The 55343-nt window shown below is 72.4% G+C and carries 53 protein-coding genes and 1 pseudogene (1 of these 54 running past the window's edge); 29 read left to right on the forward strand and 25 right to left on the reverse strand.

The window, feature by feature from the left end; all coding sequences use genetic code 11:
• Nucleotides 1–152: 152 nt before the first annotated feature.
• A complete protein-coding gene (locus ACWDY5_RS33020) occupies nucleotides 153–1529 on the reverse strand; it encodes a serine hydrolase domain-containing protein (protein ID WP_449726057.1) in 1377 nt (458 codons plus the stop codon).
• A 91-nt stretch (nucleotides 1530–1620) separates the two neighbouring features.
• Here ACWDY5_RS33020 and ACWDY5_RS33025 point away from each other — a divergent pair, with 91 nt between their 5' ends.
• On the forward strand, nucleotides 1621–3003 hold the full coding sequence (locus ACWDY5_RS33025) for a phenylacetate--CoA ligase family protein (protein WP_449726058.1): 1383 nt from the start codon (nucleotides 1621–1623) through the stop codon (nucleotides 3001–3003).
• On the opposite strand, the gene ACWDY5_RS33030 is transcribed toward ACWDY5_RS33025, so the two are convergent.
• Together ACWDY5_RS33030 and ACWDY5_RS33035 are read right to left on the reverse strand one after the other, a co-directional pair.
• Complete coding sequence (locus ACWDY5_RS33030) at nucleotides 2972–3793, reverse strand: alpha/beta fold hydrolase (RefSeq protein ID WP_449726059.1); 822 nt, start codon at nucleotides 3791–3793, stop codon at nucleotides 2972–2974. The genes ACWDY5_RS33025 and ACWDY5_RS33030 overlap by 32 nt on opposite strands.
• A 58-nt stretch (nucleotides 3794–3851) precedes the next feature.
• Nucleotides 3852–4922: a GDSL-type esterase/lipase family protein gene (locus tag ACWDY5_RS33035; protein ID WP_449726060.1), complete on the reverse strand. Its 1071-nt coding sequence runs from the start codon at nucleotides 4920–4922 to the stop codon at nucleotides 3852–3854.
• A 135-nt stretch (nucleotides 4923–5057) separates the two neighbouring features.
• Between ACWDY5_RS33035 and ACWDY5_RS33040 the strand changes: the two genes are divergently transcribed.
• Together ACWDY5_RS33040 and ACWDY5_RS33045 are read left to right on the forward strand one after the other, a co-directional pair.
• Entirely contained in the window at nucleotides 5058–5642 is a 585-nt protein-coding gene (locus ACWDY5_RS33040; protein WP_449726061.1) for a sigma-70 family RNA polymerase sigma factor, read from the forward strand.
• Nucleotides 5639–6295, forward strand: a complete 657-nt coding sequence (locus ACWDY5_RS33045) for an anti-sigma factor family protein (protein ID WP_449726062.1) — start codon at nucleotides 5639–5641, stop codon at nucleotides 6293–6295. Before ACWDY5_RS33040 ends, ACWDY5_RS33045 begins: the two co-directional genes overlap by 4 nt.
• Nucleotides 6296–6302: 7 nt before the next feature.
• Here the strand turns inward: ACWDY5_RS33045 and ACWDY5_RS33050 are convergent, their stop codons facing one another.
• The 3 genes from ACWDY5_RS33050 to ACWDY5_RS33060 all read right to left on the reverse strand — a co-directional run bounded on the left by ACWDY5_RS33050 (nucleotide 6303) and on the right by ACWDY5_RS33060 (nucleotide 9899).
• Nucleotides 6303–7316, reverse strand: a complete 1014-nt coding sequence (locus tag ACWDY5_RS33050; RefSeq protein WP_449726063.1) for a Gfo/Idh/MocA family protein — start codon at nucleotides 7314–7316, stop codon at nucleotides 6303–6305.
• Between the two features lie 146 nt (nucleotides 7317–7462).
• Nucleotides 7463–9214, reverse strand: coding sequence for an ATP-binding protein (locus ACWDY5_RS33055; RefSeq protein WP_449726064.1), 1752 nt, complete (start codon nucleotides 9212–9214; stop codon nucleotides 7463–7465).
• A complete protein-coding gene (locus tag ACWDY5_RS33060; RefSeq protein WP_252484771.1) occupies nucleotides 9204–9899 on the reverse strand; it encodes a response regulator transcription factor in 696 nt (231 codons plus the stop codon). Before ACWDY5_RS33060 ends, ACWDY5_RS33055 begins: the two co-directional genes overlap by 11 nt.
• 122 nt (nucleotides 9900–10021) lie before the next feature.
• Here ACWDY5_RS33060 and ACWDY5_RS33065 point away from each other — a divergent pair, with 122 nt between their 5' ends.
• Complete coding sequence (locus tag ACWDY5_RS33065; RefSeq protein WP_449726065.1) at nucleotides 10022–11608, forward strand: flavin-containing monooxygenase; 1587 nt, start codon at nucleotides 10022–10024, stop codon at nucleotides 11606–11608.
• A 435-nt stretch (nucleotides 11609–12043) separates the two neighbouring features.
• Nucleotides 12044–12934, forward strand: a complete 891-nt coding sequence (locus tag ACWDY5_RS33070; RefSeq protein WP_449726066.1) for an alpha/beta fold hydrolase — start codon at nucleotides 12044–12046, stop codon at nucleotides 12932–12934.
• Nucleotides 12935–13024: 90 nt separating this feature from the next.
• Here the strand turns inward: ACWDY5_RS33070 and ACWDY5_RS33075 are convergent, their stop codons facing one another.
• Nucleotides 13025–13804, reverse strand: a complete 780-nt coding sequence (locus ACWDY5_RS33075) for a DeoR/GlpR family DNA-binding transcription regulator (RefSeq protein ID WP_449726067.1) — start codon at nucleotides 13802–13804, stop codon at nucleotides 13025–13027.
• Between the two features lie 49 nt (nucleotides 13805–13853).
• Between ACWDY5_RS33075 and ACWDY5_RS33080 the strand changes: the two genes are divergently transcribed.
• Nucleotides 13854–14225 carry a DUF4406 domain-containing protein gene (locus tag ACWDY5_RS33080; protein ID WP_449726068.1) on the forward strand — a complete coding sequence of 124 codons (372 nt, stop codon included), beginning with the start codon at nucleotides 13854–13856 and terminating at the stop codon, nucleotides 14223–14225.
• On the opposite strand, the gene ACWDY5_RS33085 is transcribed toward ACWDY5_RS33080, so the two are convergent.
• From ACWDY5_RS33085 to ACWDY5_RS33095, 3 genes are all read right to left on the reverse strand, one after another.
• A complete protein-coding gene (locus ACWDY5_RS33085) occupies nucleotides 14213–15097 on the reverse strand; it encodes a TIGR03620 family F420-dependent LLM class oxidoreductase (RefSeq protein WP_449726117.1) in 885 nt (294 codons plus the stop codon). The two genes, ACWDY5_RS33080 and ACWDY5_RS33085, sit on opposite strands and share 13 nt — an antisense overlap.
• Nucleotides 15098–15177: 80 nt before the next feature.
• Entirely contained in the window at nucleotides 15178–15486 is a 309-nt protein-coding gene (locus tag ACWDY5_RS33090; RefSeq protein ID WP_449726069.1) for an ArsR/SmtB family transcription factor, read from the reverse strand.
• The gene (locus tag ACWDY5_RS33095) at nucleotides 15476–16183 is read right to left on the reverse strand and encodes a FadR/GntR family transcriptional regulator (RefSeq protein WP_449726070.1); all 708 of its coding nucleotides are present in this window, start codon (nucleotides 16181–16183) and stop codon (nucleotides 15476–15478) included. The genes ACWDY5_RS33090 and ACWDY5_RS33095 overlap by 11 nt, the downstream gene beginning before the upstream one ends.
• 99 nt (nucleotides 16184–16282) lie before the next feature.
• Here ACWDY5_RS33095 and ACWDY5_RS33100 point away from each other — a divergent pair, with 99 nt between their 5' ends.
• The 5 genes from ACWDY5_RS33100 (at nucleotide 16283) to ACWDY5_RS33120 (ending at nucleotide 22664) form a co-directional block, all read left to right on the forward strand.
• A complete protein-coding gene (locus ACWDY5_RS33100) occupies nucleotides 16283–17524 on the forward strand; it encodes an SLC13 family permease (RefSeq protein ID WP_449726071.1) in 1242 nt (413 codons plus the stop codon).
• 16 nt (nucleotides 17525–17540) lie between these two features.
• Nucleotides 17541–18992, forward strand: coding sequence for an acyl-CoA synthetase (locus ACWDY5_RS33105; RefSeq protein WP_449726072.1), 1452 nt, complete (start codon nucleotides 17541–17543; stop codon nucleotides 18990–18992).
• Nucleotides 18985–20343 (forward strand): carboxyl transferase domain-containing protein, encoded by a 1359-nt coding sequence (locus ACWDY5_RS33110; protein ID WP_449726073.1) that lies wholly within the window; start codon nucleotides 18985–18987, stop codon nucleotides 20341–20343. The genes ACWDY5_RS33105 and ACWDY5_RS33110 overlap by 8 nt, the downstream gene beginning before the upstream one ends.
• Before the next feature lie 102 nt (nucleotides 20344–20445).
• Nucleotides 20446–22008, forward strand: coding sequence for a sensor histidine kinase (locus tag ACWDY5_RS33115; RefSeq protein WP_449726074.1), 1563 nt, complete (start codon nucleotides 20446–20448; stop codon nucleotides 22006–22008).
• Nucleotides 22005–22664: a response regulator gene (locus tag ACWDY5_RS33120; RefSeq protein ID WP_449726075.1), complete on the forward strand. Its 660-nt coding sequence runs from the start codon at nucleotides 22005–22007 to the stop codon at nucleotides 22662–22664. Before ACWDY5_RS33115 ends, ACWDY5_RS33120 begins: the two co-directional genes overlap by 4 nt.
• Before the next feature lie 16 nt (nucleotides 22665–22680).
• On the opposite strand, the gene ACWDY5_RS33125 is transcribed toward ACWDY5_RS33120, so the two are convergent.
• Nucleotides 22681–23271: a mycothiol-dependent nitroreductase Rv2466c family protein gene (locus ACWDY5_RS33125; RefSeq protein ID WP_449726076.1), complete on the reverse strand. Its 591-nt coding sequence runs from the start codon at nucleotides 23269–23271 to the stop codon at nucleotides 22681–22683.
• A 12-nt stretch (nucleotides 23272–23283) separates the two neighbouring features.
• Nucleotides 23284–24375, reverse strand: a complete 1092-nt coding sequence (locus ACWDY5_RS33130; RefSeq protein ID WP_449726077.1) for a serine hydrolase domain-containing protein — start codon at nucleotides 24373–24375, stop codon at nucleotides 23284–23286.
• 74 nt (nucleotides 24376–24449) lie between these two features.
• On the opposite strand from ACWDY5_RS33130, the gene ACWDY5_RS33135 reads away from it, so the two are divergent.
• Entirely contained in the window at nucleotides 24450–25253 is an 804-nt protein-coding gene (locus ACWDY5_RS33135) for an SAM-dependent methyltransferase (RefSeq protein WP_449726078.1), read from the forward strand.
• Here the strand turns inward: ACWDY5_RS33135 and ACWDY5_RS33140 are convergent.
• Nucleotides 25250–26122 carry a ketopantoate reductase family protein gene (locus ACWDY5_RS33140; protein WP_449726079.1) on the reverse strand — a complete coding sequence of 291 codons (873 nt, stop codon included), beginning with the start codon at nucleotides 26120–26122 and terminating at the stop codon, nucleotides 25250–25252. The two genes, ACWDY5_RS33135 and ACWDY5_RS33140, sit on opposite strands and share 4 nt — an antisense overlap.
• Nucleotides 26123–26194: 72 nt before the next feature.
• Between ACWDY5_RS33140 and ACWDY5_RS33145 the strand changes: the two genes are divergently transcribed.
• Nucleotides 26195–26650 carry a winged helix-turn-helix transcriptional regulator gene (locus tag ACWDY5_RS33145; protein ID WP_449726080.1) on the forward strand — a complete coding sequence of 152 codons (456 nt, stop codon included), beginning with the start codon at nucleotides 26195–26197 and terminating at the stop codon, nucleotides 26648–26650.
• A gap of 1 nt (nucleotide 26651) precedes the next feature.
• Here ACWDY5_RS33145 and ACWDY5_RS33150 read toward each other — a convergent pair whose 3' ends face one another.
• The 3 genes from ACWDY5_RS33150 to ACWDY5_RS33160 form a co-directional block, all read right to left on the reverse strand.
• Nucleotides 26652–28733, reverse strand: coding sequence for a thiamine pyrophosphate-dependent enzyme (locus ACWDY5_RS33150; RefSeq protein WP_449726081.1), 2082 nt, complete (start codon nucleotides 28731–28733; stop codon nucleotides 26652–26654).
• A gap of 41 nt (nucleotides 28734–28774) precedes the next feature.
• Nucleotides 28775–29944: an acyl-CoA dehydrogenase family protein gene (locus ACWDY5_RS33155; protein WP_449726082.1), complete on the reverse strand. Its 1170-nt coding sequence runs from the start codon at nucleotides 29942–29944 to the stop codon at nucleotides 28775–28777.
• A gap of 109 nt (nucleotides 29945–30053) precedes the next feature.
• Entirely contained in the window at nucleotides 30054–31838 is a 1785-nt protein-coding gene (locus ACWDY5_RS33160) for a sugar-binding domain-containing protein (protein ID WP_449726083.1), read from the reverse strand.
• Between the two features lie 799 nt (nucleotides 31839–32637).
• Between ACWDY5_RS33160 and ACWDY5_RS33165 the strand changes: the two genes are divergently transcribed.
• A complete protein-coding gene (locus tag ACWDY5_RS33165) occupies nucleotides 32638–33594 on the forward strand; it encodes an SDR family NAD(P)-dependent oxidoreductase (protein WP_449726084.1) in 957 nt (318 codons plus the stop codon).
• Between the two features lie 47 nt (nucleotides 33595–33641).
• Here ACWDY5_RS33165 and ACWDY5_RS33170 read toward each other — a convergent pair whose 3' ends face one another.
• Entirely contained in the window at nucleotides 33642–34139 is a 498-nt protein-coding gene (locus ACWDY5_RS33170) for a peptidylprolyl isomerase (RefSeq protein WP_449726085.1), read from the reverse strand.
• A gap of 38 nt (nucleotides 34140–34177) precedes the next feature.
• Nucleotides 34178–35089, reverse strand: a complete 912-nt coding sequence (locus ACWDY5_RS33175) for a LysR family transcriptional regulator (protein ID WP_449726086.1) — start codon at nucleotides 35087–35089, stop codon at nucleotides 34178–34180.
• A gap of 118 nt (nucleotides 35090–35207) precedes the next feature.
• On the opposite strand from ACWDY5_RS33175, the gene ACWDY5_RS33180 reads away from it, so the two are divergent.
• Complete coding sequence (locus ACWDY5_RS33180) at nucleotides 35208–35645, forward strand: SRPBCC family protein (RefSeq protein ID WP_449726087.1); 438 nt, start codon at nucleotides 35208–35210, stop codon at nucleotides 35643–35645.
• The gene (locus tag ACWDY5_RS33185) at nucleotides 35642–35959 is read left to right on the forward strand and encodes an ArsR/SmtB family transcription factor (protein WP_449726088.1); all 318 of its coding nucleotides are present in this window, start codon (nucleotides 35642–35644) and stop codon (nucleotides 35957–35959) included. Before ACWDY5_RS33180 ends, ACWDY5_RS33185 begins: the two co-directional genes overlap by 4 nt.
• A 90-nt stretch (nucleotides 35960–36049) precedes the next feature.
• On the opposite strand, the gene arsC is transcribed toward ACWDY5_RS33185, so the two are convergent.
• The 4 genes from arsC to ACWDY5_RS33205 are packed head-to-tail and all read right to left on the reverse strand — an operon-like array spanning nucleotide 36050 to nucleotide 40279.
• The gene (arsC, locus tag ACWDY5_RS33190) at nucleotides 36050–36388 is read right to left on the reverse strand and encodes an arsenate reductase (glutaredoxin) (RefSeq protein WP_449726089.1); all 339 of its coding nucleotides are present in this window, start codon (nucleotides 36386–36388) and stop codon (nucleotides 36050–36052) included.
• A gap of 5 nt (nucleotides 36389–36393) precedes the next feature.
• Nucleotides 36394–37545, reverse strand: coding sequence for a Glu/Leu/Phe/Val family dehydrogenase (locus ACWDY5_RS33195; RefSeq protein WP_449726090.1), 1152 nt, complete (start codon nucleotides 37543–37545; stop codon nucleotides 36394–36396).
• An 11-nt stretch (nucleotides 37546–37556) separates the two neighbouring features.
• Nucleotides 37557–38717: an NAD(P)/FAD-dependent oxidoreductase gene (locus ACWDY5_RS33200; protein ID WP_449726091.1), complete on the reverse strand. Its 1161-nt coding sequence runs from the start codon at nucleotides 38715–38717 to the stop codon at nucleotides 37557–37559.
• Nucleotides 38714–40279: an aldehyde dehydrogenase family protein gene (locus tag ACWDY5_RS33205; protein WP_449726092.1), complete on the reverse strand. Its 1566-nt coding sequence runs from the start codon at nucleotides 40277–40279 to the stop codon at nucleotides 38714–38716. The genes ACWDY5_RS33200 and ACWDY5_RS33205 overlap by 4 nt, the downstream gene beginning before the upstream one ends.
• Nucleotides 40280–40429: 150 nt before the next feature.
• Between ACWDY5_RS33205 and ACWDY5_RS33210 the strand changes: the two genes are divergently transcribed.
• Entirely contained in the window at nucleotides 40430–41404 is a 975-nt protein-coding gene (locus ACWDY5_RS33210) for an ornithine cyclodeaminase family protein (RefSeq protein ID WP_449726093.1), read from the forward strand.
• 75 nt (nucleotides 41405–41479) lie between these two features.
• On the opposite strand, the gene ACWDY5_RS33215 is transcribed toward ACWDY5_RS33210, so the two are convergent.
• Nucleotides 41480–41683: a cold-shock protein gene (locus ACWDY5_RS33215; protein WP_185003781.1), complete on the reverse strand. Its 204-nt coding sequence runs from the start codon at nucleotides 41681–41683 to the stop codon at nucleotides 41480–41482.
• Nucleotides 41684–42070: 387 nt separating this feature from the next.
• Here ACWDY5_RS33215 and ACWDY5_RS33220 point away from each other — a divergent pair.
• Nucleotides 42071–43490 (forward strand): annotated as a pseudogene (locus tag ACWDY5_RS33220) (amino acid permease).
• Here the strand turns inward: ACWDY5_RS33220 and ACWDY5_RS33225 are convergent.
• Nucleotides 43487–43999 (reverse strand): pyridoxamine 5'-phosphate oxidase family protein, encoded by a 513-nt coding sequence (locus tag ACWDY5_RS33225; protein WP_449726094.1) that lies wholly within the window; start codon nucleotides 43997–43999, stop codon nucleotides 43487–43489. The pseudogene ACWDY5_RS33220 and the gene ACWDY5_RS33225 sit on opposite strands and share 4 nt — an antisense overlap.
• A gap of 28 nt (nucleotides 44000–44027) precedes the next feature.
• Entirely contained in the window at nucleotides 44028–44708 is a 681-nt protein-coding gene (locus tag ACWDY5_RS33230; protein WP_449726095.1) for a maleylpyruvate isomerase N-terminal domain-containing protein, read from the reverse strand.
• A 223-nt stretch (nucleotides 44709–44931) separates the two neighbouring features.
• Here ACWDY5_RS33230 and ACWDY5_RS33235 point away from each other — a divergent pair, with 223 nt between their 5' ends.
• The 11 genes from ACWDY5_RS33235 to ACWDY5_RS33285 all read left to right on the forward strand — a co-directional run.
• Nucleotides 44932–45786 (forward strand): N-acetylmuramoyl-L-alanine amidase, encoded by an 855-nt coding sequence (locus ACWDY5_RS33235; RefSeq protein WP_449726096.1) that lies wholly within the window; start codon nucleotides 44932–44934, stop codon nucleotides 45784–45786.
• 4 nt (nucleotides 45787–45790) lie between these two features.
• Complete coding sequence (locus ACWDY5_RS33240) at nucleotides 45791–47386, forward strand: phage tail sheath family protein (protein WP_449726097.1); 1596 nt, start codon at nucleotides 45791–45793, stop codon at nucleotides 47384–47386.
• Between the two features lie 14 nt (nucleotides 47387–47400).
• A complete protein-coding gene (locus tag ACWDY5_RS33245) occupies nucleotides 47401–47934 on the forward strand; it encodes a phage tail protein (RefSeq protein ID WP_449726098.1) in 534 nt (177 codons plus the stop codon).
• Between the two features lie 5 nt (nucleotides 47935–47939).
• Entirely contained in the window at nucleotides 47940–48644 is a 705-nt protein-coding gene (locus ACWDY5_RS33250) for a T4 family baseplate hub assembly chaperone (RefSeq protein ID WP_449726099.1), read from the forward strand.
• A gap of 527 nt (nucleotides 48645–49171) precedes the next feature.
• Entirely contained in the window at nucleotides 49172–49405 is a 234-nt protein-coding gene (locus ACWDY5_RS33255; protein WP_449726100.1) for a hypothetical protein, read from the forward strand.
• Between the two features lie 3 nt (nucleotides 49406–49408).
• A complete protein-coding gene (locus tag ACWDY5_RS33260; protein ID WP_449726101.1) occupies nucleotides 49409–50632 on the forward strand; it encodes a DUF4255 domain-containing protein in 1224 nt (407 codons plus the stop codon).
• On the forward strand, nucleotides 50629–52731 hold the full coding sequence (locus tag ACWDY5_RS33265) for an ATP-binding protein (protein WP_449726102.1): 2103 nt from the start codon (nucleotides 50629–50631) through the stop codon (nucleotides 52729–52731). Before ACWDY5_RS33260 ends, ACWDY5_RS33265 begins: the two co-directional genes overlap by 4 nt.
• Nucleotides 52724–52978, forward strand: coding sequence for a hypothetical protein (locus ACWDY5_RS33270; RefSeq protein ID WP_449726103.1), 255 nt, complete (start codon nucleotides 52724–52726; stop codon nucleotides 52976–52978). The genes ACWDY5_RS33265 and ACWDY5_RS33270 overlap by 8 nt, the downstream gene beginning before the upstream one ends.
• Nucleotides 52975–54048: a hypothetical protein gene (locus tag ACWDY5_RS33275; protein WP_449726104.1), complete on the forward strand. Its 1074-nt coding sequence runs from the start codon at nucleotides 52975–52977 to the stop codon at nucleotides 54046–54048. The genes ACWDY5_RS33270 and ACWDY5_RS33275 overlap by 4 nt, the downstream gene beginning before the upstream one ends.
• A gap of 16 nt (nucleotides 54049–54064) precedes the next feature.
• Nucleotides 54065–55126, forward strand: a complete 1062-nt coding sequence (locus ACWDY5_RS33280; protein ID WP_449726105.1) for a hypothetical protein — start codon at nucleotides 54065–54067, stop codon at nucleotides 55124–55126.
• Nucleotides 55123–55343 carry the start of a hypothetical protein gene (locus tag ACWDY5_RS33285; protein ID WP_449726106.1) on the forward strand. Its footprint extends 436 nt past the window's final position, so 221 of the gene's 657 nt are visible here — the first part of the coding sequence; its start codon is at nucleotides 55123–55125; its stop codon lies beyond the right edge, outside the window. The genes ACWDY5_RS33280 and ACWDY5_RS33285 overlap by 4 nt, the downstream gene beginning before the upstream one ends.

Consider the following 55343-nt stretch of genomic DNA (forward strand, 5'->3'; position numbering starts at 1 on the left):
GGCGCGGGCGGTGCGGCGGGGCGCGCGGCCGGGCGGGCGCGGCGGATCCGGCTGGTGGCGGTCAGGCGGGGGCGTCGTCGGCGGGGACTGGACGGCATGCCACGGAATCTTGGCCGATCCGCCCAGTCCCGCCAACACCGGCAGGTAGATCGTCAGTTCGGCTCGACCGGCACCCAGCCCTCCGGGTTCACCCCGCCGGGGATCGGCGCGGCCGGGTCGTACGGGGTGCGGGTGAAGATGAAGGTGTTGACGTCCAGGTGGATGGCGGTGCCGTCGGCCGCGCGCCCGATGCGCAGCTTCTCCCCGGCGTAGTAGCCGTCCAGCCCGGTCCAGGTGCCGTCGTCGTTGGCGCGGAACCGGGAGGCTCGGCCGCGGCCGCTCCACGGGCTCAGGTCGAGCAGGCCGTCGGGCAGCAGCCGCAGCGCGTACGGGCTCGGGCCCCAGTACCACTGGCCGGTCAGCGCGAGCAGCGCCGGATCGGCCGAGGGCTGCGGCGCCCACTCCTCGGGCAGGTGCGGCTCCAGCTCGTGCAGCAGGTCGAGCAGGTCGGTGGCGATCGGGCCGGAGGGGCCGACGGTGCTGTTGGTCAGGTACAGCACCGCGGTGTCCTCCTTCGGGTCCACCCACACCGTGGAGACGAAGCCCGGCATCGACCCGGTGTGCCCGGCCAGCCGCCTGCCCTTGTGCCGCACCAGCTGCAGGCCGAGGCCGTACCCGGCACGCCACTCGTCGCCGTCGTCCACGGTGGCCGGTTCGCGCATCTCGGCCACGGTGTCCGGGTGCAGCACCTCGGCGGTGTCGCCGAGCAGGAACCGGGCCAGCCGGGACAGGTCGGTGATGGTGGACCACAGCTGCCCGGCCGGGGCCATCGAACCGGCGTCGTGCGCGGGCTCGGGCAGCAGCACGTCGGCCCACGGGTGCACCGCCCAGCCGTGCGCGTGCGGGGGCTTGGGCATCGCGGTGGTGCGCTGCATGCCCAGCGGCTCCAGCAGCTCCGCGCGCAGCGCGTCCTCCCAGGACCGGCCGCGCAGCCGGGCCACCAGCTCGCCGAGCAGGCCGTAGCCGACGTTGGAGTAGTGGAACCGGCGGCCCGCCCGGTGCGGGAGGTCCTCGCTGGTCAGGCCGTCGATCAGGGTGCTGGCCGGGTAGCCGGGGGAGCGTTCCCACCAGGGGCCGGGGGATTCGGCGGTGAGGCCGGAGGTGTGCGAGAGCAGCTGCGCCACGGTCCGCCCGCCCAGCGGGGTGCCGGGCAGGTGCCGGTCGAGCTGGTCGGAGAGGTCCAGCTTGCCCTCATCGCGCAGGCGCATGACCAGCAGCGCGATGAAGGTCTTGGTGATCGAGCCGATCCGGTACTGGGTGTCCAGGGTGACCGGCGCGCCCTCGACCTGGCCGCGGGCCCCGCTGAAGACCAGCTCGCCGCCGCGGACCAGCCCGGTGGTGAGCGAGGGGAGCCGGCTGCTCGCCTGCTCGACGGCCACCCGCCGCAACAACGCACGTCGCGTGCCGGGCAGCAGCTCACTGGACGACATGGCAGGCACTCCCTAGAACAGGCTGGTACTGGCGATTTCTCCCGGCGGACGCTACCGCACTCGGTTGTGGCCGTACGCGGGAGGAAATACCGTGGTCGCCCAACCAGCGGCCTGGGGGCTGACCATGAAGACGCACTGGCAGGCGTGGCGGGACCGGCGGGGCGAGCGCGGCCGGGTGCTCTCCCGGCAGCGGGCCCGGATCACCGAGCTGGTCTCCTTCGCCAGGGCCAACTCCCCCTTCTACCGCGCCCACTACGCGGATCTGACCAGGGACTACCGGCTCACCGACCTGCCGCCGACGAGCAAGCCGGAGCTGATGGACCGCTTCGACGAGTGGGTCACCGACCCGGCCGTCCGGCTGGCCGAGGTGGCGGCCCACCTGGCCGACCCGGCGCGGATCGGCGTGCTGTTCCAGGACCGCTACCTGGTCTCGACCAGCTCGGGCAGCAGCGGGCAGCGCGCGGTGGTCCTGCAGGACGAGCGGATGCGCACGGTGTCCACCGCGCTGGGCGCGCTGCGCACCATGCCCGCGCTGGGACCGGGCCTGCTGCGCCGGATCGCGGCCGAGGGCGGGCGGATGGCCAGCCTGGTCGCCACCGACGGCCACTTCGGCGGGGTGGCCACCGCGGAGTTCCAGCGCTCGCGGCGGGCCTCGCGGGCCGAGCGGCTGCGGGTGTTCTCGGTGCACGCGCCGATCGCGGAGACGGTGGCCGAGCTCAACGACTACCAGCCCACGATGCTGGGCGGCTACGCCACCGCCCAGGTCGCGCTGGCGCACGAGCAGCTGGCCGGGCGGCTGCGCATCGCGCCCGCGCTGGTCACCACCGGCGGCGAGGCCATCCCGGCCGCGGACCGGGCGCTGCTGGCCCAGGCCTTCGGCGCCGAGGTGCGCAACCAGTACGGCTGCTCGGAGTTCATGCTGCTCACCTTCGCCTGCGCGCTGGACCGGCTGCACGTCAACGACGACTGGGCGGTGCTGGAGCCGGTGGACGAGCGCGGCCGCCCGGTCACCCCCGGCATGCCCTCGACCTCGGTCCTGCTGACCAACCTGGCCAACCGGGTGCAGCCGATCATCCGCTACGACCTGGGCGACGCGGTCACCGTGGACGCGGACTTCTGCGGCTGCGGCCGCCAGTTCCCCACCGTGCGCGTGCAGGGCCGCACCAACGACCTGCTCGCGCTGCGCGCCCCCGACGGCAGCACCGTGCGGCTGCTGCCGCTGGCGGTCATCACGGTGGTCGACGGCCTGCCGGGGGTGCGCCGCTGCCAGATCGTGCAGACCGCCGCCGACCGGCTCCAGGTCCGGGTGGAGGCCACCACCGAGGACGCCTGGCCGCTGCTGCGGGACAAGCTGTGCGGCTACCTGGCCAGGCAGGGCCTCGGCACGGTGGACGTCTCCCTGGACCCTCGCCCGCCGGAACGGGATCTTGTCACTGGCAAGTTCAAGCTGGTGCTCGTGGCGAAGGCGGACTGACCACCCCGCCTGCCGAACCGCGTAGCAGCACCTCGGCCACCAGGTCCGGGTCATCGCTCATCGGCACGTGCCCGCAACCCGGCAGCTCCACCAGCCGCGCCTGCGGCGCCAGGTCCCGCACCCGCAGGCCCTGCCGGCGGGACAGCACCCGGTCCTTGGTGCCCCAGGCCACCGTCACCGGCACCTCGGCGGGCACCGTGCCCTGGAGCCGGAACTCCCGGCCCACCGCCAGCGCCACGTCGAACCCGGCCGCCTCGCGCAGCGCCCGCACCTCGGCCACCACCGCGGCCGCCGACCGGGCCGCGGGGCGTGCGTAGATCATCCCGGTGAACAGGGTCCGCGCCACCGGCCGCTGCGCCAGCCTGGCCACCACACCCGGCGGCATCACCCTGGCCGCGTTCCGGCAGGCCCGCAGCACCTGGAACGCCCAGGCCCGCTCGCGCGGCGTCCACAGCCCGGCCGGGGACAGCGCGGTCACGCTGCGCACCTGCCCGCGCTGGGCCAGCAGCAGCCCGACCAGCCCGCCCATCGAGTTCCCGGCCACGTGCGGCCGGTCAACGCCCAGCCCGGCGCAGAACTCCAGCACCGCGTCGGCCAGCAGCCCGGGGCGCACCCGCACGGTGTCGGGGAACATCGGCGAGGCCCCGAAACCGGGGAGGTCCAGCGCGATCACGTCCCGGTGCGCGGCCAGCCGGTCCAGCACCGGCTCCCAGGCCTGCCAGTGGTGCCCGACGCCGTGCAGCAGCACCAAGGGCGCACCCGAACCGCGACGCTCGTAGACCAGGTCCATGGCAGCAGCCTAGATCGAGACCAGGCGGTGCCGTATCCCCGGAACGCGGGACACCCCGCTACTTCGCCGCCCTGGCCCCGATGGCCGCGCCCGGCACCGGCCGCAGGTTGCGCTCGGTGTCGGCCACGCAGGCCGCGGCCTTGTCCGAGGTCTGCAGGAACTGGCTCAGGCAGCGCGCGAACTGCTCGTGCCCGGCCGCGTTCGGGTGGAAGGACTCCTGCATCGCGTGCGCCGAGCGGCCCTCGTCGCTGAGGTCCTTCCAGCTGATCTTCAAGCGGGTGAACCACTCCCCGTCACCGGTGCCGCTGGTCGAGCAGGCCTCCCGGCCCATGCCGGCCCTGGACAGGTCCAGGAACCGGGCGTCGGCCGCGGCCGCGGCGGTGCGCAGCCCGGCGGCCAGCTCACCGACCGCCTTGTCCTGCACCCACTCCAGGTCGCCGCCGCGGAACGGGCAGCCGCCCAGGTTGCGCAGGCTGTGCACCACGGTCCGGCCCACCGGCGCGGCGTAGGACTGCACCACCAGCTGGTAGCTGGGGTCCGGATAGCCGTTCTCCCGCATGCCCGCGCGGATCGCCTTGAGCGCGGCGGCCACCTTGGGCACCATCTTGTCCACCCGCTCGCCCCAGCCGGTGGCCAGCGCGCCGGAGCAGCCGGTGACGTTGGCGCGCAGCCAGGCCTCCGCGCAGTCCTTGACCACCGAGCTGAAGCCCGGCTCGTCGTTCGCGCCGACCTGCACCACGACCGCGGCGATCCGGTACTGCCGGGCGATCTCCAGCAGCCTGGGCACCTGCGGGCCCTCGTTGTGCTGCGGCCGGTCGAGCAGGTTGGCCGCCCGCGCCCCCGAGCAGGCCAGGTTGAACGTCTTCGCGAGGTCGGGCACCGACAACTTGTTGATCATCGCCTTGGTGGAGCGGTGGCACCAGTTGCCGTTCTCCCCGTTGGTGCCCGGCTCGTAGTCGCCGGCGCCTTCCCCGGACAGCGTGCTGTCGCCGAGGGCGACCACCGCCTTGGGCGCGTCCTCGGGGGGCGCGGGCAGTTTCGGGGCCGGGCCGTCGCTGATCAACAGCAGCAGGCCCACCAGCGGGATCACCAGCAGCAGGATGACGAGAGGGGAACGCAGATGACGCATCACGACCAGTCTAAGGATTCCGCGGGGCAGGCGGATCCGGTTCACCGGATGTCACGAATACGTCTGTTTGTGTGCATTGGCTGAACGGCCCCGGGCCGGGACTCGTAGACACCGGCGACGGCACAAGGGGAAACAATGGAGTTCACCGTTGGACGCGGCGCTGGGCGTCGACGGGGCAGGGCCGCCGCCGCGGGCGGTCTCGCCACCGACCTCAGCGCCGAGACCGGGCTGCGGGCGGCCTACGCCGCGCACGGCCCCGAGCTGTACCGCTTCGCGCTGCGCCAGCTCCGGGACGAGGGCACCGCCCAGGAGTCGGTGCAGGAGGTGTTCCTGCGGGCCTGGCGGGCGGCGGACCGGTTCGACCCGGACCTGGCCGGCCTGCGGGTGTGGCTGTTCGCGATCGCCCGCACGGTGGTGCTGGACCAGGCGCGGCGGCTGGCCGGCCGCCCCGGCCCCCAGCCCGCCGGGCGGGGGATGCCCGCGCTGGCGACCGAGCCGGGACTGGCCGAGTCGATGCTGGACCGCTGGCTGGTGGAAGAGGCGCTGCGCCGCCTGTCCGGCCCGCACCGGGTGGCGCTGGTCGAGGCGTACCTGCGCGGACGGCCCAGCGCGGAGCTGGCCGCCGAGGTCGGCGTGCCGGTCGCGGTGCTGCGCAGCCGGCTCTTCTACGCCCTGAAGGCACTGCACCTGGCGATGGAGGAGATGGGCGTGGAACCGTGAACGGCGAGTCGCACCAGGTGCTGCGCGCCCAGCTCGGCGCGTACGTGCTCGGCCGGCTGGACGAACCCGAATGCGTTGCCCTGCAAGCACATCTGGACTGCTGCGGGGACTGCCGGGCCGAGCTGGCCGAGCTGGTCCCGGTGGCCGAGGCGCTGGCCGAGGTCGACCCGGACCGGGTCAGCGACGAACCGGCCGTGCCACCGGGACTTGGCGAGGCGGTGCTGGGCCGGATCCGCGCCGAACGGCGCACCGTGCGCCGCCGCTCGGCCCGGCTCAGCGTCGGCGTGGCCATCGCGGTGCTGACCGGCACCGCCGTCGGCTACGTCGCCGCGGACCTGCTCCGCCTGCCCCCGGCCCCGCTGGAGACGGTCGCGGTGCAACAGCTGGCGGCCAGGGTGGCGGCCAGCGCGAACCTGGTCCCGCACACCTGGGGCACCGAGATCAAGCTGACCGCCCGCGGCTTCGAGCAGGGCGCCGGGTACCGGGTGGTGGTCACCGACCGCCGCGGCGGCGACCACCCGGCAGGGGAGTTCGTCGGCAACGGCTCCGGGGAGATCCGGTGCAACCTGAGCAGCGCCGTGCTGCGCACCGAGGCCACCGGTTTCCGGGTGCTGGACACCGAGGGGCGCACGGTGCTGGCCGCGGCGTTCTGAACCGCGCTCAGGTGGCGTCGGCGACCCTGGGCGGCAGACCGGCGGCGGTGTAGATCGCGTCGATGACCGCCATGTTGGCCACCGCGTCGGCCGGGGGTGTGAGCACCGGGCCGCCGTCCCGGATGGCCGCGACGAAGGCGTCGAGCTGGTGGGCGTAGCTGCTGCGCTTGTCGAAGCGCTCGACCCGGCGGTGGCCGTCGGCGCGCACGGTCAGCCGGTGGCCGAACTGCGGCGCGACCGGGTTGAGGATGCGCAGCTCGCCGCGGTCCCCGCGCACGCTGGCCGAGATCCGCAGCAGGTCGCGCGACCACATCGAGCAGCGGGTGCGCGCGGTGTGCCCGGCCGGGAACCGCAGTTCGGCGCGCATGGCCCGGTCCACGTCCTGCCCGCGCAGCCTGGCCCGCGCGGAGAGCACCTCGGGCTCGCCCTCGGCGGCGGCCAGGCCCAGGGTGCGGGCCATGTGCACGGCGTAGCAGCCCGCGTCCATCTGCGCGCCGCCCGCCAGCTCGAAGCGGTAGCGGATGTCGGAGAACTTGGGCAGCGGGAAGCACAGCGCGGTCTCGATCTGCTCGACCGTGCCCAGCTCACCAGCGGCGATGATCTCCACCGCGCGCCGGAACAGCGGGTGGTAGCGGTAGTGGAAGGCCTCCATCACGACCAGGCCGCTGCCCAGCGCCGCGGCGGCCACCTGGCGGGCCTCGGCGGCGTTGGCGGTGAAGGGCTTCTCGCACAGCACGTGCTTGCCCGCGGCGAGCGCGGCCAGGGTCCAGCGGCCGTGCAGGCTGTTGGGCAGCGGGAGGTAGACGGCGTCGAGGTCCGGGTCGGCGAGCAGGCTCGCGTAGTCCGGGTGCACCCTGGCGATGTCGTGCTTGCGCGCGAACCGCCGCGCCCGTTCCGCATCCCGCGCGGCGATCGCCACGACCTCCGCCGTCGGTGTCGCGCGCGCGGGCGTGAGCAGGGCGGCCGGGGCGATGCGGGCCGCGCCGAGCACGCCGATCCGCAGTGGGGGTTTGTCGGGCACGCCCCACTTCTACACCGATCGGCGGCAGCTGTGAACGCGCGCGGCGGCCGGGGCCGATCGAGGGCACACATCGTGACCGGGAGCGGCTCCGGCCGCCGGCTGGTCAGCGCGGCGGCTGGCCGGTGGTCAGCTCTGCCGCCGCCCGGTCAGCTCAGCTGGTCCGCGGGCAGCCGGAGGGTGAACACGGTGGCCACCCCCGGGGTGCTGGTCGCGGTCACGGCGCCGCCGTGCGCCTCGGCGAGCTGCCGGACGATGGCCAGGCCCAGCCCGCTGCCGCCGGTGCCCCGGTTGCGGGACTTCTCCGCCCGCCAGAACCGCTCGAAGACCAACGGCAGGTCCGCCTCGGCGATGCCGGAACCGTTGTCCGCCACCGAGATCACCACCTCCGCGTCCTCGGTGCCCGCGGCCAGGACGACCTCGCCGCCGGCCGGGGTGTGCCGCAGCGCGTTGGCCACCAGGTTGCCGACCAGCTGGCGCAGCCGGACCGGGTCGGCGTGCAGCTCCGGGTCGCCGTCGACCTCGGTGCGCAGCGCGATGCCGGACTGCTCGGCCCTGGCCCGGTGCGCGGCGGCCACCTGGTCCAGCAGGTCGGGCACCGACACCGGTTCCGGGTGCAGCCGGAACGCCCCGGCGTCGGCCGCGGCCAGGTCCTGCAGGTCGTCGATGATGTGTTGCAGCAGCAGCACTTCCTCCAGCTGGGAGGACAGCCAGGCGGCATCCGGCACGGCCACCCCGTCCTGCGCGGCCTCCAGCCCGCCGCGGATGGTGGTCAGCGGGGTGCGCAGCTCGTGCGCGATGTCGCTGACCATCGCCTTGCGCTGTTCCTCCAGGCGCTGCCGCCGGTCGGCCAGGTCGTTGAACGCCCGCGCCAGCACGCCGATCTCGTCCCTGGTGGTCACCGGCACCCGCCGCCGCCCGTCCGCGGAGGCGGCCTCGGTGAGCAGCCGCAGCGGTCGCACCAGCCGCCCGCCGACCAGCACGGTCACCCCGACGGTCAGCGCCAGCACCAGCAAACCCAGTCCCAGCAACCGGCTGGTGTCCACCCGCACCGGATCGGGCTGCGCGCGCGGATCGGCCTGGCTGGCCAGGAACAGCAGCGCGGCCGGGGCGACGTGCGGCCGCAGCTGCTCCCGGCGGGCGTCGTCCACACAGGACCGGATCACCGCCGCGTCCCCGGCGCCGCCGTACCAGGTGAAGTCCTCCGCCACCCGGATCCTGGGCTGCCCGTGCTGGCGCAGGCAGCCCGCGGCGAGCTTGTTCACCTCGTCAAGGGCCTGCTTCTCGGTGTCGCTGACCCAGCCCTTGTCGCAGAACTCCTCCAGCCCCGCCTTCACCGACGGACTGACGGCCTTGACCTCGGCCCTGCCGTTGGGCCGGACCACCGTCTGCGGTGACATGCCCGAGCCGCGCAGGCAGTCGGCCATCTTCTCCGCCTTCAGCCGCGACTGCTCCCGCTCCTGCTCGCTGAGCCGGAACGGCCCGATGGCGCGCGCGTCGATCAGGCTCTGCGCGGCGCCCGGCGCCAGCGCCGGATCCAGCCGCAGCGGGTCCACCACCGCGGCGGTGCGCGCGGGCAGTGGCGTGCCCGGCGCGGCCGAGTCGGCCAGGATCCGCCGGTCCTGGTCGGTGACCGCGATCCGCCGCCCGGTCCTGGCCGCCAGCTCCCGCACCAGCGGCCCGACCTCCGCCCAGCTCGGGTGGGTCGCGGCGTACCCGGCCAACCCGTCGTAGATGCTGGCGTCGTCGGCGAGCACCTGACCCTGCTCCTGCCGGATCGCCTCGCTGGTGGTGGTCGCGGTCAGCCACATGGTCAGCCCCACCGCGGCCACCGCGATCAGCACCGAGCTGGCCAGCAGCTTGACCACCAGGCTCCGGTGCGGCGAGACCCTACGGCGCATCACGGCCGCCGTCGGCGAGCTTGTACCCGACCCGGTACACCGTCAGCAGCCGGGCGGGCCGCCGCGGATCGGCCTCGATCTTCTTGCGCAGGTTCATCACGTGCACGTCGATGATCCGCTCGGTGATGAACTTGTCGTAGCCCCTGGTCCGCTCCAGCAGTTGTTGCCGGGTGAACACCCGCCCTGGCTGCTCGGCGAGCGCGGTCAGCAGCGCGAACTCCCCTGCCGTGCACTCCACCAGCCTGCCGTCCACGAACGCCTCGTGCCGCAACGGGTCCACCGTCAGCGAACCGGCCCGCAGCACGTGGTCGTCCGCGGCGGACCTGGTGCGGCGCAACAGGGTCCGGACCCTGGCCATCAGCTCGCGCGGGCTGAACGGCTTGGTCATGTAGTCGTCCGCGCCCAGGTCCAGCCCGAGCAGCAGGTCGTCCTCGGTGGAGCGCGCGGTGAGCATCAGCACCGGCAGCTCGGACTCCCGGCGCAGCAGCCGGCACACGTCCAGCCCGTCCAGCTCGGGCATCATCACGTCCAGCACCACCAGGTCGGGGCCGCGGGTGCGGGCCACCTCCAGCGCGGCCCGCCCGTCGTGCACCACGGTCACCGTGTGCCCCTCCTGCTCCAGGTAGCGCCGCAGGATGTCAGCCTGCTTGACATCGTCCTCGGCGACCAGCACGAACGCGCACACCCCCGCGACGATAGGCGGCCCGCGCCCACTGTCCGCGGCCGCACCCGCCGCCCTGACAGGTTCTTCACAACTCACCCGATCACACCTGGTGAGCGCTTGCTGACTTCGGCAGCCTTGATCTCATGCGGGAGCCGGAGTTCGACGTGGTGGTGGTCGGCGCTGGGTTCGCCGGGATGTACGCGCTGCACCGGTTGCGCGGCGCGGGCTTCCGGGTCCGGGTGATCGAGGCGGGTGAGGACGTCGGCGGCACCTGGTACTGGAACCGGTATCCCGGCGCGCGCTGCGACATCACCAGCGTCTTCTACTCCTACTCCTTCGACGCGGACCTGCAACGCGAGTGGCGCTGGTCGGAGCGCTTCGCCACCCAGGCGGAGATCCTGGCCTACGCCCAGCACGTGGCCGACCGCTTCGACCTGCGCCGGGACATCACCTTCGGCACCAGGGTCACCGGCGCCACCCGCGAGGGCGAGGACTGGCTGGTGCACACCGACACCGGCGCCGAACTGCGCACCCGGCACCTGGTCGCCGCGGTCGGCAGCCTGTCCGCCAGGAGCGTGCCCGACCTGCCCGGCCTGGACACCTTCACCGGCCTGCTGCTGCACACCGGCGCCTGGCCTGCCGAGCCGGTGGACGTGACCGGCCTGCGGGTCGGGGTGATCGGCACCGGCTCCTCCGGCATCCAGGTCATCCCGGTGCTCGCCGAGACCGCCGCGCACCTGACCGTCTTCCAGCGCACCGCGAACTACTCGGTGCCCGCCCAGCACCGCCGGTTCACCGACCAGGAGTGGCAGCGGATCCAGGCCACCTACCCCGAGCTCCGCGAGCAGTCCCTGGCCTCCTTCGCCGGGGTGCCACTGGAGTCACAGCCCTCCGCGCTGGCGGCGTCCCCGGCCGAGCGCGCGGAGCTCTACGAGCAGCGCTGGCGGGAAGGCGGTCTCGGCTTCTTCTTCAGCTACCAGGACCTGATCCTCGACCCGGCCGCGAACGCCACCGCCGCGGAGTTCCTGCGGGCCAAGATCGCCGAGCTGGTGCACGACCCGGACACCGCCGCCGCCCTCACCCCCGACTCGCACCCGATGGGCGCCAAACGCCCCTGCGTGGACGACGGCTACTTCCAGACCTTCAACCGTCCCAACGTCTCCCTGGTCGACCTGCGCAAGCACCCCCTGGAACAGATCCTCCCCAGCGGCGTGCAAGCGGGCGGCCAGGACCACGACCTGGACGTGCTGGTCCTGGCCACCGGCTACGACGCCCTGACCGGCCCACTGCTCCGCCTGGACATCCGCGGCGAGCACGGGGTCCGCCTGGCCGACCGCTGGGCGGAAGGCCCCACCAGCTACCTCGGCCTGACCGTGGCCGGCTTCCCCAACTTCTACGTCCTCGCCGGCCCCGGCAGCCCCTCGGTCCTGGCCAACGTCATCCTGGCCGCCGAGCAACACGTCGACTGGCTCACCACCCTGCTCACCCACCTGCGCGAGCAGGGCCTGCACCGCGCCGAGGCCGACCCCGCCGCCGAGCAGGAGTGGACCCGCCACGTGGCCGAAGCCGCCACGGCCACCCTGTACCCCCACGCCGACTCCTGGTACCTGGGCGCCAACGTGCCCGGCAAGCCCAGGGTCTTCATGCCGTACGCGGGCGGCTTCCACAACTACCGGGCCCTGTGCGACCAGATCGCCGCCGAGGGCTACCGCGGCCTGCGGCTGTCCTGAGCGACCCCGCGGCAGGCGTTGGCTGGGCGTTCGCCGCGACCGGCCGTAGGCTGGGGCAGCTCGCTTGCCGGAGCTGGGTGGCCGGGTCCAGGGTGTTGCGGGCTGAGCGGGATGTGGCCGCGGCCGCGGACGGCACCGGAGGCCGCAGGAGTCGCGGCCTCTTGGGTGCCGGGCAGCGCCCCGATCGGGAGCGGATGCGGTGCGGCGGCGGGGTGGGTGCGGCTGTCGCCAGGGGCCGCTGGTGGCCGGTGCCCCTCGGGTCCTGGGCAGCGCCCCGGCGGTGCCGGCCGGGCGCGGCTGGGGCCTGGCTGTGGGCGGAGTGGCCCGGGTCGGCCGTGCGGGGTCGCCTGAAGTCGCGGAGGAAGTTCCGGCTGGGGTGTCGATCCGTCCGGTCCCCGTTCGACGCAGGGGTGGAACACACACCGGGAGGAACCCATGCGCACACTCATCGCCACCTTGACCAGCGCCGTGCTGGCCGCCACCGCCGTGGTCGCGGCCGGGGCGGCCCCGACCGTGGCCGCCGCGCCTGAGTCGGGGGCGGGCAAGGGGCACTACGTCGAGGTCAACGGGCTGCGGTCCTACTACGAGGTGCACGGGCACGGGCGGGGGACGCCGCTGGTGCTGGTGCACGGCGCCTTCTCCGCCACCGGGACCTCCTTCGGCGCCCTGCTGCCGCAGCTGGCCAGGGGGCGCAAGGTGATCTCGGTCGAGCTCCAGGGCCACGGGCACACCGCGGACATCGACCGGCCGCTGACCCTGCAAGGCATGGCCGATGACACCGCCGCCCTGCTGCGCGCGATCGGGGTGCCGAAGGCCGACGTCTTCGGCTACAGCATGGGGGCGGGGGTGGCGCTGTCCCTGGCGCTGCGCCACCCCGGCCAGGTGCGGAAACTGGTGCTGGCCTCGGTCGCCTACACGCTGGACGGGATGCACCCCGGCATGGTCGAGTCGATGGCCGGCCTCAAGCCCGAACACCTGGTCGGCTCGCCCTACCACGATGAGTACCTGCGGATCGCGCCGCGACCGCAGGACTTCCCCCGGCTGGTGGAGAAGGTCAAGAACTACCTGACCGCCTTCCCGGTGATCACCCCGGCGCAGCTGCGCGCGGTGACCGCACCGGTGCTGCTGATCGCGGGTGACTCCGACATCATCCGGCTGGCTCACACTGTGGAGTTGTTCTCGCTGTTCGGCGGGGGCGTCAACGGCGATGTCGCCGGGCTGCCGAAGTCGCGGCTGGCGGTCCTGCCCGGGACCAGGCACACGACCGTGACCGCGCAGCCCGCGCTGCTGTTCCCGCTGGTGCCGGACTTCCTGGATGCCGTCTGAGCTGGGGTGTGGGGGTCATGGCATCCAGGTTGGCGTGGGTGCCGGGGGAGTACCAGAGACCTCTTCGTCCCTGGGACGGGGAGGTCCTGGTTATGCACGATCTTGCACGGTTGACTCGGTGTGCAGGACTTCGATGCCTTCGTGGGTCAGGCGGGTCACCGTCGGGTCGGTCGGCGGGGCGTCGGTGATGACGCCGGCGACCCTGGTCAGCGGCAGCACCGAGAAGCGGGAGGCGGCGCCGATCTTCTCCGAGCTGGCCAGCACGTAGGTGTCCGCGGCCCGCCCGGCCAGGGTGCGCTTCATCGCGGCCTCGTCGGCGTCGCCGGTGGTCAGCCCGGCCTCGGCGTGCACACCGGTGACACCCAGCAGGAACAGGTCGGCGCGCACGCCCTCGGCCGCCTCGGCGGTGGCCGCGCCGCAGGTCACCAGGGAGTGCTTGAACAGGCGGCCGCCGAGCAGGAACACCTCGACCCCCGGGTGGTCGACGAAGGCCACCGCCACCGTCGGGCTGTGCGTGACCACGGTGGCGGTCAGGTCCCGCGGCAGCCGCCTGGCCACCTCCAGCGCGGTGGTGCCGCCGTCCAGGATCACCGTGCTGTGCGGCCGGACCAGTGCCGCGGCCCTGGCCGCCACCAGCTGTTTCGCCGAGACCCGCAGGTTCTCCCTGGTGGCGTAGTCGCCGATGGCCGGGCTGACCGGCAGCGCGCCGCCGTAGACCCGCTGGCACAGCCCGTCCGCGGCCAGTTCGCGCAGGTCCCGGCGGATGGTGTCCTCGGAGGTGCCCAGCTCGGCCGCCACGTCCTTGGCCACGATCCGCCCGGTCTCGCGCAGACGGGCCAGCAGCAGCTCGCGGCGTTGCGCACTGAGCATCCGTATTTCTCCTTGTTTTTGCCGACTTGTGCACGTTAGCGTGTCGGGCATGCGCACACCACTGTTGATTCTGATCGCCGGTCCCTACCGTTCCGGCACCGGTGACGACCCGGAGCTGCTGGCCGCCAACCTGCGCCGGCTGGAGGAGGCGGCCTGGCCGATCTTCCGCAGCGGGCACCTGCCGATGATCGGCGAGTGGGTCGCGCTGCCCGTGCTGCGCGGCGCGGGCGGCACGAGCCCGGCCGATCCGGTGGCCGAGGGGATCATGTACCCCACCGCCGAGCGCCTGCTCGCGCACTGCGACGCGGTGCTGCGCCTGCCTGGCCACTCCCAGGGTGCTGACCAGGACGTGGCCATCGCGCGGCAGCGGGGCATCCCGGTCTACCACCGGATCGAGGAGATCCCGGGCTACGCCGCCTGACGCGCGCCCGGCCGCGGCAGCAGCGCCTCGGCCAGCAGCCGCCACTGGGGCAGCGCCGACTCGCCCGGCCGGATGCCGAGCACCTGCACGCCGACGTGGTCCGCGCCGGCGTCCAGATGTTCGTGCAGCCTGCGGGTGATGGTGTCCAGGTCGCCCCAGACCACCAGGTCGTCGACCAGCCGGTCGCTGCCGCGGCCGCCGTCGAGGTCCGCCTCGGTGTAGCCCAGCCGCCGGAACTTGGCCACGTTGAACGGCGAGGTGAAGTAGACGTGCAGGTGCTCGCGGGCGATCTCCCTGGCCCGCGCCGGATCGGTCTCGAACAGCACCGCCTGCTCCACCCCGAGGAACGGCTGCGCGCCCAGCACCTCCCGCGCCTGCGCGGTGTGCCGCACCGGCACGTGGTAGGTGTGCGCGCCCGCCGACAGGTCGCGGGCCAGCGCCAGCATCTTCGGCCCGTAGGCGGCCAGCACCCGGCGCATCGGCCTGGCCGGCAGGGGATTGGCGCTGGTCACCGCGTCCATCTCGGCCAGGTACTCGCGCATCGCGCGCAGCGGCGGCACCTCGGTCGGGGCGCCGTTGACGCCCAGGCCGAGCAGGTGCCGGTCCGGGTAGGCGTCGGCCAGCAGCAGGGCCGCGCCGCGGGTCCAGCGGGCCTCCCGGGAGAAGATCCGCGCGATGCCGTTGACCACCGCGATCCGCTCGGTGCTGGCCAGCAGGAACCCGGCGTGGGTGAGCGCCTCGCGCCCGTCCCGCTCCGGGATCCAGAACGCGGGCCAGCCGAGCTCCTCCAGCTCCTGGATGGCCTCGCGCATCTGGCTGGCGGGCTGGTCCTCGAAGTCGAACGTCCAGACCCCGAAGCGCCCCAGGTCCATGCCCTCGATCGTGCTCACGTTGCTCTCCCTCGACTCGATTGAATCGAAGTATCGCAGATTGTCGATTTGAGGCAAGGAGGTCAGAGCGAGTGGCCCAGCTCCTCGACGAGCTGGGCGATGCGGTCCTCGTCGCGCTGGTAGTGCGTCCACTTCCCGATCCGGGTGGAGCGCACCAGCCCGGCCCGTTCCAGCGTGGTCAGGTAGGCCGACACCGTCGACTGGGCCAGCCCCGCCTTGGCCTGGATGTGGCTCACGCACACCCCGGCCTCGTTGATCTCCGCGAAGTGCCGGGCGGGCTCGCGCAGCCAGCGCAGCAGCTGCAGGCGCACCGGGTTGGCCAGGGCCTTGAACACCTCGAGCAGCTCGGCTTCGGTCATCTCAGTCCTCATCCACCGGCTCCCAGGTCAGCAGCCGGACCCGGCTGACCGTGCGCACGTGCCGCCGCATCGCCGAGACCGCCCTCGGCCCGTCCCCGGCCCTGATCGCCTCCGCGATCCGCCGGTGCTGTTCCAGCGAGCGCCGCGGCCTGCCCTGCTGGCGCAGTGACTCCGCCCGGCTCTCGGTGATCTGCTCGGCGATCATGCCCATGAACTCCGCCAGCAGCGAGCTGCGGGCCGCGGCGGTGACCGCGGCGTGGAAGCGGCGGTCGCCCTCCATGCCGATGCCGCCCGCCTCGATCTCGGCCGACATGTGCCGCAGCGCCGCCTCCATGGCCTCCAGGTCGGCCCCGGTGCGGCGCTCGGCGGCCAGTTCGGCGAGCTTGGTCTCCATGGCCTCGCGGGCCTCCAGCACGTCCGGCAGCCTGCGGCGGCGCTCGACCAGCGCGGCCACCGGCTCGGTGTCCAGGGTGTCCCGCAGCAGGTAGCTGCCGCCGCCGTGGCGGACCTCGACCAGGCCCTGGACCTCCAGCACCACGATGGCCTGCTTGACCGAGGCGCGGCTGACCCCGAGCCGCTCGGCCAGTTCCCGCTCGGGTGGCAGCCGGTCGCCGGTGCGCAGGCCCGTGCTGCTCACGTAGTCCCGCAGACTCGCCACGACCTGCTCGTACAGGCGGGGTCGGCTGATCGGGCGCAAGGTGTCGGACACCGGCTTTCCCCCTAGAACGGCACGCTCCCGGCCACGTTAGCAGTTGACCCGGTCAGTGGCCTGGTGGTTCAGTGGCTGAGCCAATTCGAGGGGGTCGCCTTGTCCGCTCAGATCGTCTCCATCCTCGCGCTGGCCGCCATCTTCGTGGTGGCCTCGGTGTGGTCGGTCAACATGGGACTGCTGGCCTTCGCGGCGGCGTTCCTGGTCGGCGCCTTCGCCGGTGGGCTCTCCACCGAGGAGATCATGTCCGGCTTCCCCGGCGGCATCTTCGTGGTGCTGGTCGGCGTCACCTACCTGTTCGCCATCGCCCGCGCCAACGGCACCACCGACTGGCTGGTCGCGGCCGCGGTGCGACTGGCTGGCGGGCGGCTGGCGGTCATCCCGTGGGTGATGTTCACCGTCTCCGCGCTGCTCACCGCGATCGGCGCGGTCAGCCCGGCCGCGGTGGCCATCGTCGCGCCGATCGCGCTCGGCTTCGCCGCCAAGTACAAGATCAACCCGCTGCTGATCGGCATCATGGTCGTGCACGGCGCGCAGGCCGGTGGCTTCTCCCCGATCAGCGTCTACGGCGCGATCGTCAACGGCCTGGTGGACAAGAACGGCCTGCCCGGCAGCCCGGTCACGGTGTTCCTGGCCAGCCTCATCGCCAACCTGGTCATCGCCGTGCTGGCCTTCCTGCTGCTCGGCGGCCTGCGCCTGCCCCGCACCCCGGTCGCCGAGGCCGAGGCGGGCGAGCGCGTGCGGCTGGACCGGGACCGGATCCTCACCCTGGCCGGACTGCTCGTGCTGGTCGTGCTGACCCTGGCGTTCAACCTGGACGTCGGCCTGGTCGCGATCACCATCGCGGTGCTGCTCGGCCTGCTCTCCCCGAGCACGCACAAGGCCGCGGTCGGGCAGATCACCTGGCCCACCGTGCTGCTGATCTGCGGCGTGCTCACCTTCGTCGGCGTGCTGCAGAAGCTCGGCACCATCACCTACATCGCCGAGGCGGTCAAGGACGTCGGCGCGCCGCTGCTGGCCGCGCTGCTGCTCTGCTACATCGGCGCGGTGGTCTCCGCCTTCGCCTCCTCGGTCGGCCTGCTCGGTGCGACCATCCCGCTCGCGGTGCCCTTCCTGGCCGAGGGCACCGTCGGCCCGGTCGGCATGATCGCCGCGCTGGCCGTCTCGGCCACCGTGGTCGACGTCAGCCCGTTCTCCACCAACGGCGCGATCGTGCTGGCCAACGCCCCCGAGGCCGACCGGGACCGGCTCTTCCGCAGGCTGATGGCCTATGGCGGCATCATCGTGGTGGCGGCCCCGCCGCTGCTCTGGCTCACCCTGGTCGTGCCCACGCTCCACTGAAATGAAAGAGGTGCCCGTGTCCTCACCGCTGCTGCCCGCCCTGACCGAGCCGAGTGACCGGGAGGCGCTGCGGTTCGGCGACCTGGCGCTGAGCTACGCCGAACTCGCCGCCGCCGCGGGCGCGCTGGCCGGTCAGGCCGCCTCGGCGGAGCGGGTCGCGGTGTGGGCCACCAACTCGATGTCGACCTGCCTGGCCGTGGTCGGCGCGCTGCTCGCCGGGGTGCCGGTGATCCCGATCAACCCGAAGGCCGGTGCGCGGGAGCTCGGGCACATCCTCGGCGACAGCAGGCCCGGCCTGGTCTTCGCCGCCCCCGGCGAGACCCTGCCGCCCGCGCTGGCCGCCCTGCCCAGGATCGAGGTGGACCCGGTCGCGCTGGCCGCGAGCCCCCGGGTGGAGCTCCCGGCCGAGCCGGGGCCGGAGGCGCCCGCGCTGATCGTCTACACCTCCGGCACCACCGGCCCGCCCAAGGGCGTGGTGCTGCCCAGGCGCGCGCTGGCCAGCAACCTGGACGCCCTCGCCGAGGGCTGGGGCTGGACCTCGGCCGACGTGCTGGTGCACGGCCTGCCGCTGTTCCACGTGCACGGGTTGATCTTGGGCATCCTCGGCCCGCTGCGACTGGGCGGGTCGGTGCGCCACCTGGGCCGGTTCAGCACCGAGGCGGCCGCCCGCGAGCTGGCAGGCGCGGGCACGATGATGTTCGGCGTGCCGACCATGTACCACCGGCTGGCCGCCGACGTGGAGGCCGACCCGGCGCTGGCCGCGGCCATCGGCGGCGCCCGGCTGCTGGTCTCCGGCTCGGCCGCGCTGCCGGTCAGCGACCACCAGCGGATCACCGCGGCCACCGGCATCCGGGTCCTCGAGCGTTACGGCATGACAGAAACGCTGATGAACTGCGCCATCAGGGCCGACGGCGAGCGCAGGCCCGGTACGGTCGGCGCACCGGTGGACGGGGTCGAGGTGCGGCTGGTTGACGAGCAGGGCACGGTGGTGACCAGCAGCGATGACGAGACCGTCGGCGAGGTCGAGGTGCGCGGCCCGAACCTGTTCCTGGAGTACCTCAACCGGCCCGACGCCACCGCCGCGGCCTTCCGGGAAGGCTGGTTCCGCACCGGTGACGTGGCCACCCGCGCCGCCGACGGCTACCTCCGGCTGGTCGGGCGCAAGGCCACCGACCTGATCAAGAGCGGTGGTTACAAGATCGGCGCGGGCGAGATCGAGAACGTGCTGCTGGAGCACCCGGACGTGGCCGAGGTGGCGATCACCGGCGAGCCCGACCCCGATCTTGGCGAGCGCATCGTGGCCTGGATCGTGCCGGCTCCCGGCCGCACACCCGAGCCGGAAGAATTGGTTAACCTCGTGGCTACCCAGCTCGCTCCGCACAAGCGCCCGCGCCGCGTACAGTTCCTGGACCGCCTGCCGCGCAACGAGATGGGAAAGATCATGAAGAGGTCGCTTGCCGGTGACTGATGGGGGCGCCCGGACCGCGATCGCCGCGGTCACCAGTGAGTTCGCCGAGTTCTCCTTCGCCGACACCGGCCCGGAGGCCGACTACGGCGATGGTCCGCTCTCCTGGAGCGGTTACAAGGAGCAGCGGGCTCGGGCGCGCACCCGGTCCGGCGAGTCCGAGTCGGTGGTCTGCGGGCAGGGTCAGATCGGCACCCAGCCGGTGGTGCTGGTGGCCTTCGACTTCCGTTACATCGGCGGTTCGCTCGGCCAGCGCGCGGGCACCCGGATCTGCCGCGCGTTCGAGATCGCCCGGCGGCTGCGCTGGCCGGTGGTCTCGCTGATCTCCACCGGCGGCAGCCGGATGCAGGAGGGCATGCGCTCGCTGGCCCAGCTGCAGCGCATCGCCCGGCAGTGCCAGCTCACCCGGTGGGAGGGCCTGGCGCACATCGCGGTGCTGCGCGAGCCCACCACCGGCGGGGTGTGGGCCTCCCTCGGCGCGGGCGCGGACGTGGTGCTCGCGCTGCGCGGGGCCACCGTCGCCTTCGGCGGGCGCCGGGTGCGGCCGCCGGAGACCGGGGACGGGCCGGAGTTCCACAGCGAGGGCCAGTTCGCCGCGGGCGCGGTGGACGCGGTGCTGACGCCCGCCGAGCTGCCCGAGGTGCTGCGGCAGGTGGTCGAGCTGCTCGCCCCGATCGGCGCCGCCCCGGTGCAGCCCGCGACCGTGCCGCGCGCGCTGGGCCGCGACGACTGGCCTGCCGACGGCTGGTCCGCGGTGCGCAGGGCCCGCGCGCCGGAACGCCCGCGCGCGCAGGCCTATCTCGAGGACTACTTCGACCGGCGCTTCGAGATCAGCGGCGACCGGGCCGGTGGCGTGGACCACGGCATGCGCTGCGGGTTCGGCCGCCGCGACGGCGCCACCGTGGCCTACGTGGCCCAGACCGGCACCGCCAACCCCCCGGCCGGGTTCCGCACCGCGGCCCGGCTGATCCGGCTGGCCGACCAGCTCCGGCTGCCCGTCCTCACCCTGGTCGACACCCCCGGCGCGGCCAACGACAGCGCCGCCGAGCAGGCCGGGGTGGGCAGCTCGCTGGCCGAGCTGTTCGGCGCGGTGGCCGCGGCGGACGTGCCGATCACCACCCTGGTCATCGGCGAAGGCGGCTCCGGCGGCGCGCTCGCGCTGTCCTCGGCCGACCGGCTGTGGATCACCCCGGACGCCTACTTCTCGGTGATCGCACCCGAACTGGGCGCGGCGATCCTCAAACGGGAGGCCACCGAGGTCGAGCACACCGCCAACCAGCTCCGGCTGCGCCCGCAGGACCTGCTGGAGCTGGGCCTGGTGCACGGGATCGCGGGCGAGGAGCCGATCGACTGAGCCGGTGGCCACCCGGCCAGGTGGCGATGGCCGGTCGGCACTGGCCGCGGCCGCGCCGGGCACGATGTACTGCGCCGAACGTATGACAGAGGCGGTGTGCACGTGACCTGGCTGGACCGGCTCCGCGCGGAGCCCCGACTGATCCTCGACGCCGTGCGCGCGGCCTCCCCGGCCCGGATCGTCGGTGAGTCGCTGCTCGTGCTGCTCGTGCTCGGCCTGTCGTTGCTGCCGGTGGTGCTGCTGCCGCTGTCCATGCCGTCGGTGTTCGTCGCGGCGGTGCTGGCCGTGCTGCTGACCGTGGCCCGGCTGCGCTGGCCGGCCGGCGCGCTCATCGGCACGGCCGGGCTGTACCTGGTCGGCTCGTTCGCCGCGCTGCCGGTGCTGGCGCTGATCAGCTTCCACGCCGGGCGGCGGGTGCTGCCCCGGTCGCGGCTGTGGCTGGCGCTCGGGGGGACCCTGCTGGCCGGGTTCCTGCTCGGCGGGCCGAACTTCGAGACCGAGGAGCTGGCCGGGTACCTGCTGATCACCACGGGGCTGCTGGTGCTGCCCGCGCTGGCCGGGTTGCTGGTGGGGCGGCGGCGGCCGCTGTCGCGGGTGCTGCGGGACCGCAACGAGTACCTGGAGCAGGTGCGGCTGCTCACCGCCGCGGAGGCGCGCACCGCCGAGCGCGCGCACATCGCCGCGGAGATGCACGACCTGCTCGGGCACCGGCTGAGCCTGATCTCCATGCACGCCGGCGCGCTGGAGCTGGCCACCGCCAAGCAGGCCCCCGAGCTGAGCGAGCACGCGCACCTGCTGCGCACCACTGCGGGCACCGCGATGGCCGAACTGCGCGACGTGCTGGGCATCCTGCGGGTCGGCCCGGCCGAGGAGCTCGACCAGGACAGCGGCACCAGGGCCGATCTGGCCCGACTGGTGGCCGAGTCGCGGCGGGTCGGGGTGGACGTCGAGCTGCGGTGGCAGGGACCGGAGCTGGACGAGGTCGACGTGCGGGTGCGGCGGGCGGTGCACCGGGTGGTGCGCGAGGGGCTGACCAACGTGCACAAGCACGCCCCGGCCGCGATCGCCAAGGTGCGGGTCGAGGTGGCTGCGGACTGGGTCCGGGTGGTGGTGGAGAACGGTCCGGCCGCCGGTGGGCCGCTGGGCACCCGGCGCGGGCTGGCCGGGTTGCAGGAGCGGGTGGAGCTGCTGGGTGGCCTGTGCACCAGTGGGTCCACTGTGGACGGTGGGTTCGTGCTGCGCGCCGCGCTGCCGATGCTGCCGCCCGCCGCGCCGGCTCCGGAGCGCGCGGCGCCGGTCGCGCCGCCGGGGCCGCTGGCCGGGGAGGTGCTCACCGCCGGCCGGGTGCTCGGCTCCGGCTGCCTCGGCCTGCTCGTGGTGGCGCCGATGCTGCTGGTCGCGGTGGTGTTCGTGGTGCTGGGCTTCTTCACCGGCGGCGGCCCGATCCCGGCCGCCGACTACGCCGGACTCAGCCCCGGCGTCAGCCAGGAGTCGGTGCGCGAGCGCTTCGGCGAGGGCAGCGACCTCAGCCCGTTCGACCCGGTGCCGGTGCCGGAGAACGCCGAGTGCGTCCACTACCGTGCGGCAGACGATCCCGCGGTGCGCCAGTACCGGCTGTGCTTCCGGGACGGGAAGCTGGTCAGCAAGGAGGAACTGCGCCGGTGAGCGAGCGGGAGATCCGGGTGCTGATCGCCGATGACGAGCGGCTGATGCGCGCCGGGGTGCGGATGATCGTGGACACCGCCGAGGACATCGTGGTGGCCGCCGAGGCGGGCAGCGGGCCGGAGGCGGTGGAGGTCTGTGTGCGGCAGCGGATCGACGTGGCGCTGCTGGACATCCGGATGCCCGGCGGGGACGGGCTGGCCGCGGCCGCGGAGATCGCCAGGCTGGCGCCGGACACCAGGGTGGTCATGCTCACCACCTTCGGCGAGGAACGCTATGTGGCACAAGCCATGCGGGCCGGGGCGACCGGGTTCGTGCTCAAGGACACCGGGCCGACCGAGCTGATCCGCGCGGTGCGGGTGGCCGCGGCGGGGGAGTCGGTGCTGGGGCCGCGGATCACCCGCGACCTGATCGAGCGGCACCTGCTCGGCCCGGCCCGCGCCAGGGACGCCGGGCCCAGGGTGGCCCGCCTCACCGACGCCGAGCGCGAGGTGCTCAAGCTGGTCGGCGAAGGGCTGTCCAACGCCGAGATCGCGCAGCGCCTGCACATCGGTGTCGGCACCGCCAAGGCGCACCTGAGCCGGGTGCTGACCAAAATGGACTGTGCGAACCGGGTGCAGGCGGCGATCGTGGCGCACGAGGCCGGGTTGCTGGACTGATCCGGTGGGTGGGGCTTCAGGTGAAGTCCGGTGGCTGGTGCGGGATTCCCTTCAGCTCGTGGAACCCGGGGGTGCCCGCGACCAGCAGCGCGCCGTCCCACAGCCGCCCGGCCGCCTCGCCGCGCGGCGCCGTGGAGATCACCGGGCCGAAGAACGCGGTGCCCTGCGCGGCGATGATCGGGGTGCCGACGTGCTTGCCCACCAACGAGATTCCCCGCTCGTGCGAGGCGCGCACCGCCGCGTCGTAGCTCTCGTCGCTCGCGGCCCCGGCCAGCTCGGCCGGTAGTCCGGCCTCGGTGAGCGCGGTGGCGAAGTCCCAGTCACCGTGCTCATGCACCCTGGCGCCGTAGGCGGTGAAGAAGCGGCGCAGGCCGTCCTGGCCGTGGTGGCGTTCGACCGCGGCGCAGACCCGCACCGGCATCCACAGGTAGCCGCCGGTGTCGCCTTCCGGGTCGACCTCCAGGTGCTCGTTGAGCACGGACAGGCTCATCACGTGGTACCGCAACGTGATCGGCCGGACCCGTGCCACCTCGGTCAGCCAGCGGGCGGTGACCCAGGTGTACGGGCAGCTGGGGTCGAACCAGAAGTCGACGTCGATTTCCTCCACCCGGGAATGCTGTCAGCCGCACACGGCGGCGTCCACCACCTTGTTCAGTGCCTGCTGGTCGAGTCCCGTGCCGGTGGTGAGCGAGCTCTCCAGGCGGTGGCTGCCGTTGGCGCTGCTGAGCATCACGCTGAGGTAGCCGGGAATCCCGCCGGTGTGGCCCCACAGGGTGATCCCGCAGCTGCTGGCCATCTTGGTGTAGCCGAGGCCGTAGTCCGGGCTGACCGCGGTGGTCCTGGTGAGCTCGGCCTGCTGGGCCGGGGCGAGCAGCCGGCCCTCGAGCAGGGCGAGGTGGAAGCGGTCCAGGTCGGCGGTGGTGGAGATGATTTCCCCGGCGGCGCCGGCCATGCTCGGGTTCAGCGCGCTGACGTCGACCGGTTTCCCTTCTGCCACCAGGTATCCACGGGCGTGCGGACCGAGGATGAACGGGTTGTCGCCGGGCACCTCGGTGTCGGCGAGCCGCAGCGGGGCCAGGATCCGCCGGTGCGCCTCCGCGCCCCACGGCCGCCCGGTGACCTTCTCGATCAGCAGCTGCACCACCAGGAAGTTGGTGTTGGAGTAGGAGGACTTCGTGCCCACCGGGAACAGCAGCGGTTTGGCCGCGGCCGTGCGCACGGTGGCCAGCGCGGTGTGGTGGTCGAAGCGGCGGGCCAGGAACACCTTGGGGTCCCTGGGGATGTCGTCGGTGTAGTTGTACAGGCCGCTGGTGTGCTGCAACAGGTTCCGCACGGTGATCCGGTCGCCGTCGGGCAGCAGGCCGGGCAGGTGGCGGGACACCGGGTCGTCCAGGCCGATCCGGCCCTCGCCGACGAGTTGCAGGGTGACGGTGGTGGCGAAGGTCTTGGTGATGCTGCCGACCCGGAAGCGGCCGTTCAGCGGTACCGGCCGCTGGCTGCCCAGCTTGGCCACGCCCGCGCGGGCGGTGAACTGGCGGCCGTCCCTGGTGACCCGGATCTGCACGCCCGCGGCTCCGCTGGCGACCGCGGCGGTCAGTTGCCGTTGCACCGCCTCGCGATGCGGGTCGGTGCTCGCGGCGGCGGTACCTGTAGACGTGGTGATGAGGATCAGCGCGGCGAACACCGCGGTGGTGGCACGGATTGATGTCATCGGACTCCCTTCCGGTGGATCCCGTCCTGCTGCCATCTTGCCCGCAACCGGTGCGAGTGCGCACACTCGACCGTGTGGGTCCGGACGAGCTGGGCTGGGTGCGCGGGGAGATTGACCTGACCAGGGCGAATCCCGCGCGCATGTACGACTACTTCCTCGGTGGCACGCAGAACTTCCCGGTGGACCGGGAGCTCGCCGACGCGGCCATCGCGCTGCGCCCGGAACTGCCCAGAGCGGCGCGGCTGAACCGGGCTTTCCTCGGCCGGGCGGTGCGGTACGCGGTGGACCTGGGCCTCCGGCAGTTCCTGGACCTGGGTTCGGGCATCCCGACCGAGGCGAACGTGCACGAGGTGGCGCACGCGGCCGATCGGCGGTGCCGGATCGCCTATGTGGACGCCGAACCGGTGGCCGTCGCGCACAGCCACCGGCTGCTGGCCGGGCATCCGAGGGTGAGCGTCACCCAGGCCGATCTCCGTGACGTGTCAACGGTGCTGGCCGCCGACGGGGTGCGCGCGCGGCTGGACTTCAGTCAGCCCATCGCGCTGCTCCTGGTGGCGGTGCTGCACTTCCTGCCGGATGAGGACGAGCCCGCCGAGGTGGTGCGGCGTTACGCCGAACGGCTCGCACCCGGCAGCCTGGTGGTGATCTCCCATGTCACGACGGACAACCTGCCGCCGGAGTGGCGCTCGGTCGCCGGTCTGTACCAGCGCAGCGCCACCCCGATCCACCCGCGGCCGAAGGGCGAGGTGCTGGCCATGTTCGGAGAACTGGCGCTGGTCCCGCCAGGGCTGGTGGACGCGGTGGACTGGCGGCCCGACCGTGGTCAGCCTGCCCTGGCGGTGAGTGGTTTCTACGCCGGAGCGGCGCGGAAACTCTAGCTGTTGCTCAGGATCGTGCGCGCGACCTCGACCGTGGTGGTGGCCTTGGCGTGGCCCAGGGCGCGGATCACCGGTCCGGCGATCGCGTCCAGTTCCAGCGCCCGGCCGCCCTGGCGGTCGCGCAGCATCGAGGACCGCATGGTGCCGGGCAGGCTCCGGATGCGGGACTCCACCGCGTCGGCGTTGATGTCCACCCCGTGCGCGGCCGCCGCGGCCGCGGCCTCGTCCACCAGTGGCCGCAGCCATTCCGGCTTGCGCCGCAAGGCTTCCTCGATCGGGGCGTCCGCGCCGGTGGTGATCAGTGCGAACGGGTCCAGGAAGGACAGCTTGCGCCACAACACGGTCTGCTCGTCGGCGTGCGTGCCCACGGTCAGCCCGGCCGCGCGGAACAGCTCGGCCGCCCGCGCGCCGGCCGGGGTGCCATCGGCCACCACCAGGTCGGCCATGCCGGAGAGCTGTTCCACCACACCGGGGCGGTGCCGGGCCGCCTCCACCGCGATGCTGGCCGCCACCACCGAGGCGCCCGGGTACACCGCGCGCAGCACCGGCAGGTGGTCGATGCCGTTGAGCAGCGGCACCACGGTCGCGCCGCCCAGCACCGCGGCGGGCACCCGCTGCACCGCGGCCAGCAGCTCGGTGGCCTTGACCGCCACCACCAGCAGGTCCACCGGCGCGGTCAGCCACGGCCGGGCGTCCGGGTAGCTGGTCGTGGCCGCCGTGCCGGGCGCCTGGAAGGACAGCCCGCGCGCGGTGATCTCCGCCGCGGTCCGCTCGGTGGCCACCACGGTGACCTCGTGCCCCGCTGCCCCCAGCCGTGCCGCGATCAGCCCGCCGACCCCACCGGGCCCCAGTACTCCGACGGTCGCCATACGCCCTCCAGTCACCGTAAGTTCCATGATGGAAGCTACACTACGGCGGTGCGGCACAAGAGCTTTGACGAAATGACCTGCGCCATAGCCCAGACGCTGAACCAGGTCGGGGAGTGGTGGAGCCTGCTCATCATCCGCGACGCCCTGCACGGCCTGACCCGTTTCGACGAGTTCCAGCAGAGCATGGGCATCTCGCCCAACTCGCTGACCCGCCGCCTTTCCGAGCTGTGCGACCGGGGCCTGCTGGAGCGCCGGCGCTACCAGGAGCGGCCGCCGAGGGACGAGTACGTGCTCACCGATCGGGGCCGGGACCTGCGGCCGGTGATCGAGGCGCTGGGGGCCTGGGGGCGCAGGCACGTCACCGGGAAGAAGGCGGCGGTCCGGCTGCGCGACGACGAGACCGGGGCGGAGGTGGACCCGGTGCTGGTGGACCGGCACACCGGCAGGCGGCTGGACGGCGAGGGGTTCCACTACGCCGCCACCAGGGTCGCGCATCCGGTGAAGCGGTCCCGGTTGCCGAAGGCCTGAGTCAGGCCAGCAGTTCCAGTGCCGCCTTGGCGATGTCGGCCTCGGCCAGCAGCACGTGCTGCGCGGCCGGTCCGAGCGGGATGAAGCTGTCCGCGCTGGTCACCCGGCGGATCGGGCCGCGGAAGCCGTGGTCGGTGAGCGCGGTGACCACGGCCTCGGACACCCCGCCGGTGCGCCGGGTCTCATCCGCGATCAGCACCCGGCCGGTGGCCTCGGCCTCGCGCAGCAGGTCGGCCACGGGCAGCGGGGCCAGCCAGCGCAGGTCGACCACCCGGCAGGACCGGCCGAGGCGGCGGGCCACCCGCAGGCTCATCGGCACGCCGTTGCCGAAGGTGATGATGGTCAGCTCGGTGCCGTCGCCGTGGGTGCGGGCCCGGCCGAGGCCGGTGGGGGCGGCCGGGAGCGGGTCGAGCCAGGCGTTGTCGCCGGGGGAGTGCAGGTCCCTGGTGTGGTACAGGGCAATGGGTTCCAGGTAGACGCAGACCGCGCCGTGCCTGCGGGCCGCGGCGGCGCAGGCGTGCAGCAGCGGGGCGGCCTCCGCCGGGTGCGCGGGGACGGCGATGACCAGGCCGGGGATGTCGCGCAAGGCGGCCAGGGCGTTGTCGTTGTGGAAGTGGCCGCCGAAGCCCTTCTGGTAGGCCAGTCCGGCGATTCGCACGATCATCGGGTTGCGGTACTGGTTGTCGGCGAAGAAGCGCAGCGTGGCCGCCTCGCCGCGGAGCTGGTCGGCGGCGTTGTGCAGGTAGGCCAGGTACTGGATCTCCGGGATGGGCAGGAAGCCGCAGAGCGCGGTGCCCAGCGCGGTGCCGAGGATGGTCTGCTCGTCCAGCAGGGTGTCGAAAACCCTTGCCGCGCCGAAGGACTTGCGCAGGCCACGGGTGACGCCGTAGACACCGCCCTTGGCCGCCACGTCCTCGCCGAAGACCAGGGTGGCCGGGTCCTCGGTGAGCAGCTGGGCGAGGGCCTGGTTGATGGACTGGGCCAGGGTGCGGGGCTCGGCGATGGCGGGCGTGTCGCCGGAGACCGTTGGCGTGGCAGGGAAGTCGCCGGTGGCCAGCGGGGCCAGCACCGCCGCCGCCGAGGTCAGCTTCGGTTCGGCGATCGCTTCGGCGGCCAGCGCGGCGACCTCCGCGCGCTTGGCCTCGTACCGCTCCAGCAGCTGGGCCGGGGTCAGGATGCCGTTTTCTGCCAACAGGATCGCGGTGCGCAGGACCGGGTCGCGGGACAGGTCGGCGGTGATCTCGGCCTGGCTGCGGTAGGCGGACTCGACGTCGGAGCCCGCGTGTCCCATCAGCCGCACCGTGCGCAGCCGCAGGAAGGCCGGGGCGCGGCGGGTGCGCACCCAGTCGGCAGCTGCCTCCGCCACCCGGAGTGCCTCGGGCAGGTTGGCGCCGTCGGCGTCGAAGTAGCGCAGGCCGGGGCGGTTGCCGTAGGCGGCGGCGATCCAGTCCTTCGGGGTGCGCACGCTGATGCCGATCCCGTTGTCCTCGCAGACGAACAGCACCGGCAGCGGCAGCTTCTGATAGGCGCAGTGGGTGGCGGTGTTGAACGCGCCGGTGGCGGTGGAGTGGTTGGCGGAGGCGTCGCCGAAGGAACAGACCACGATCGCGTCCGGCGGCCATTCGGTGGGCAGGCCCAGTTTCCTGGCGCGTTCGATGCCGAAGGCGACGCCGACCGCGCGGGGCAGGTGCGAGGCGATGGTGGAGGTCTGCGGGATCACCGACAGGGCGCGATGGCCGAAGACCTTGTGCCGTCCGCCGGAGATGGGTTCGGCCGCCGCCGCGGTGATGCCGAGCAGCACGTCCCGCAGCGGGGTGGAGCCGGGCTTCTGCGCGGCGCGGGCGAGGTAGAAGCCGCCGGAGCGGTAGTGCAGCAGGGCGGGGTCGGTGACCCGGAGCGCGGCCGCGACCGCGGCGTTGCCCTCGTGGCCGCTGGAGCCGATGCTGTAGAAGCCCTCGCCACGCTTGCCCAGCTCCCGCGCGGCCAGGTCCAGGTGGCGGCTGCCGAGCTGGGCCTCGAACAGGGCCAGCGCCCGTTCCGCACTCAGCCCTTCGATGTCCATTGTGGACTGCGCGACGGGCATGTTCCTTATGACGTCAAGGAAGTGCTGGTCGACCGGCTGGGTCATCGGTAGGCCGGGTTGCCGGTGAGGGCCTCGCCGAGCACCAGGGTGTGGATCTCGCTGGTGCCCTCGTAGGTGAGCACGGACTCCAGGTTGTTGGCGTGCCGCAGCACCGGGTATTCCAGGGTGATGCCGCTGGCGCCGAGGATGGTGCGCGCCTCGCGGGCGATCTTGATGGCCTCGCGCACGTTGTTCAGCTTGCCGATGCTCACCTGCCGCGGATGCAGCTGCCCGGCGTCCTTGAGCCGGCCCAGGTGCAGGGCGAGCAGGAAGCCCTTCTGCAGCTCCAGGCTCATGTCGACGAGCTTCTGCTGGGTGAGCTGGAACCCGGCGATCGGCTTGCCGAACTGGGTGCGGGTGACCGAGTAGTCCAGCGCGGTGTCCAGGCAGTCCTTGGCCGCGCCCAGCGCGCCGAAGATGATGCCGAAGCGGGCCTCGCTCAGGCAGCTCAGCGGTCCGCGGAGCCCGGCGGCCTCGGGCAGCTGGGCGTCGGCGGGCAGGCGGCAGTCGTCGAAGAACAGCTCGGAGGTGACCGAGGCGCGCAGGGACAGCTTGTGCGTGATGTTCCGGGTGCTGAAGCCGGGGGTGTCGCGCGGCACCAGGAACCCGCGCACGCCGTCCTCGGTCCGCGCCCACACCACGGCCACGTCGGCCAGGCCGCCGTTGGTGATCCACATCTTGCTGCCGTTGAGGATCCAGTCACCGCCGTCGCGCTTGGCGCTGGTGCGCATGTTGCCGGGATCGCTGCCGTGGTCGGGTTCGGTGAGCCCGAAGCAGCCGATCGCGCGGCCCGCGGCCATCTCCGGCAGCCAGCGCTGTTTCTGCTCCTCGGAGCCCCAGCGATGGATGGCGTACATGGCCAGCGAGCCCTGCACCGAGACGAAGCTGCGGAACCCGGAGTCCACGCCCTCCAGCTCGAAGCAGGCCAGCCCGTAGCCGACCGCGCTGGACCCCGCGCAGCCGTAGCCCTGGAGGTGCATGCCGAGCAGCCCGAGCTTGCCGAACTCCAGCGCCAGGTCCCGGTCGAAGTAGCCGCGCTCGAACCAGTCGCCGATCACCGGCCGCAGCCGCTGGTCGGCGAACCGCCGGACGGTGTCCCTGATGAGCCGCTCCTCCTCGGTGAGCAGCCCGTCGGCGGACAGCAGGTCCAGTGGGTCGATCCGCTCGGGCATCGTCTCTCCGCTCATTTCACGCCGGGTTTCCAGCATGGCCCGGGGGCCGGGACAGCCCCAAGTCCCCCAGGCCGACGGACCTTCGCGCTGAGCACAACGACGGCTGGGCCTAGGGGTTGCGGGACAGGATCGAGTGCAGCCGTTCGAGTGGAATCTTGGGCGTGCGGTGCTCGTCGAGCAGCCCGTTGGTCTCCTGCTCGGTGTCGGTGAGCTGGGTGAAGCAGTACCCCGCGAGCCCACCGGAGCGCGCCGCGCCGATCACCGCCGCCAGCATCGCCGCGTAGTCCTCGGCCGAGTCGATGGTGCCGTAGCCGAAGACCTCCGCCCCATTGGCCGGGGTGAAGGTGGCCCCGCCGAACTCGCTGAGCATGATCGGCTGCTCCGCGTAGTCCACCCCGTCCAGCAGCAGCCGCCGCGAGTTGGGCCAGCGCTCGGTGAAGTGCCCCCGGTCCAAGTTCTCCCTGGTGTAGCGGGACTTCAGCGTGTCCGGGTCCTGGTGGTAGTCGTGCACACCCCAGAAGTCACCCCCGGCGATCTCCCAGCCGTCGTTGGCGATGGCCGGCCGCGAGGGGTCCAGCGACTTGGTCAGGTGGAACAAGGCTTGGGCGAGGTGCCGCTGCGCCGGGTCGGCCCCGATGTCCGGCACACCCCAGCTCTCGTTCAGCGGCACCCAGGCCATGATGCTGGGATGGCTGCGGTCCCGCTGCACGGCCCTGGGCCACTCGGCCAGCAGCCGCTGCGCCGTGGTCGGACCGAACTCGAACGCGCTCGGCATCTCCTCCCACACCAGCAGCCCAAGCCGGTCGCACCAGTACAGGAACCGGGGATCCTCCACCTTCTGGTGCACCCGGATCCCGTTGAGCCCCAGCGCCTTGGCCAGCTCCACCTCCCGCCGCAGCTCCTGCGCCGAGGCCGCCAGATGCGACTCCGGCCAGTAGTTCTGGGCGAGTGCGAACCGCAGGAAGGTGGGCCGCCCGTTGACCAGGAACCGCCGGTCAGCCACGCCAAAACTGGACAACCCGAGGTAGGAGGACACGCTGTCCACCACCGCCCCGTCCGCGCCCAGCAGCCGAACCGAGGCGTCGATCAGGTGCGGCCGCTCCGGAGTCCACAGTAGACGGTCCAGGTCCTGCGCGTTCCGCAGCGCGGGAATGGCGATATCGCACCGGAGCTCACGAGTGGTGAGCCGGAAGCTCTGCGCCGCAAGGACCTCATCCCCGAACCGGAGCTCGACTTCCGCCGTGTGCGCCTCCGCGGGCCAGGTGTTGAGCCCCAGTTCGCACCGCACCCGGCAGGCGGCCACCTCCGGCGTCCAGTGCAGCGAGTCCACCCGCAGCGCGGGCACCTCCTCCAGCCACACCGGCTGCCAGATCCCGGTGGTCCGGTGGTACCAGATCACATGCGGCTCAACGGCCCAGTCCTGTTTCCCCCTGGGCTGCGCGGTGTCCTGCGGCCAGTCCTCCACCCGGACAGTGACCACCTGCGCGCCGGACTGAGCCAGCGCCCAGGTGACATCAAGCGAGAACCCAACATGCCCACCCTCGTGCGCACCAACCTGATGCCCGTTGACCCACACCGTGGCCCGGTAGTCCACCGCGCCGAAGTGCAGCAGCAAGGCCCGCCCGGGAGCAGGGGGAGCGGCGGTGAACTCCCGCCGGTACCAGACCACCGGATGGAACCCCCGGTCCCCGATCCCGGACCGCTTGGACTCCGGCGGATAGGGCACGGCGATGGTCCGGTCGAACGGCTCAGCACTCCGATACCAGCCGGAGCTCAGCCCGGAGTCGGTGTCGTCATACGCAAACCTCCACGGCCCGGACAAATCGGACCAGTCAGGATCACGGATGAGCTGCGGGCGGGGATGGTCGGCTGCGGCGAGGTGCGCGGCGGTCACGAAACCAGGGCTCCCGATACGGTCGAGGACACGGTCGCAGACACCCAGTGTACAACGTTGTAAGTTGATGTTGAAGAACTTTCCGCGACGCCTTTGCCTTTGCTTTGACCGCAACGGAGCGGCCGGTCTGGGTGGTTCTGCTTCGACGGCCTGGAAAAAACACACCAGCCCTGTCAAGCGCCCCACCCGCGCCGTCCACCGCCACCAAGGGCTGGCACCGGGGCGCTTGACAGGGCTGGTTTGGTTTTGGAAGGCCGTCGAAGCAGAACCACCCAGACCCCGCGGAACCACCCACGCTTCATCCGGCGCGCCAACCCAAACTCGCACTGGTCTGCAACTCATCTCGCTGCCTTTGATCTTCCCCCCTGCTTTGATGGTCTGCCCGTCCGGCGAGGACACGCTCTTCTTCTTTTTTAAAAGCGAAAAGAATGTCCTCGCCGGACGGGCAGACCCCCGGAGGGGTGAGGCAGATCAACACCCGGGCAAGCAGGTTGCGGGGCGGGGTTTGTGTTGCCGGGGCCGATTCCAGCGTGCTCGCGACCCTCTCGTCTTCTCCGCACGGCCTTCCGACAGCGAACCACATCCCACCGAGCAGCCGCCGTCACGTTGCGTGGGTTCGGCGGCGGTTGCTGTGCGCGTCTGCTCGGTGGGATGTGGTTAGCAGTCTCCAGGCCGTACGGAGAAGACGAGAGGCCCACTTTGTGGGTTTTCACCCCGGGGCGGAGCTTGTCGCGCGACGGGACCGTCCACAGTGGATTCGCTTGACCTGGAGCGCGCTCAAAGTCATAGCGTCGTTGCCATGACGACCCCACAACAGCCCCTCAACTCCGGTTTTGGCGCGAACAGCACCGCCACCGAAGTTCTCGCCGGTATCGATCTCACCGGCAAGCTCGCCATCGTCACCGGTGGCTACTCCGGCCTTGGCCTGGAGACCACCCGGGCGCTGGCCGCCGCCGGTGCGCACGTCGTGGTCCCGGCCCGCCGTCCGATTCTGGCCACCGAAGCCCTGGGTGACGAAGCCGAAGTCGCCGCGCTGGACCTGGCCGACCTCGACAGCGTGCGGACCTTCGCCGACAACTTCCTCGCCACTGGTCGCGGTATCGACATCATGGTCAACAGCGCGGGGGTGATGGCCTCGCCCGAGACGCGGGTGGGGCCGGGCTGGGAGCTTCAGTTCGCGGCCAACCACCTCGGGCACTTCGCGCTGGTCAACCGGTTGTGGCCGGCGCTGGTCGGTCGGGATGCCCGGGTGGTTTCGGTGTCCTCGCGTGGGCACTTCTACTCTGACATCCGCTGGGAGGACCCGCAGTTCGCCAGCGGCTACGACAAGTGGCTGGCCTACGGGCAGAGCAAGACCGCGAATGTGCTGTTCGCGGTGCACCTGGACGCCATTGGGCGGGAGCACGGGGTGCGGGCGTTCGCACTGCACCCGGGGGCGATCATGACGCCGCTGGCCCGGCACATCCCGCTGGCCGAGCAGATCGCCAATGGGTGGGCGGATGAGGAGGGCAATCCGGTCGACCCGTCCTTCAAGACCGTGCCGGAGGGTGCGGCGACCCAGGTCTGGGCGGCCACCTCGCCGCAGTTGGCGGGGATGGGCGGGGTCTACCTGGAGGACTGCGAGATCGCCGAGGTCGGTGGCTCGGTGGCGGAGCTCCGGGGGGTCGCGGCCTACGCGGTGGACTCGGCGTCGGCGGCCCGGCTGTGGGGGCTGTCCGCGCAGTTGACGGGGGTGGATCTGCTGGTCAGCCGGTGACCTGTGGTCCCCGACCGGTCGTGGGGCGCCGGTCGGGGACCGGGTGGTCAGACGATGCTGGCCTTCTCGATGATCACGTCCTGCTTCGGGACGTCGGAGTGGCCGCCCGCGTTGCCGGTGGCCACGCCGCGGATCGACTCGACGGTCTCCTGGCCCTCGACGACCTTGCCGAACACCGCGTAACCCCAGCCGTTCGGGGTGGGCGAGGTGTGGTTGAGGAAGTCGTTGTCGACCGTGTTGATGAAGAACTGGGCGGTGGCCGAGTGCGGGTCACCGGTGCGCGCCATGGCGACGGTGTACTGGTTGTTCTTCAGGCCGTTGGTGGCCTCGTTCTTGATCGGGGTGCCGGTGGGCCTCTGCTTCAGGCCCGGCTCGAAACCGCCGCCCTGGATCATGAAACCGCTGATGACGCGGTGGAAGATCGTGCCGTCGTAGTGGCCCTTGTTCACGTACTCCACGAAGTTCGCCACCGTGTTCGGCGCCTTGTCGGCGTCCAGTTCCAGGACGATGCTGCCGTGGTTGGTGTCCAGACGTGCCTTGGTCATGCCACCGATTCTGTCACCGCACGTTGGCGCACGCTGGGCTAGGGCGACCAGCGGGTGCGCAGATCGGCGCAAGACCGGGCCAGGCAGTCCAGGGCCAGTGGCAGCAGGGGGTTGCTGTTCTGCGGGCGGTGCAGCACCAGCACCCGGCGGAAGGCCTGCCACCCGGCAGGGCGCAGCACCCGGATGCCCTTCTCCGGCACGGCCAGCCTGGGCATCATGGCCACCCCCAGCCCGCGCGCGACCAGCTCGGCGACCACGCCGTAGTCGTTGCTGCGGAAGATGATCGCCGGGTCGAACCCGGCCGCGGTGGCCATCCGGCCCAGGGAACGTGCGCCCGCGGTGTCCGCCCTGGTGCAGATCCAGCGTTCCCCGGCCAGCTCGGCCAGGTCCACCTCCTGGCCGCCGGCCAGCCGGTGCGTCTCCGGGACGGCGATGGTCAGCGGCTCGGCCAGCAGCTCGGTGCCGCGCAGCTCCACCGGCCACACCCTCGGATCCAGGTCGTAGGCGAAGACCACCGCCGCGTCCAGGGTGCCCTCCAGCACGCCGCCGAGCACCTCGTCCGGCTCGCCCTCGTCCAGGTGCACCTCGGCGTTGGGGCGCGCGGCCACGATCGCGGCCAGCGCGACCGGTAACACCTTGGCGTTGGCGGTGGCGAAGCTGGCCAGGCGTAAGGTGCCCGCGTCTCCCGCGACCAGGGCTTTCGCTTCCCGTTCCACTGTGGACAGCGCGCCGAGCACCGCGCCGCAGCGCTCGGCCAGCAGCTCGGCCACCGCGGTCGCCCGCACACTCCGCGCGGACCGCTCGAACAGCGGGGCGCCCACCGCGCGTTCCAGCAGCACCATCTGCTGGGAGACCGCGGAGGCCGTGTAGCCGAGGTTGCGCGCCGCCTCGGCGAAGGATCCCGTGCGGACGCACTCCCGCAGGGTCCGCAGATGGATCGGGTTGAGCATTGCGCGACTCTACGGAGATCGGACATGCCACCGCACCCCCTACGAGGTATCTGCAACCCAAGAGTTGCGCCCCGAACGGTCATGTGCAACTCTGAGGTTGCGCCTACAGGAGGACAACATGGACCGCATCGAACGTCAGATCCACATCGCCGCCCCGCCCGAGCGGGTGTGGTCGGTGCTCACCGAGGCCGAGCACATCGCCCAGTGGTTCGGCCAGACCGCGCAGGTCGACCTGCGCCCCGGCGGCGCGGCCAGCTTCGGCTGGACCAAGCACGGCACCAGCCAGGCCACCATCGTCGCGGTGGAGCCGCCGCGCTTCTTCTCCTACCGCTGGAACCTGGTCGACGACGGACCGGCCGAGGACGGCAAGACCTCGCTGGTCGAGTTCACCCTGGTTGAGCAGGACGGGGGGACCAGCCTGACCGTGGTGGAAACCGGTTTCCAGTCCCTGGCGGTGTCCCCGGACCGGCAGCTCAAGCAGTACCAGGACAACGTGGGCGGCTGGCAGGCCGAGCTGGACGAGCTGGCGGCGTACGTGGACAAGCTCGCGGCATGACCGACCAGGTCGACGAGGTGATCGTGGCGCTCTCGGACCCGCTGCGGCGGCAGCTGCTGGAGCGGCTGTCCCGGCTCGGCTCGGCCAGCGCGACCACCCTGGCCGAGCACCTCCCGGTGACCAGGCAGGCGGTGGTCAAGCACCTGGTGGTGCTGGACCGGGCCGGGCTGGTCACCGGCGGGCGACAGGGCAGGGAGGTGCGCTACGCGGTCCGCCCGGAGGCGCTGCTGGTCACCGCGGAGCGGCTGCGCCGGGTGGCCGCCGACTGGGACAGCCGCCTGTCCGCGATCAAGCGCCTGGCTGAAGGCGGGTAGGTCGTGTTTCCGATGTCACGCCAGCGATAGCCGCGCCACCAGCGACCAAACCGATCACGACTCTCGCCGACGCGACATCGGAAACACGACCTAGAGGATCTCCTCGACGTTCTGGATCGGCCGCGCCAGCCGGGTGCCCTTGCTGGTGACCACGAACGGCCGCTCGATCAGGATCGGGTGCTCGGCCATCGCGTCCAGCAGCGCCTCGTCATCGGCCTCGGCCAGACCCAGCTCGGTGAACAGCTTCTCCTTGCGCCGCACCGCCTGCGCGGGGGTGAGGCCCGCGTCCGCGATGAGCTTGGCCAGCTCCTCGCGGGTCGGCGGGGTCTTGAGGTAGTCGATCACGGTCGGCTCCTCGCCGTTCTCCCGCAGCAGCGCGAGGGTGTTGCGGGAGGTGCTGCACCGAGGGTTGTGGTAGATCGTCGCCATGGTGGTCATTCTGCCCATCGGGAGCGGGGCAGGCGGCCGCGCAACGCCATCGCCGTGCGCACCCGGTCCTGGGCCAGCCGCATCGCCGCGGTCCTGGGCAGCACGCCGGTGCGGCGGGACTCGGTGAGCACCAGCTCGGTGTTGGCCCGCATCTTCGCCGCCACCGTGGCCATGATCGCGGCCGGATCGGGCCGGAACGGGGAGTAGCGGGCGTCCATGGCGAAGGCGGCCGCGACCACGCCGCCGGCGTTGGCGATGAAGTCCGGCACCACCGTGACACCGCGTTCGGCCAGCGCGGACTGCGCGGCGGGGCTGGTCGGCAGGTTCGCGCCCTCCACCACCAGGTTCGCCCGGATCCGGGCCGCGGCCGGCTCGTCGATGACGTCCTGCACCGCGGCCGGGACCAGCACATCGCAGTCCACCAGCAGCTCCGCCCCGGCCGGAATCCGTTGCGCGGGAGCCAGTTTCACGCAGGCGTCGCCGTGCTCGGCGCGCAGCGCCAGCCAGTGCGGCACGTCCAGGCCGTCCGGATCGTGCACCGCGCCCTCGCTGGTGGACAGCGCGACCACCACCGCGCCCAGCTCGTGCAGGCGGCGGGCCGCGGCCAGGCCGACCGCGCCGAACCCTTGCAGCGACACCCGTGCGCCCGCGGTCGGGCGGCCCAGCAGCGCCAGCGCCGCGTCCACCGACTCGGCCACCCCGTGCCCGGTGACGCCGATCTTGTCGTAGGCCACCCCGCCCAGCTCCTCCGGCACGCCCACCGCGGCGCCCCGGTCGCCCAGCTCGTCCTGGATGATCGCCGCGTCCGCCTCGGTCATGCCCATGTCCAGCCCGGCCACGTAGCTGGACGGGATCTGGTCGGCCAGGCGGCGGACGAAGGCGCGCAGCACCGCCTCCTTGTCCGGACTCGCCGGATCCCACCGGATGCCGGCCTTGGCGCCGCCGTGGAAGAGGTCCACCGCGGCCCACTTCCAGGTCATCACCCTGGCCAGCCGGGCGATCTGTGCCACGGTGACCCCCGGCGCCATCCGGGTGCCGCCCTTGCCGGAGCCGCGCGCGGTGTTGTCGATGACCAGCACGCCGCGCATCCCGGTGCGCGAGTCGGAGACGCTGACCACCTTCTCCGGGCCCCACTCGTCGAACTCGTGCAGGTCCACCGAGGTTCCTCTCAGACGCAGTTGTGTTCGGGCCGGACCCCGGCCCCGGCGAACCGGCGGACATCCAGCGCGGCGACATCCACCACCGGATCCCGGCCCAGCACCAGGTCCCGCAGCACCTCGCCGATCGCCGGTCCCTGCAGGAAACCGTGGCCGGAGAAGCCGGTGGCGTAGAGGAACCGGCGCACCCCGGCCGCCTCGCCGACCACCGCGTTGTGGTCGGGGGTGACCTCGTAGAGCCCGGCCCAGCCGTGCGCGATGCCCACCTCGGTCAGCGCGGGCGCCCGCCTGGCCACCGCGGCGCTGAGCCTGGGCAGCCAGGAGTCGGTGCGGGACAAGTGGAAGCCGAACTCCTCGTCCGGGTCCGACATGCCCACCAGCAGCCCCGCGCCCTCGCCGTGGAAGTAGAAGCTGGTGCCGAAGTCGATGGTCATCGGCAGCTCCGGCGGCAGGTCCGGCACCGGCTCGGTGACCAGGATCTGCCTGCGCAGCGGCCGCACCGGCAGCGCCACCCCGGCCATCGCGCCCACCGCGGCCGACCAGGCCCCGGCCGCGCAGATCACCGTCGCGGTGCGCACGGCCCCCTCGTCCGTGCGCACCGCGCGGATCTCCCCGTCCTCGATGTCGATGCCGGTGACCGCGCAGTGCCGCCGGATCAGCGCCCCGTGCCGCCGCGCGGCCCGCGCGTAGCCCTGCACCACGGCCTCCGGGGTGCAGTGGCCGTCGGTGGGGGAGTAGGCGGCGGCGAGCAGCCCGTCGGTGTCGATCAGCGGGGACAGTCGTTTCGCCTCAGCGGGTTCGAGCATCCTGCTGGGCACTCCGAGTCCATTTTGGACGGTGATGCTAGCCTCGAACGCCGCCACGTCCTCGGCGTTGTCCAGCAGGAACAGGTAACCGTGCTGGGCCAGGTCGATCTCGCCGCCCGGCCGCTGCGCGAAGTTCTCGAACGCGGCCAGGCTGCGCTTGCCCAGCTCGATGTTGACCGGGTCGGAGAACTGCGCGCGCACCCCGCCCGCGGCCCGGCAGGTGCTGCCCGAGCCCAGCTCGTCCCGTTCCAGCAGCAGCACCTCCGCCCCGGCCTCGGCCAGGTGGAAGGCCGCGCTGACCCCCATCACCCCGCCGCCGATGACCACCACGTCGGCCGCGGCGGGCAACGGGGCGCGGCCGGTCACCGCCCGGCCCAGTGCTCGGGCAGCCGGTAGCCCAGCTCCGGCTCCACGGTGGTGACGTCCATCTGCGCCTTCTGCAGCTTGCCGGAGAAGTCCCAGTTCATCGACTGCCAGCGGGTGAACTGGTCCAGCACCCAGATGCCGGACTGCCGGGAACCGTTGCCGGAGCGGCCGTTGCCGCCAAAGGGCAGGTGCGCCTCCGCGCCGGAGGTGGAGTTGTTCACGCTGACCATGCCCGCCCCGATGCCCTGCCGGAACCGGAACGCCTTGGCCGGATCGGTGGTGTAGATCGAGGAGGACAGCCCGTAGCCGGGCGCGTTGGCCAGCTCGACCGCCTCAGTGAAGTCCCGGTAGCCGGTGATGCCGATGATCGGCCCGAAGGTCTCCTCCAGGAAGATCCGGTCGGTCGGCCGCACCCCATCCACGACCACCGGGTGGTAGTACAGCCCGGTCCCGGCCTTGCCGTGGAAGCCCTCGCGTGGGTTGTCCGCGCTGATCCGGCCGATCCCGGTGGAGCCGAGCACGGTGTGGTGCGGCTGGATCCAGTCCAATGTGGACTCATAGGAGTCGGCGAACTTCTGATCCAGCAAGGGTCCGTAGAGGACAGGGCCGTCCGGTTCGCCGACCACCGCGGCGCGCACCGCGGCGTCGAAGCGGCGGGTGAACTCCGCGCGCACGTCCTCGTGCACGATCACCGTGCCCAGCGAGGTGCAGCGTTGCCCCGCCGAGCCGAAGCCGGAGAACAGCGCGCCCTCCACGGCCAGGTCCAGGTCGGCGTCCTCGGTGACCACCATCGGGTTCTTGCCGCCCAACTCCAGGCAGGGTGACTGGAGGTGCCGCCCGCACAGCTCGCCGATCTGCTCCCCGACCGCGCTGGAGCCGGTGAAGCCGACCTTGTCCACCAGCCGCCGCTCCAGCGCGGTGCGCAGACCGTCGAAAGTGGACGGTCCGTCGGCCAGCACCAGCCCGAGCACCCCCGCGGGCACTCCGGCCCGCCAGGCCAGTTCGGCGAAGGCGGCCGCGCTGGCCGCGGCGTACTCGGCGGGCTTCCACACCACCGCGTTGCCGCACAGCAGCGCGGGCACCAGGTACCAGGAGGGCACCGCGACCGGGAAGTTGCCCGCGGTGATCACCACGGCCACCCCGACCGGCACCCGGAAGGTGAACAGCTGCTTGTCCGGCATCTCGCTGGGCACGGTCTGCCCGTACAGCCTGCGGCCCTCGCCGAGGAAGAAGTCGCAGGTGTCCACGATCTCCTGCACCTCGCCGAGCGCCTCGGCGTAGGGCTTGCCGATCTCCCTGGTGACCAGCCCGGCCAGGGTCTCCTGGTTGGCCTCCACCAGCCTGCCCAGGTTGGCGATCACCCGGCCGCGCACCGGCGCGGGCACCGCGGCCCACTCGGTCTGTGCGGCCCTGGCCACCTCGGCGGCGTGCACCAGGTCCGCCGCGCCGCCGAGCTGGACCGTGGCGACCACGTCGGCCGGCTCGGCGGGGTTGCGGGAGAGGTAGTCCGTGCCGCGCACGGCCTTGCCGTCGATCACCGAGGTCAACGTCGTCGTGTCCACACAGCTCACCGTAGGGCGCGCGCCGGATCGGACAAGCCACCCAACGCGCACACTTGCTCGCGCTCAGCGTCACGGAGAGTTGGCCTCGGCCTCGCGCGCACGGGTGGTGACCACGTGGCCGGCGGGCCGGGGTGTGGCCAGACTGGAGTCATGACGGCGAGTGCGGGTCCCGTGGTGCTGTCCGAGGCCGAGGTGTCGGCCCTGCTGGACCTGGACGGGGTGATCGACAGCCAGCGGCAGGCGTTCACCGCGCTGGGCGAGGGCAGTGGCCTGGTCGCGGAGAAGGCGGTGCTGGACAGCCCGGACGGCTCCACCGTGCTCAGCTACCTGGGCCGGGTCTCCACCGCGCACGGCGTGGTCAACAAGGTGGTCAGCGTGCAGCCGGACAACCCGGCCCGCGGCCTGCCCGCGATCACCGCGACCCTGGTGGTGCTGCACCCGCGCACCGGCGAGGTGCTGGCGGTGCTGGCCGGTGGGGAGCTGACCGCGGTGCGCACCGCGGCGGCCTCGGCGGTGGCGGTGGACGCGCTGACCCAGCCCACCGCGGGCGATCTGGCCATCCTGGGCTCAGGGGTGCAGGGGCGCTGGCACGTGCGCGCGCTGGCCAGGGTGCGCAACCTGCGCCGGATCCGGATGTGGAGCCCCAACCGGGAACGCTGCGCGCGGACCGCGGGGCAGCTGACCGGGGAACTGGGGGTTGAGGTGATCCCGGTGCCCGACCCGGTGGCCGCGGTCGGGGACGCCGACCTGGTGATCGCGGGCACGCTCAGCCACACCCCGGTGGTGCCCACCGCGGAGGTCGCCATCGGCGCGACCGTGGTCAGCGTCGGCTCCTTCGCCCCGGACCGGCACGAGCTGGACCAGGCCCTGCTGGACCGGGCGGACCGGGTGGTGGTGGACCACGTGCCCACCGCGACCGGCCACGCCGGGCCGATCATGCGCGCGGTCGCCGACGGGGTGCTCACCGAAGGGGACCTGACCTCGCTGGGCGAAGTGCTCTGCGGCACCAGGCCGGGCCGCCGCGCGCCCAGCGACCTGGTGATCTACAACAGCGTCGGCCTAGGCGTGCAAGACGCGGCCGCGGCGGCCCTGGTGCTATCCCGCCACCACGCCGCCAAGCGTTGAGCTACCCCAGAAAAAGCGAAAACCGGGCTGTCATGAAGACAGCCCGGTTGCCTGAAAAATTTCAGGCCGTCGCCATCAGTGGCCGGTGACGTTTTCGGCCTGCGGGCCCTTGGGGCCCTGGGTCACGTCGAAGGTGACCTTCTGGCCCTCCTGGAGCTCCTTGAAGCCCGTGCCGTTGATCGCGGAGAAGTGCACGAAGACGTCAGGGCCGCCCTCGTCCTGCGCGATGAAACCAAAGCCCTTTTCCCCGTTGAACCACTTCACACTGCCAGTTGCCACAAATCCTCCGACCACAAAAAATCAGTTAACGCGACGAACCCTACCCCGTCCGGCGAATTTCGGGAATTCCCACCCCCAGATCGGGTGGTGGACACCCCTCCGGAGCCCGCCCCGCGCGCCGCCCCGTTCGCGCACGTGACCAGCACGTCACCTGGGTGCCCGCGCACGTCGGCCTGCGGTCCGGCCATCCGCCGTGCCCCGTTGTTTTGCCTGGTCAACGTAGGTGTGAAGGGTTGTTCCAGCGGCCCGTTTCGGTGAGCTCTGCTGGTGCTCACCCCGAGGTTTTGCCGGGGTCGGCCACCTTCCCCGGGCCCTCCCGGCCAGCCAAGCTCGGCGGCACTGTGACCTGGGACACGAAGGGTGAGTGATTCGGTGGGCGACGGACTGCTGGGCACGGGGCCGCGCGGGGTGTTCCGGCGGACGCTGCCCCCACTGGACCAGGCGCACCAGCCACGGATGGCCAAGGTGCTCGGGCTGGGCCAGCTCACCCTGATCGGCGTCGGCGCGATCATCGGCGCGGGGATCTTCAGCCTGGCCGGGGCGGTGGCCAGGGACGTGGCCGGGCCCGCGGTGCTGATCTCGTTCCTGATCGCCGGGGCCGCCTCGGTGTGCGCGGCCTTCGCCTACGCCGAGTTCGCCGGCATGGTGCCGCGCGCCGGGTCCTCCTACACCTACGCCTCGGCGGTGCTCGGCGAGATCGTGGGCTGGATCATCGGCTGGGACCTGCTGCTGGAGTACACCGCGATCGTGGCCGCGGTCTCCATCGGCATGTCCGGGTACGTGGGCTTCCTGCTGGAGCGGATGGGCATCGAGCTGCCGGTGTGGATGATGGGCGCGCCCGGCACGGGGGAGGGGCACCGGGTCGACCTGGTCGCGGTGCTGATCTGCCTCGGCGTGGCCTGGCTGCTCAACCGGGGCACCAGGACCTCGGCGCGGGTGGACGCGGTGCTGACCGTGGTCAAGATCGCGGTGGTGCTGCTGGTCGTGGTGGTCGGACTGACCAAAGTGGACAATGCGAACCTGGATCCCTTCGCGCCCTTCGGCTTCGGCGGCGCGGTCGCGGGCGCGGCCACGGTGTTCTTCGCCGTCTTCGGCTACGACGCGCTGAGCACCGCGGCCGAGGAGTCCAAACAGGCCCAGCGCCACCTGCCCAAGGCGATGCTGCTGTCCCTGGCCATCTGCATGGTGCTCTACGCGCTTGCCTGCGTCGTGCTGACCGGGATGGTGCACTACACCCAGGTCGACCCGGCCCGCGGCTTCTCCGCCGCGTTCGAGGCGGTCGGCCTGGGCGGGGTGGGCACGGTGATCGCGATCGGCGCGGTGCTCGGCATCGTCACGGTGAGCTTCTCGTTCATGATGGGCGCCTCCCGGCTCTGGTACGCGATGAGCCGCGACGGCCTGATGCCGCGCTGGTTCGGCGCCCTGCACCCGCGCCGCCAGGTGCCGCACCGGGCCACCTGGATCATCGGCGTGGTGGCCGCGGTGCTGGCCGGCCTGCTCCCGGTCCGCGAGGCGGCGGAGCTGACCAACATCGGCGTGCTGTTCGCCTTCGTGCTGGTCTGCCTTGCCGTGGTGGTGCTGCGCTACCGCCGCCCCGACCTGCCCCGCGGCTTCCGCAGCCCGGGCATGCCGGTGGTGCCGTTGCTGGGCGTGGGGTTTCTCGGTCTGGCTGATGTCCTTCCTCAAGGCCGAGACCTGGTGGCGCTTCGGGCTGTGGCTGCTGGTGGGACTGGTGGTGTACGCGGCCTACAGCTACCGCGCGACTCGCAAGGTGGTCACCGGCGGCTCGGTCGAGCTGGGCGGCTAGTCCTCGCGGACCCAGCGCTGGCGCGGCGCGAAACCCTCCCGCCGCAGCCAGTGCTCGGTGTAGACCACCCGGTCGATCCGGATGCGCAGCAACGGGTTCCGCGGCGTCTCGGTCACCGAACGCCCCCGCTCGGCGGCATCGGACTGCCACAGGTACACCGCCATCCCCGCCTCGAACTCCGCCGACCCCGGCAGCAGCACCTCGGCCCGCCCGAACAGCTGCGCGCCCCGCGAGCTGGCCAGCCCGGCCAACGGCGCGAAGACCCCGATGGAGACCCGGGGATCGGCCTCGATGTTGCGCAGCTTCGGGGTTTTCGCCTGGGAGGTCACGTAGAGGGTGAAGCCGTCGCTGTAGTAGCGGACCGGGGTGGCCAGCGGGCCGTCCGCGCCGGTGGTGGCCAGCACGCAGAGGTTCTGCGTGGCCAGCAGGTTGAGGATGCGCTCTTCCAGCCGCGGGCGGGGGAGTTTCGCGGTGGGCGCGGGACCGGCCAGCCAGGGGTTCGCGATCATGCCCAACCCTAGCGACCTGCGGCCGGTCTCACCCCAAGACCGGCAGCCGCGCGGCGAACCGCCCCGCCGTGCGGCGCTGGAACTCCGTCAGCGGCACCCGCCCGGTGCCGGCCAGCACGATCACCTCGTCGTCGAGCGCGGGCAGGATCGGCGCGCCCGCCAGGGACTCCACCGTGCCGCGGGCCAGCTTCAGCGCGGTCGGCGCGGGCGGCGGCAGGGTCAGTTCGTGCTTGAGGTCCAGGTGGTGCACGGCCACCTCGACCGCCCAGGTGGCCAGGAAGTCGCCGGAGGAGAGCACCTTGCCCTGGAACCGGACCGTGTTCGGCGGCAGCGCGGTGACCATCCTGGACACCGCGTCCGAGGTCGGGCGCAGGTGCCCGAGCAGCCCGGTGGGGCGGCGGTAGGCCGAGGCCAGCCTGCGCACGTACTGGATCTGCCCGATCCGCTCGGTCTCGGTCTCGCGGCCGGGCAACCTGCCCTGCCAGTAGCTGGCCGCGTCGGTGTCCGGCGCCGCGTCGGTCGGGGAGACCAGGCCCAGCAGCATCTCCTGCAGGCCCAGGTGCACGTGCGCGATCACGTCGCCGACGGTCCACCCGTGGCACCGGCTGGCCGCGAGCATCTTGGTGTCGTCGAGGGTGTCGCAGACCGCGAGCAGGGCGGATAGCGCTTCGAGGAAGGCCGCCTGACCGTCGTGGTGTTCGACGCGCATGGCTGTCACCCTATCGGGTCAGGAACGATACGTACATTTACGTACAGCCCCGCTGTCGAATTCCTGCCCGCACGCCTTATCAGGCTCAGGCGACTTCCCGATGGTGCAGCCGACCCCACATTTCCTTGTCGTGCCGCTTTTCCTCCCCGAGTCTCGACATCGAGCCGCGCTATCAGGGGAATGGGCTTTTGCGGCCCGGTGCGCGAGGGATGGGGGTTTCGACATGGCACGACTGCTTTGGCTGCCCGGAGTGCTGCGCGAGGCGGGGCTGCGGGTCACCGAGGTCGATGGCTGGCGCACTCGCGGCGCGGACCGGATGGGTCAACTGCGCGGGGTGCTGCTGCACCACACCGCCGGATCGCGCAAGGGGAACTACCCCTCGCTGCGCACCATTCTGGATGGCACGGCGGACACCCCACCGCCTTTGGCGCAGTTGGGACTTGCCCGCGATGGCAGCTGGCTGGTCATCGCCTCAGGGCTGGCCAACCACGCCGGTGAAGGAGACTGGCCGGGGCTGCCGAGGAACAACGCCAACCCGCACCTGATCGGTGTGGAGGCGGAGTCGGCAGGCGACCCGCCCTATGACTGGACCCCGGCCCAGCTCGAGGCGTATCCGCGTGGGGTCGCGGCTTTGTTGCGGCATTTGGGCCGTGGCGCGGAATGGGCGATCGCGCACAAAGAATGGGCGCGGAACCGCCCCCGTCGCAAGAAGAAGGATCCGGCCGGATGGCCGGGTGACATGTCGGGATTCAGGGCGAGTGTGGCTCGCTGGCTGAAGAACCAAGGAGACGATGTGAGCTACGACGACGCCTACCGGGCATTCAAGGACGTCCTCAACGAGGAGTTCGACAACCCGAACAACAACGGCCGCAAAACCAGCCTCCGCACCCAGATCTCGCACGGCGACTGGCGCACCGACCTGACCATCAACCAGGTGGTCAGCCAGCTCTCCGGCCGCATCGCCGGGCTGAGCGAGGCGATCACCCAGCTGGCCCAGGGCCGCCAGGTCGACGTGGCCGCGATCAGCAAGGCGGCCGAGGCCGGCGCGCGCCAGGCGCTCGGCCAGGACCAGGGGTGACGTGATGCCGGTCCAGCCGACCTACCCTGGCGTCTACATCAACGAGCTGCCCAGCGCGGTGCGCACCATCACCGGCGTGCCGACCTCGATCGCGGCCTTCGTCGGCGCCGCGCTGCGCGGCCCGGCCGACACCCCGGTGCACATCACCAGCTTCGCCGACTACACCGCCACCTTCGGCGAGCTGCACGCCAAGTCGCCGATGAGCCACGCGGTCTACCACTTCTACCTCAACGGTGGCAGCGAGGCCGAGATCGTCCGCCTGGCCGGCACCGGCGCGAAGCGGTCGACGGCGACCTACCACGGCCTGACGCTGGAAGCTTCCGGCGCGGGCGTGTGGGGCGACCGGATCCGCTTCCGGGTCGACCACGACACGGCCACCGGCGCGGCCAACCTCTACAACCTCACCGTCCGGGACAACGGGACCGGGGCCGAGGAGCGCTACCTCAACATCTCCACCGACAAGGACAGCTCCCGGTCGCTGCGGAAGGTGCTGCGCTCCTCGCTGCTGGTCCGCCTGCCCGATGGCACCGAGGGACCCACCGCCCGGCCGGAGGAGCACGAGGACCCGGCCGATGGCGTCGACCCGCTCGCCGACCCGCCCACGCCGCCGAAGCCGGAAGAGGAGGACGGCAACGGGACCTCCACCGGGCTCGCCGATGGCGACGACGGCGGCGAGCTGGACGCGGCGGCCTACACCGGGAACCAGGACCGCAAGACCGGGCTCTATGCGCTGGACCGCGCCGACATCTTCAACATGCTGTACCTGCCCGGTGTCGCCGGCGTGTCCACCATCACGGACACGGTCTATCCCAAGGCCGCTGACTACTGCCACAAGCGCAGGGCGATGTTGATCGTGGAGCCCGGCAAGGACGTCGACACCGTCAGCAAGGCGGTGCTCGCGGCCAGCCCGGCAGGCGGTGGCAACCCTTTCGGCATCGACCGGAGCCTGCGCCCGAACGTGGCCGCCTACTTCCCGTGGCTGGACATGGCCGACCCCGCGGAGGAAGGCGGGGTGCGCGAGTTTCCGCCGGGCGGTGCGGTGGCCGGGATCTGGGCGCGCACCGACGCCCTGCGCGGCGTGTGGAAGGCCCCGGCGGGCACCGAGGCCGGCCCCAACGGCGCGCAGGAGCTGACCGTCAAGCTCACCGACACCGAGCACGGGCGGCTGAACCCGTTGGGGCTCAACTGCCTGCGCAGCTTCCCGGTGACCGGCAACGTGGTCTGGGGCGCGCGCACCCTGGCAGGCGCGGACCGGTTGGCCGACCAGTGGAAGTACCTGCCGGTGCGGCGGCTCGCGCTCTTCGTCGAGGAGAGCCTCTACCGCGGCACCCAGTGGGTGGTCTTCGAGCCCAACGACGAACCGCTGTGGTCCTCGGTGCGGCTCAACGTGGGCGCGTTCATGAACAACCTGTTCCGCCAGGGCGCGTTCCAGGGACAGACGCCGCAGCAGGCGTACCTGGTCAAGTGCGACCGGGAGAACAACCCGCAGAACGACATCGACCGCGGGATCCTCAACATCCTCGTCGGGTTCGCCCCGCTCAAACCGGCCGAGTTCGTGCTGATCCACATTCAGCAGCTGGCCGGCCAGGTCCAGGTGTAGGAAGGAACACGGCCATGCCACAGGCGAACCCCAAGACCACGCGGGTCGACCCGTACAAGAACTTCCGGTTCAGGGTGAAGTTCGGCGACGGCGACTACATCGCCGGTATCTCCAAGGTCTCCGGCTTCACCCGCACCACCGAGGTGGTGAAGCACCGCTCCGGCGGCGACCCCTCGCTGAGCTACAAGCTGCCCGGCCGCACCGACTTCGAGGCCATCACGCTGGAACGCGGGGTGACCCTCGACCCGGAGTTCGAGAAGTGGGCCAACAAGGTCTGGAGCTTCCGCAACGCCACCGGCGGGGTGGAGACCTCGCTCAAGGACTTCCGCCGGGACCTGCTCATCGACGTCTTCGACGACGGCGGCCGCAAGGTGCTCTCCTACCAGCTGCACAAGGCATGGGTGTCGGAGTACAAGCCACTGTCCGATTTGGACGGCAACGCGAACGCGGTGCTGATCCAGTCCATCAAGCTGGAACACGAGGGCTGGGTCCGCGACGACACCGTGGTGGTGCCCGCGGACAACACCTTCGACGACCCGACGGGCTGAGGCCGGTGCTCACCGAGGCCGAGGTGCTCGCGCTGTGGGAGGCAGGGCTCGGCCAGTCACCCGTGCGCCGCTCCCTCGCACTGGCCGCCGCCGGTGGCGCCGAGGCGCCGGGCGAGCTGACCGTGGGGCAGCGGGAGAGCCTGCTGCTGTCCTTGCGGGAGAAGGGGTTCGGCGGTGTGCTGCCGTGCCAGGTGGCCTGCCCGGCCTGCGGCGAGCAGTTGGAGCTGACCGTCGAGGTGACCGAGCTGCGCACCGCGGAGCCACCCCGCGAGTCGGCCACGCTGCTGGCCGACGGGGTGCGGGTGGAGTTCCGGCCGCTGCGCTGCGCGGACCTGCTCGCGGTGTCCGCGGAGTCCGGTGACGCGCGGCGGGAGCTGTTGCGCCGCACCGTGGTCACCGCCCACCGGGACGGACGGGAGGTCCCGGTTGCCGAGCTGGCCGAGCCGGTGCTGGAGGCGATCGCCGCCGCGCTGCCCGAGGTCGACCCGCAGGCCGACATCTCGCTGGCCCTGGACTGCTCTGGGTGCGCGCACTCCTGGTTCGCGCCCTTCGACGTGGGCGGCTACCTGTGGGCGGAGATCGAGGCCTGCGCGCACCGGCTGCTCTTCGACATCCACGCCCTGGCCACGGCCTACGGCTGGACCGAGACCGAGGTGCTGTCGGTGAGCCCGGCCCGCAGGCGGTTCTACCTGGAAGCGGGGGTCTCATGAGCGGCGACCTGGTGACCAGGCTGCTCGGGCAGGGCGGCCCCGCGGTGCGGCCACTGCTGCCCTCGGTGTTCGAAGCCCCGGTCGCGCTGCGCCAGGAACCCCGAGCCCACCAGCTGATGCGGCCCGAACCGGGGATCGCGGACGCGCGGCCGGAACCTCCGGCGAGTTTCCCAGAGCTGACGCCCAGAGTTCCGGGGGGTCCGGCCGCCCCAGCGGTTCCGGACCAGGCAGTCTCGGTGTCGCCGACGACACCGGGCATCCAACGAGACCAGCCGACGCCGTGGGAACTACCGGAGAGCCCGCCCATACGGCGAGCCGGGGCAGCGCCCGTGCCCTTGCCGCTGTCCGGCCAACCCGGTGACCCGGTCGCCGCAACGGCGACGCGCGCTGGGGTGACAGGTCCGATGCCGCCCGTGGCGCCGAGCCGCCGGATCCCCGCGCCACCCGCCGACCCACCGAGCCGCCGGAGCCCGGCCACGCCCGCCGAGTCGCCGAGCCATCCGGTCCCCGCCCCGCCGCCATCACCGGTGCCAGCCCTGGAATCCCCGGTCCGGCAGGGCGGCTGGGCCGCCGGCCACCTGCTCTACGCGCCCGCCTCGCGCCAACCGATCCCGCCCCGCCCGCGGTCCACCGTGCACATCACCATCGGCCGCGTCGAAGTGCGCGCCGAACAACCCGCGCCGAACCCCAAGCGCGGCAAGACTTCCCGCCCTGCCGTCCTGGAGCTCGACGACTACCTGCGCACCCGGAAAGGAGGCTGACCGATGAGCAACGCCAGAGTGATCGAAGCCGTGACCCAGATCCTCAAGGGCATCCTGCAGTCCGGCGCGGACCGGGTGCACGACGGTGTGCGAGCCACCGCGATGCCGCCGGACCAGGTCGGCGCCACCGGGCACGAGGTACAGCTCAACCTGTTCCTCTACCAGACCACTGTGGACGGTTCCTGGCGCAACGACCCCTTTCCCGCGGACGGCTCCCGGCGCGGCGAGGCCGGGTTCCCGCCGCTGCCGCTGGTGCTGCGCTATCTGGTCACGCCCGTGGTCAGGGACGGCGATGAGCTGGTGGCGCACCGGGTGCTCGGCGGGGCGCTGCGCGCGCTGCACGACCACCCGGTGCTCAGCGGGGCCGAGCTGAAGCGCAAGGCCCCGTACGCCAGGGTGTCGGCGGAGGTCGAGTCGGTCAGCCTCGCGCCGCTGCCCTCAGGCACCGACGAGCTGACCAACCTGTGGTCGGCCTTCCAGTCGCCCTACCGGATGTCGGTGGCCTACGAGGCCAGGGTGGTGCTGATCGAGAGCGAGCGCGAGGCCCGCGCGCCGGTGCCCGTGCTGCGGCGCGGCGAGGACGACCGAGGGCCCGTCGCGGTGCCCGAGGTGGGCACCGGATTCCCCAGCCTAGACACCGTGGAAGCCGTGCACGACCACCCGGCCGCGCTGCTCGGCGAGCAGGTCCTGATGCGCGGCACCAACCTGGACGGCCGCGAGGTCGAAGTCCGGCTCGCCCACCCGCTGCTGCCGGCCACCATCCCGGCGACCATCACCCAGAACTCGGCCACCCACCTCGCCTTCCGGGTGCCGGCCGAGGCCGCGGCCACCCCGGCCGGGTTCTGGACCGCGACCGTCTTGCTCACCAGCGCCGAAGGGGATCGGCTGCACAGCAACGCGATCCCGGTCGGGGTCGCGCCGCGGATCACCAGCCGGATGCCGCTGGTCGTGCACCGCAACCGGGACGCCGAGGGCTCCGCGGAGGTCGCGCTCACCGTGGAACCGCTGGTGCGGCCGGAACAGCGGGTGTTCCTGCTGCTCGGCTCGCGCGCGGTGCCGCCCCGGCCCATCACCGAAGCCACCGGCGCGCTGGTGTTCCGGGTGCCCTTCGCCGAGGTCGGCACGCACCTGGCCAGGGTTCGGGTGGACGGCGTGGACAGCAGGCTGGTCGACCGCGAGCCGGACATCCCGGTCTTCGACGCCACGCAGCGGGTGGAGGTCCGGTGAACGCCGACCCCGGCTGGCAGCTGGCCAACGACCGCTACCTGGGCGCCTCCCTGGCCTGGCTGCGGCTTACCCTGCGCCACCACATCGAGCTGCGTCGCGGCGCGCCCCCACCCCCGCCGCCGCCCGCGCCACGACCGCAGCAGCCACCGGTCCCGGTGCGCAAAGCACGCTGGTTCACCGCCGACCCCGAACCCGAAAACCCAGCCTCCCCAACGCCTCCGCCGCCGACGCTGCCGAACCCGCTGGCCGCGCTCAGCCGCGAGCTGGACGTGGTGGCCAGGGTCCGGGCCGAGGCCGCCGCCGGGCCGCACCAGCCCGCGCTGCTGACCCTGGCCGAGCTGTTCGGGCTCTCCGCCTTCGAGCGGGACACGCTGCTGCTGTGCGCGGCCGCCGAACTGGACCCCTCGATCGCCAACCTGTGCGCGCTGGCGCACGGCAACGAGCGGATGGGCTTCCCCAGCTTCGGTCTCGCGCTCAGCGTGCTGCCCGACCCGGCCTGGGACGTGGTCGCCCCGCACCGCGGCCTGCGCCGCTGGCGGTTCCTGGAGATCGCCCAGCTGCCCGGCCAGCCACTGGTCACCAGCGCGCTGCGCACCGACGAGCGGGTGGTGAGCTACCTGAAGGGCCTCAACCACCTCGACGACCGGCTGGACCCTCTTCTGTCCATTGTGGACGAAGGTGGACGGGTGCGGCTGCCGCCCTCGCAGCGCGCGGCGCAGCAGGAGATCACCGCCGAGTGGGCCTCCGGCGGCGGGGCCGTGGTGCAGCTGGCCGGGGCGGACGAGCCGAGCAAACTGCTGATCGCGCGACACGCCGCGGCCGAGCTGGGCCTGGTGCTCTACCGGCTGCCTGCCGCGTTGCTGCCGGACCAACCGAAACAGCTCGACGAGCTGGCTCGACTGTGGCAGCGGGAGTCCGCGCTCCTGCCGCTCGCGCTGTACCTGGACGTCGGTGAGGACCCCGGCGGCGCCGACTCCCCAGCGGTGTCCCCGGTGGGCCGGTTCGTCTCCAGGCTCGGCGGCCCGGTGCTGTTGGGCACCAGGGAGAGCCGGCCCGAGCTGGGACGTCGCTCGGTGGTGGTGGACATCGCGCCCCCCACCGCCACCGAGCGCGTCGCCGCCTGGCGGCAGACCCTCGGACCCGACCAGCCGGAGCAGCTGATCACCGGCCTGGCCGCCCAGTTCGCGCTGGACACCGCGGCCATCAGCGAACTCGGCGCGCTGGCCCCTGGTGGCGAACGCGCGCTGTGGCGCGGTTGCCTGGCCCGCACCCGGCCGCGGATGGACGCGCTGGCGCAGCGGCTGGAACCCAGGGTCGGCTGGGCGGACATCGTGCTGCCACCGGAGGAGCTGACCCTGCTGCACCGGATCGCCGAGCAGGTCGCGCACCGGGGCCGGGTGCACGAGGACTGGGGCTTCGGCGAGCGGATCACCAGGGGTCTGGGCGTCACCGCGCTGTTCAGCGGGCCCAGCGGCACCGGCAAGACCATGGCGGCCGAGGTGCTGGCCAGGGAGCTCGGCCTTGACCTGTACCGGATCGACCTGTCCGCGGTGGTCAGCAAGTACATCGGGGAGACCGAGAAGAACCTGCGACGGCTCTTCGACGCGGCCGAGACCGGTGGCGCGATCCTGTTCTTCGACGAGGCCGACGCCCTGTTCGGCAAACGCAGCGAGGTCAAGGACAGCCACGACCGCTACGCCAACATCGAGATCAACTACCTGTTGCAGCGGATGGAGTCCTACAGCGGCCTCGCCGTGCTGGCCACCAACCTGCGCAACGCGCTGGACAACGCGTTCCTGCGTCGCCTGCGCTTCATCGTCGGCTTCCCGTTCCCCGGCGCGGAGCAGCGCAAAGCCATCTGGCGCAAGGCCTTTCCGGCTCAGGCCCCGATCGCCGACCTGGACTTCGACCGGCTGGCCACCCTCCAGGTCAGCGGCGGCATGGCGCGCAACATCGCGCTCAACGCCGCGTTCCTGGCCGCCAGCGGCGACGGCATGATCACCATGCCGGTGGTGCTGGCCGCGGCCCGCACCGAGTTCCGCAAGCTCGACCTGCCGGTGCGGGACAGCGACTTCTCGGTGGTGAACGGCAATGGCTGACCGGGTCGAACTGCACATCGACCGCATCCTGCTGGTCGGTGTGGCCGAAGCGGGGCAGGTCAAGGAGATCACCGAGGCGGTGCACGCCGAACTGCACCGCCTGCTGACCTCGGCACCCGCTGGGCACTGGGCCCCGGCGCGGCGTCGCAGGGCGGTTGGGCGGGCTGTCGTCACGGGACAGCCCGCTCAGCTGGCTGCCGACCTGGCCAGATCCGTGCACGACACCCTGCGCGGCGGTGCCGAATGAGCCAGCGAGAGCACCGGCCGCAGCGCCAGCCCAGCGCGCCACCCCGGCAGACCCTGACCCCGCCGGCCTCGGCGGTCACCCCGTTCCGGCTCAACGACCTGGACACCGTGGGTGGCGCGCCGCTGGCCGGCGACGACTTCGACACCGCGGTCCGCGAGCTCCAGCTGGACCTGCTCGGACTGGGCAAGTTCGACGAGTTCCCCGGGGCGGCCACCGAGCCCACCGCCCGGCACCGCTGGCTGGCCGCGGCGGTCGCCGAGCGGATCCGCCGGGCCCTGGGCCGGTACCCGAACCTCAGCTTCACCGTGCAGGGCCGCGGCGGCGACGCCGACCTGATGCGCGCCCGCGCGGAGTCGATCCGGAAACTCCTGGTGGCACAGGGCGTCAAGGCCGAACTGCTGCGCGAGTACGCCCGCCCGGCCGAGGCCACCGTGCTGCTGTCCGGCCCGGTGCAGATCGGCATCGATGGCACCAGCGCCGCCGGACTGCTCGCCCGGCCGGCGCCAGGCCCGCGCGGGAACCGCCTGCGCTGGCCGCTGGGACCGACCCCGTCCAGTCCGCAGGCCGAGGGCGACCGGCCGTTCCCACGCACCCCGGGGTTCCCGAAGCTGAAGTGGCCGGAGCAGGGCAAGGAACCGGAGACCGGCGCGGACACCCTGCCGGAGTTCGGCCAGGAACCGGACCCGGCGGCCACCTCGCTGGCCGGGGCACTGGTCAAGGTTCCCTTCGTGCGCGAGGTGCGGCAGATGTTCGACCAGTGGTGGGAGCAGCAGACCACACCGCGCGGCCGCACCTTCCTCGGCGAGGTCACCGTGAGCGTTGACCTGCAAGAGGTGCTGCCCGCGGACCGCGCGGACCTGACCGCGCAGCTCTTCGCCGGGCTCAACGGCCAGGTGACGCTGGTCAACGGCCGCGGCTGGTTGCTGGTCGACCTGCCCGCGGGCGGCAAGGCGGTGAAGGTCGGGCTGGACCTGTCCCAGCTGTTCGGGCTGCGGCCCGGCCCGGTCCAGCTGTGGGTGCGCGGGGTGCCGATGGAGTCGTTGCAGCTCTGGGTGGGAGGGCGGTTCTGACATGCCAGGAGAACGAGTGCCGCAGACCCGCGCCGCCACACCGGTCGCCGCGCCCGCGCACGGCCTCACCAAGGCGTCCACCCCGCTGGGACCATTGCAGCTCAACAACTTCGGCACCGTCCCGGTCAGCGGCGACAAGGACCGCGACGAGGCGGTCCGGCAGATCAACGACACCCTGCACGTCTCCGGGTGGTTCACCGGATTCGCCGAGGACAGCAGCGCGGTCACCGCGGACCACCAGCGGGCGGGTGACTGGCTGGCCAAGGTGGTCCAGGCCCGGCTGGCAGCAGTGCCGGGACTGAGGCTGCTCATCACCGGCACGGGCGGACCCCTTGCCGCGCAACGCGCCGAGGCCATCCGCGCGCTGCTGGTGCGCTCTGGGGTGTCCGCGGACATGCTGCGCACCAGCGCGGACAGCGGCGCGGGTGGCGGGGCGGTCCAGGTCAGCATCGACCGGGTCAGCCTGGTCCAGCCGCTCACCCCGTGGAAACCGTTGCCCAGCAAGCCACAACTCAGTCCAGCGAGCCCCGCGGCCACACAGCGGCAGCCCAGCCGGGGACCGGTGGCCGCCGAGGGTGAATGCGAGATCAGCGACAGCTACGGCACAGCGGCCAAGACCGCGGTCAAGGCCGCGTTGCGGCTGCCGGACCTGCAAGGCCCGATCAGCCGGGCCAAGGGCTTCGCCGACCGCGTCAGGAAGGACTTCCTCGACGGGCTCCGGCCGATCGAGTGGGTCCCGGTGATCGGCACCGGCGTCATCTTCGGCGGGATCACCGTCTACGGCCTGACCCAGAGCCCCGACATGCGGGAGCTGGCGAAGAACCTGCTCGGACTGACCGTCAGCCTGCCCTCCTCGTTGCTGCCCAACGGGGTCGCGATCGAGGCCGGGCCGCGCAGGTTCGACTTCACCCTCGATCTCGGCGCGGCCAGCAAGGTCGCGGGCCAGCGGCTCGGCCCGTTCCGGTTGAAGCTCAACGGACTGGCCGAGTCGACCGAGGAGATCCCGTTCCAGGTCAAGGGCATGTTCGTGCTGGAGTACAGCGCCGAAGCCGACAGCACGACAGGAGCTCCGCGATGACCGGCCGGATCACCCCGAAGACCGCCCGAGGCGGTTTTGTCCTGGTGGAACCCAGGCTGGGCAAGGAGAAGAAGGTCATCCCCTTCCAGTACAACCCGGACACCCTCACCCGCACCCTGCGTCCGCAGGTCGCCGACGCACCGGGAGATCGGCTGGAGTCGTTGCGGCTCAAGGGTCCGGCGCAGGAGAACTACAAGTTCGACGCCGAGTTCGACGC

This window comes from Crossiella sp. NPDC003009 (assembly GCF_053591555.1).

What these genes read in the sequence shown, in the direction of transcription:
- ACWDY5_RS33020 (WP_449726057.1), bottom strand. Translation starts at nt 1,529, where the DNA reads ATGTCGTCCAGTGAGCTGCTGCCCGGCACGCGACGTGCGTTGTTGCGG.
- ACWDY5_RS33030 (WP_449726059.1), bottom strand. Translation starts at nt 3,793, where the DNA reads ATGGACCTGGTCTACGAGCGTCGCGGTTCGGGTGCGCCCTTGGTGCTG.
- ACWDY5_RS33035 (WP_449726060.1), bottom strand. Translation starts at nt 4,922, where the DNA reads ATGCGTCATCTGCGTTCCCCTCTCGTCATCCTGCTGCTGGTGATCCCG.
- ACWDY5_RS33040 (WP_449726061.1), top strand. Translation starts at nt 5,058, where the DNA reads ATGGAGTTCACCGTTGGACGCGGCGCTGGGCGTCGACGGGGCAGGGCC.
- ACWDY5_RS33055 (WP_449726064.1), bottom strand. Translation starts at nt 9,214, where the DNA reads ATGCGCCGTAGGGTCTCGCCGCACCGGAGCCTGGTGGTCAAGCTGCTG.
- ACWDY5_RS33065 (WP_449726065.1), top strand. Translation starts at nt 10,022, where the DNA reads ATGCGGGAGCCGGAGTTCGACGTGGTGGTGGTCGGCGCTGGGTTCGCC.
- ACWDY5_RS33070 (WP_449726066.1), top strand. Translation starts at nt 12,044, where the DNA reads ATGCGCACACTCATCGCCACCTTGACCAGCGCCGTGCTGGCCGCCACC.
- ACWDY5_RS33075 (WP_449726067.1), bottom strand. Translation starts at nt 13,804, where the DNA reads ATGCTCAGTGCGCAACGCCGCGAGCTGCTGCTGGCCCGTCTGCGCGAG.
- ACWDY5_RS33080 (WP_449726068.1), top strand. Translation starts at nt 13,854, where the DNA reads ATGCGCACACCACTGTTGATTCTGATCGCCGGTCCCTACCGTTCCGGC.
- ACWDY5_RS33085 (WP_449726117.1), bottom strand. Translation starts at nt 15,097, where the DNA reads ATGGACCTGGGGCGCTTCGGGGTCTGGACGTTCGACTTCGAGGACCAG.
- ACWDY5_RS33090 (WP_449726069.1), bottom strand. Translation starts at nt 15,486, where the DNA reads ATGAGGACTGAGATGACCGAAGCCGAGCTGCTCGAGGTGTTCAAGGCC.
- ACWDY5_RS33130 (WP_449726077.1), bottom strand. Translation starts at nt 24,375, where the DNA reads ATGACATCAATCCGTGCCACCACCGCGGTGTTCGCCGCGCTGATCCTC.
- ACWDY5_RS33140 (WP_449726079.1), bottom strand. Translation starts at nt 26,122, where the DNA reads ATGGCGACCGTCGGAGTACTGGGGCCCGGTGGGGTCGGCGGGCTGATC.
- ACWDY5_RS33145 (WP_449726080.1), top strand. Translation starts at nt 26,195, where the DNA reads ATGACCTGCGCCATAGCCCAGACGCTGAACCAGGTCGGGGAGTGGTGG.
- ACWDY5_RS33150 (WP_449726081.1), bottom strand. Translation starts at nt 28,733, where the DNA reads ATGCCCGTCGCGCAGTCCACAATGGACATCGAAGGGCTGAGTGCGGAA.
- ACWDY5_RS33155 (WP_449726082.1), bottom strand. Translation starts at nt 29,944, where the DNA reads ATGCCCGAGCGGATCGACCCACTGGACCTGCTGTCCGCCGACGGGCTG.
- ACWDY5_RS33165 (WP_449726084.1), top strand. Translation starts at nt 32,638, where the DNA reads ATGACGACCCCACAACAGCCCCTCAACTCCGGTTTTGGCGCGAACAGC.
- ACWDY5_RS33170 (WP_449726085.1), bottom strand. Translation starts at nt 34,139, where the DNA reads ATGACCAAGGCACGTCTGGACACCAACCACGGCAGCATCGTCCTGGAA.
- ACWDY5_RS33175 (WP_449726086.1), bottom strand. Translation starts at nt 35,089, where the DNA reads ATGCTCAACCCGATCCATCTGCGGACCCTGCGGGAGTGCGTCCGCACG.
- ACWDY5_RS33180 (WP_449726087.1), top strand. Translation starts at nt 35,208, where the DNA reads ATGGACCGCATCGAACGTCAGATCCACATCGCCGCCCCGCCCGAGCGG.
- ACWDY5_RS33185 (WP_449726088.1), top strand. Translation starts at nt 35,642, where the DNA reads ATGACCGACCAGGTCGACGAGGTGATCGTGGCGCTCTCGGACCCGCTG.
- arsC (WP_449726089.1), bottom strand. Translation starts at nt 36,388, where the DNA reads ATGGCGACGATCTACCACAACCCTCGGTGCAGCACCTCCCGCAACACC.
- ACWDY5_RS33210 (WP_449726093.1), top strand. Translation starts at nt 40,430, where the DNA reads ATGACGGCGAGTGCGGGTCCCGTGGTGCTGTCCGAGGCCGAGGTGTCG.
- ACWDY5_RS33225 (WP_449726094.1), bottom strand. Translation starts at nt 43,999, where the DNA reads ATGATCGCGAACCCCTGGCTGGCCGGTCCCGCGCCCACCGCGAAACTC.
- ACWDY5_RS33230 (WP_449726095.1), bottom strand. Translation starts at nt 44,708, where the DNA reads ATGCGCGTCGAACACCACGACGGTCAGGCGGCCTTCCTCGAAGCGCTA.
- ACWDY5_RS33235 (WP_449726096.1), top strand. Translation starts at nt 44,932, where the DNA reads ATGGCACGACTGCTTTGGCTGCCCGGAGTGCTGCGCGAGGCGGGGCTG.
- ACWDY5_RS33240 (WP_449726097.1), top strand. Translation starts at nt 45,791, where the DNA reads ATGCCGGTCCAGCCGACCTACCCTGGCGTCTACATCAACGAGCTGCCC.
- ACWDY5_RS33245 (WP_449726098.1), top strand. Translation starts at nt 47,401, where the DNA reads ATGCCACAGGCGAACCCCAAGACCACGCGGGTCGACCCGTACAAGAAC.
- ACWDY5_RS33260 (WP_449726101.1), top strand. Translation starts at nt 49,409, where the DNA reads ATGAGCAACGCCAGAGTGATCGAAGCCGTGACCCAGATCCTCAAGGGC.
- ACWDY5_RS33270 (WP_449726103.1), top strand. Translation starts at nt 52,724, where the DNA reads ATGGCTGACCGGGTCGAACTGCACATCGACCGCATCCTGCTGGTCGGT.
- ACWDY5_RS33275 (WP_449726104.1), top strand. Translation starts at nt 52,975, where the DNA reads ATGAGCCAGCGAGAGCACCGGCCGCAGCGCCAGCCCAGCGCGCCACCC.